Here is a 56,047-nt window from a genome sequence, read left to right as displayed (position 1 = left end):
AGCGCGCCGAGAAGCCGTACACCGTCTCCGACCGGAACACCTCGCCCGGCCGCAGCGCCGTGCTCGGGAAGTCCGGCCGGTTCGGGGAGTCGGGGAAGTGCTGGGTCTCCAGCGCGATGCCGTCGCCGGGGGCGAAGGGCTCGGGCAGATGGTCGCCGGTGTAGAGCTGGAGACCGGGCTCGGTGGTCGCCACCGTCATCGCCCGCCCGGTCGACGGGTCGTACAGCTCGGCCACCTGCTGCGCGGTGGCCGTCACGCCCTTGTCGAGCACGAAGTTGTGGTCGTATCCGGAGCCGACCTTGCGCGCCTGGCGGAAGTCGAAGCGGGTGTCCGCGACGTCCTCCAGGACACCGGTCGGAATGAGGTCCTGATCGACCGGGGTGAACCGCGAGGCCGCCAGCCGCAGTTCGTGCCCGCCCGCGCCGCCGGATCCGGACCCGGCGAGATTGAAGTAGCTGTGGTTGGTCAGGTTCACCACGGTCGGGGCGTCCGTCACCGCCTCGTACGCGATGCGCAGCGCCCCGTCGGCGTCCAGCGTGTAGGTCACCGAGACCTCCAGCCGGCCCGGGAAGCCCTCCTCGCCGTGCCGGCTGACCCGTTCGAGCCGCAGCCCGTGCTCGACCGGCGTCACCTCCCACACCCGCTTGTCGAAGCCGCGCGCGCCGCCGTGCAGGGAGTTGGGCGGGGTGTTGGGCTCCAGCGCGTACGTCAGTCCGTCCAGCGGGAAACGGCCGCCCGCGATCCGGTTGGCGTACCGCCCGATGAGGGCGCCGAGATAGGGCCCCGGGTGGGTCACATAGTCCTCGAGGCCGGCGAACCCCAGCACCACGTCCGCCCGGTGCCCGTCCCGGTCCGGCACCTCGAGCGACTGCACGATCCCGCCGTACGACAGCACCCGTACCCGCACGTCCGCGCGCTCCAGGGTCCAGCGGTGGACCTCGGTGCCGTCGGAAAGTGTGCCGAAGTGTTCGCTCATGAGCGGAACACTAGTTCGTCACCGTCCGGTAGGCGATCTCGGCCAGCCGTGCCTGACCGTTGACACTCGGATGGAACCAGTCCCACTGGCTCAGCTGCTCGGTGCCGAAGCGGAAGTCGTACACCGCGCCGTCGTCGAAACGGCACCGCCGGTCCTTCTCGCAGACCTCTTCCAACACCTTGTTGTACGCCTCGACCCGCCCCTGCACCGTCTCGCGCCGCTGGTTGGACCGGGTGGTGAGGGAGTCGGGGTCACTCAGCATCGACGGGCAGATGCCGAGCTTCCACACCTGCTTGCCGACCGGGTTGGTACGGCCCTGCTCCCACAGCCGCATCAGGTTCGGCACGCTCGCCACGAACACCTGCGTCTTCGGCAGGGACTCCCGCAGCGTGCTCATCGCGTCCTCGAACTGCGTCCGGAAGTCGGCCACCGAGGTCATGGCGTCCGTCGACGCCCGGCAGGCGTCGTTCGCTCCCGCCATCACCGCCACCAACTCCGGCCTGCGCGTCGCCGCCTGGGCCATCTGGCCGGGAACGTCCGCCATCCGGGCCCCGGTCACCGCGTAGTTCCAGCTGTGCCGGGCCGCGTCCGTCTTCCCCAGCAGCCGGACGGCCAGGCTGTCGACCCGCGGGCTGCTGCCGGTCGCCCAGGACACCTCGGGACAGTCCGACAGGACCGAGCAGGCGTCGAAACCACGGGTGATGGAGTCGCCCACCGCCGCCACGGAGGCCGGACTGCGGTCCCAGGTGGGCGTCGGCTTCGGCGACGGCCGGCCACCGCGCGCCTCGGTGCCCGACGGTGCCGGCGAGTCGCCGCCGACGGCGTCACAACCGGCGGCACCCACGACGGCCGCGGTCACGGCCGCGAGGACAACGCGCGAAAGGTGCCGTCGCTTCGGCATGCCCTGGTCCATCCCCTCGCTCGCCCGGTCGGCCACCCACTGATGTGTCCAACCCATGAGAACGCATGAGGGTTCCCACCCGGCCGATGCAACGGCTCACACCCGTACAAGCGTCCCCCCGGGTGAATGGCGGGCGTTTGACGGCACCTGGACCGACGGTACGTCACACTCCTTGCGCCGCCGCACGGTAGCCTCGCCATCAACGTGGTCGCCCGGCCACTATCGTCCGCCAGTTCGCAAGATGTCCGCTCTGCCCGGAGGTCCCGGTGACGACACGTGGAGTTCTGTACGTGCACTCCGCGCCGCGCGCGCTGTGCCCGCACGTCGAGTGGGCCGTCGCCGGGGTGCTCGGCACGCGCGTCAACCTCGACTGGATCCGGCAGCCCGCCGCGCCCGGCACCTGGCGCTCGGAGTTCTCCTGGCAGGCAGAGGCCGGCACGGCCTCCAAGCTGGCCTCCGCGCTGCGCGGTTGGCACCTGCTGCGCTTCGAGGTCACGGCCGAGCCCTGCGCCACCGCCGAGGGCGAGCGCTACAGCTGCACCCCCGAACTCGGCATCTTCCACGCCGTGACCGGCATCCACGGCGACATCCTCATCCCGGAGGACCGCCTGCGCGCCGCTCTGGCCCGCTCACAGCGCGACGAGACGGACCTGGAAGCCGAGATCGCCAAACTCCTCGGCAAGCCCTGGGACGACGAACTGGAGCCCTTCAGATACGCGGGCGAGGGCGCCCCGGTGCGCTGGCTGCACCAGGTCGTCTAGAGGAGCCTCGGCGGCAACGCCAGCTGTTCAGGGGCGCGGGGAACTGCGCGACAAGCCCCCGCCGACCGGCACTCGGCAGACAACAGACACCACCAACGAACGATGGCCCGGACTCTTCCCAGAGTCCGGGCCATTCTCGGCTACAGCCGTTCTCAGATCGTCCTGAACGCCAGCACCACGTTGTGCCCACCGAACCCGAACGAGTCGTTCAGCGCGGCGATACGGCCCTCCACGGGCAGCTTGCGCGCCTCACCACGGACGACGTCGGCGTTCGCCTCGGCCTCCGGGTCGAGGTTCTCGACGTTGATGGTCGGCGGAGCCACCCGGTGGTACAGCGCGAGCACGGTCGCGACCGTCTCCACACCACCGGCACCACCCAGCAGATGACCCGTCATCGACTTGGTGGCCGACACGGCCATGTGGTCGGCGTCGTCGCCGAACACCTTCCGCAGCGCCTTCAGCTCCGCGATGTCACCGGCCGGCGTCGACGTCGCGTGCGCGTTGACGTGCACGATCTCCGCCGGGTCCAGGTCGTTGCGCTCCAGCAGGTTCTGCAGCGCGTGCGAGATGCCGCGGCCCTCGGGCTCGGGCTGCACGATGTCGTGCGCGTCGGCGGAGATGCCCTGCCCGACCGCCTCGGCGTACACCCGGGCTCCACGCTTCGCGGCGTGCTCGGCGGACTCCAGGACGACCACGCCGGCGCCCTCACCGAGGACGAAGCCGTCGCGGGCGACGTCGTAGGGACGCGAGGCGCCCTGCGGGTCGTCGTTGTTCTTGGACATCGCCATCATGTTGCCGAACGCGGCGATCGGCAGCGGGTGGATCGCCGCCTCCGTGCCACCCGCGACGACGACGTCGGCGCGGCCGGTGCGGATCATCTCGATGGCGTAGCCGATGGCCTCGGCGCCCGAGGCGCACGCGGAGACCGGCGTGTGCACGCCCGCACGGGCGCCCACGGCCAGACCCACGTTCGCGGAGGGGCTGTTCGGCATCAGCATGGGGACGGTGTGCGGCGAGACACGGCGAACGCCCTTGTCCTTGAGCACGTCGTACTGGTCGAGCAGGGTCGTCACACCGCCGATGCCCGAGGCGATGACGGCACCGAGGCGGTCGGGGTCGACGTTCGGGTCCTCACCGGCCTTGGCCTCGAAACCGGCGTCGGCCCAGGCCTCCTTGGCGGCGATCAGCGCGAACTGCGCGGAGCGGTCCAGTCGGCGGGCCTGCGGCCGCGGAATGACCTCGGTCGGCTCCACGGCGACGGGCGCGGCGATACGGACCGCCTGCTCGGCGGCCCACTCCTGCTCCAGGGGCTTGACGCCGGAACGTCCGGCGACCAGGCCCTCCCAGGTAGAGGCTGCGTCGCCACCCAGCGGTGTGGTTGCGCCGATACCGGTGACGACCACGGTGCGATTGGTCGAGCTCACGGGAATTCTTTCTCCAACGGATACGAGGATTCAGCGGCGCCACCGCCGGGTGGCGGGGCAGGCAGCCCCAGGGGGGATCGGAGGATCAGCCCTGGTGCTTGAGGATGTAGTCGGTCGCGTCGCCCACGGTCTTGAGGTTCTTGACGTCCTCGTCCGGGATCTTGACGTCGAAGCGCTCTTCGGCGGCGACGACGACCTCGACCATGGACAGCGAGTCGACGTCCAGGTCGTCGGTGAAGGACTTGTCCAGCTGGACGTCCTCAACCGGGATGCCGGCGATCTCGTTCACGATGTCGGCGAGACCGGCGACGATCTCTTCCTGAGTGGCGGCCATCTTGGCGCTCCTTCGTAGATATCTCAGAGGGTGTGGCGTCCGCCGCGTGAGCGGCAGGTGGTGCGTTTCCCGTGCCGGCTCACATGATCCGGCACGGAGTGCCTAGGGGAGAGTAACGACCGTGGCGGCGTATACGAGACCCGCCCCGAATCCGATGACGAGCGCGGTGTCGCCGCTCTTCGCCTCGCCGGTCGCCAGGAGCCGCTCCATCGCGAGCGGGATCGAGGCGGCCGAGGTGTTGCCGGTGGTGCGCACGTCACGGGCGACCGTGACGTGCTCCGGCAGCTTCAGTGTCTTCACCATCGAGTCGATGATCCGCTCGTTGGCCTGGTGCGGGATGAAGACGTCCAGCTCGTCCGAGGTGATCCCGGCCGCGTCCAGCGCCTGCTGGGCGACCTTCGCCATCTCGAACACGGCCCAGCGGAAGACCGCCTGGCCCTCCTGCGTGATCGCCGGGAACTTGTCGACCTCGCCGGCGCGGTAGTCCGTCCACGGCACGGTCTGCTTGATCGTCTCGGACTTGTCGCCCTCGGAGCCCCAGACGGTCGGGCCGATGGCGGGCTCCTTGGCGGGGCCCACGACGACCGCTCCGGCGCCGTCACCGAACAGGAAGGCCGTCGCGCGGTCCTCCAGGTCGGTGAGGTCGCTCAGCCGCTCGACGCCGATGACCAGGACGTACTCCGCGCTGCCCTCGACGATCATGCCCTTGGCGAGGGTGAGACCGTAGCCGAAGCCCGCGCAGCCGGCCGAGATGTCGAAGGCGGCGGCCTTGTTCGTGCCGAGCTTGTCGGCGATCTCGGTGGCGACGGCCGGGGTCTGCTTGAAGTGCGAGACGGTCGAGACGATCACGCCGCCGATCTGCTCGGCGGAGATCCCGGCGTCGGCGATGGCCTTGCCGGACGCCTCGATCGACATCGCGGCGACGGTCTCCTCGTCGCTCGCCCAGTGCCGCGTCTCGATGCCGGAGCGCGAACGGATCCACTCGTCGGACGAGTCGATCTTCTCCAGGATCACCTCGTTGGGCACCACACGCGTGGGGCGGTAACCGCCCACGCCGAGGATGCGCGCGTACGGGGCGCCCTTGCTGGGCTTCAGCTTCGCCATGCTCCGGGCTCCTTGTCAGGCGTGCTCTGCGATGAGCTCGCGAGCAGCGTCCAGGTCGTCGGGGGTCTTGAGAGCCAGGGTCTTCACACCCGGCAGCGCGCGCTTGGCCAGACCGGTCAGCGTGCCGCCCGGGCACGCCTCGATCAGGGCCGTGACGCCGAGCTCCTTGAAGGTCTCCATGCACAGGTCCCAGCGGACCGGGTTGGCGACCTGCCCGACGAGCCGCTCCAGCACCTCGGCGCCGGTGGCGACCGCGTGGCCGTCCTTGTTGGAGACGTAGGTGACCTTGGGGTCGCCGGGGACGAGCTCCTTGGCCGCCTCGGCCAGCTTGTCGACGGCCGGGCCCATGTGGTGCGTGTGGAACGCGCCGGCGACCTTCAGCGGGACGACCTTGCGCACGCCTTCCGGCTTGTCCTCGTTCAGCGCGGCGAGCTGCTCCATCGTGCCGGCGGCCACGATCTGCCCGGCGCCGTTCATGTTCGCCGGGGTCAGCCCCAGCTTCTCCAGGTGCGCGACGCTGACCTCCGGGTCGCCGCCGAGCAGCGCCGACATGCCGGTCTCGGTGATCGCGGCGGCCTCGGCCATGGCCAGGCCGCGCTTGCGCACGAGGGTCAGCGCGGCGGTGTCGTCGAGGACGCCCGCGTAGGCGGCCGCGGTGATCTCACCGACGCTGTGGCCGGCGACGGCACCGGGACTAATGTCACCCAGTGCCGCGGCGGACAGGATGCCGGCCGCGACGAGCAGCGGCTGCGCCACGGCGGTGTCCCGGATGGCGTCGGCGTCGGCCTGGGTCCCGTAGTGGGCGAGGTCCAGTCCGATGGCGTCCGACCAGGCACCGAGGCGGTCGGCGGCACCGGGCAGTTCGAGCCAGGGGGTCAGGAAGCCGGGCGTCTGGGCGCCCTGGCCGGGAGCGACGAGTACGAGCACTCTCACACTCTCTCTTGGGTACGGGCAGCGCCGCCCGTGGGGACAAGGACGAAGAACAGCAGGGGGTTTTGTGGGGCCCCGACAAAAGCCTAGAGCTGGAGATCGCCGTCGGCCAGACGCCCCAGGATCAGCGCGATCCGCAACGTGAACGCGGAGCGTACATCGGACGGCGACCAGCCGGTGACGTCAGTCACACGTCGAAGCCGGTAGCGCACGGTGTTGGGATGCACGAACAGCATCCGTGCCGCGCCCTCCAGACTGCTCGCCTGTTCGAGATAGACGGAGAGCGTCTCCAGAAGAGCGGAGCCCGCTTCCTCCAGCGGTCTGTAGATCTCCTCCACCAACTGCTCGCGCGCGCTCGGATCGCCCGCGATGGCACGCTCCGGCAGCAGATCGTCCGCGAGCACCGGCCGCGGGGCGTCCTGCCAGGCGGAACACGCCTTCAGCCCCGCCGCGGCGGCCTGCGCGGACCGTGTCGCGGCCAGCAGATCCGGTACGACGGGGCCCGCCACGACGGGTCCGGCCGCGTACGGGCCGATCAGCGACTTGGCCACGGCGATCGGGCTGTCGCTGCCGCCCGCGATCACCACCAGCCGGTCCCCGAGCACCCCGGTCAGCACCTGGAGCTTGGCGTGCCGGGCGGCCCGCCGGATGGCCTCCACGGTCAGCTCGCTGTCCCCGTCGGGTGCCGTACCGAGCACCACGCACACATGCTCCGGCGAGTTCCAGCCGAGCGCGGCGGCCCGCGACACGGCCCCCTCGTCGGCCTCGCCGCTGAGGACGGCGTTGACGACGAGCGACTCCAGGCGGGCGTCCCAGGCACCGCGTGCCTCGGCGGCCTGGGCGTAGACCTGGGCGGTGGCGAAGGCGATCTCCCGGGCGTAGACGAGCAGCGCCTCGCGCAGCACGCTCTCGTCGCCGGGAGCGGCGACCTCGTCGATCGCCGACTCCATGACCTCGATGGTCGTGCGCACCATCTCCACGGTCTGCCGCAGCGTGATGGCCCGGGTCAGTTCGCGCGGGGCCGTCCCGAAGACGTCGGTGGAGATGGCCTGCGGCGCGTCGGGATGCCGGAACCACTCGGTGAAGGCGGCGATACCGGCCTGGGCGACGAGACCGATCCAGGAACGGTTCTCCGGGGGCATCGCCCGGTACCACGGCAGCGTCTCGTCCATCCGCGCGATGGCCTGAGCGGCGAGGGAACCGGAGGACTTCTCCAGCCGCTTCAGGGTCGCGGAGTGGGAATGGACGTCGTGCGCGGCTGCGGACTTACGGGCTTCGGGTTCGGGCACGGGGACAAGACTGCCTTATCCGGACGCGAGTGCGTGCCGGAGGGGGCTGTGCTCGACGGTTCGGTCGCCTGCGGGGCGCCTCACGCCGGTGCGGTGAGCCACGTGACCGGAGTCGGTGCGGGCCCCTCGGCAGGGCTACCGTGGTGCGCGTGATGGATGTACGGCGCGCCGCGGAGCGCTATCCGGGAGGGGATCCGGCCTCGGGCATCGAGTCGCGCCACGCCTTCTCCTTCGGCCCGCACTACGACCCCGACAACCTCCGGTTCGGCGTGCTGATCGCCTGCAACGAGGAGCGGCTCGCGCCCGGCGCAGGCTTCGACGAGCACCCGCACAGCCACACCGAGATCGTGACCTGGGTCGTCGAGGGCGAGCTCACCCACCGCGACTCCACCGGCCACGAGACCCGGGTCGGCCCCGGCGACGTCCAGCGGCTGAGCTCGGCGGGCGGCGTGCGGCACGTGGAGCGCAACGACGCCGAGGTGCCCCTGACCTTCCTCCAGACCTGGCTGGCCCCACTCACGCGGGGCGGCGACCCGGCGTACGAGATCGTCCACGGCATCGCCGACTCCACGCCGTACGCCGTCCCCGAGGCGGGCGCCATGCTCCATGTACGCCGACTGGCCGCGGGCGAGCGCACGGCCGTGCCGGACGGGGCGTACCTGTACGTGCACGTCGTGCGCGGCGCGGTGCGTCTGGACGGCGAGGAACTGGGCGCCGGGGACGCGGCACGCATCACGGACGCCAAGGACGTGGAGGCCGTGGGGCTGAGCGCGGCGGAGCTGCTGATGTGGGAGATGGCCGGGTAGCGGTGACGTTCGAGATGCCCAAGTGGTCGGGGCATCGTCAAATGGAGATCTCAAACCCGCCCGGCAGAGAAGAGCCGAGCCCATGGCACGAGGCAAGACCACAGGGGGACAGGGCGACGCCCCGAGAGGGGGACTGCGACGGCTCGGTGAGTGGTGTGCCCACCACTTCGTGATCGTGATCGTCGCCTGGGTCGTGGCGCTCGGCGTCCTCCAGGCTCTCAATCACATCCACGGCGGGGAGTACTCGGACAACTTCGCCCTGTCCGACGTGCAGTCCGAGAAGGGCCTGGACGTCCTCAAGGAGCACGATCCGCAGGCCGGCGGGTACAGCAGCCAGATCGTCATGCACGACGCGGACAAGGCCCTGACCTCGTTCGGCTCACAGATGTCGACGACCGTCTCCGACCTGCAGAAGCTGTCGCACGTACTGAGCGTGCAGAACCCGCTGGAGGCCACCTCCTCCAAGGTCGGGCCGCTCTCCTCGGACGGGAAGACCGGCTACATCACCATCCGCTTCGACGAGCAGCCCTCCCTGCTGGGCGACAGCTATCTGAACGGCGTCGACAAGGCCGTGGAGCCGCTCAGACAGGCCGGCGTCGAGGTCGAGTATGGCGGATCCCTCGGCGAGCTGGAGCGGCCCGCAGGCAACGACCGGATCAGCGAGGCGATCGGTTTCGGCGTCGCCATCGTCGTCCTGCTGATCGGCTTCGGCAGCCTGATCGCCGCCTTCCTGCCGCTGATCTCCGCCCTGATCGCGGTGGTCGGCGGACTGGCCTGCCTCGGGCTGCTCGCCCTCGCGTTCACCTTCGCCACGGTCTCGCCCACCCTCGCCACGATGATCGGCCTCGGCGTCGGCATCGACTACGCCCTCTTCCTGCTCACCCGGCACCGGCAGAACCTCATGGACGGCGCCGATCCGGTGCGCGCGGCCGGCCACGCCGCCGCCACCTCCGGACGCGCGGTCCTGGTCTCCGGCACCACGGTGATCGTCGCCCTGATGGGCCTGTGGGTGTCCGGGGTGAACTTCATCGGCCTGCTCGGCGTCGCCGCGGCCGTCACCGTCGTCTCCGCCGTCCTGGGCGCACTGACCCTGGTCCCGGCCCTGCTGGGGCTGGTCGGCCGCAACATCGACCGCTGGCACGTGCGCCGGCCCATCGCCGAGACGGAGGCCGGCGGCGACATCTCCCAGGGCACCTGGCACCGGTACGCGAAGCGCGTGGAGCACCATCCGTGGCGGTACCTGTCCGCCGGCGTGGTCACCGTCGCGGTGCTGGCCATCCCCGTGTTCTCGATCCAGCTCGGTCACATCGGCGACGGCGCCGACCCCACGTCCTTCACCGACCGGCGGGCCTTCGACCTGATGACGGACGCCTTCGGCGCGGGCTCCAACGGGCCGCTCACCGTCGTCGTGGACCAGACGAACGTACCGGACTCGCAGCGCTCCGACCTGGCCTCGAAGACCCAGCAGGCCCTGAACGACGCGTCCGGGACCGCCTTCGTCAGCCCCCTGCAGCCGACGCAGGACGGCGACGTCCTGGTCGGCACGGTCTACTCGTCGGTGTCCCCGCAGAACAAGGACACCACCGACCTCGTCAACCGCCTCTACGACCACACGCTCCCCGACGCGGCCTCCGGCACCGACGCCAAGGGCTATGTCACCGGGACCACGGCCGCCCAGGTCGACTTCCGCAACATCGTCGCCGAGCGGCTGCCGCTGATCATCCTCGTCGTGGTCGGCCTCGCCTTCCTGATCGTCCTGGCGGTCTTCCGCGGCCTCCTGGTCGCCGTGAAGGCGGCCGTCCTCAACGTCCTGTCGATCGCGGCCTCGTACGGCGTCGTGGTCGCCGTCTTCCAGTGGGGCTGGGGCGGGCCGGCCCTGGGCGTGCACGGCAAGGTGCCCATCGAGAGCTATGTGCCGATGATGATGTTCGCGATCATCTTCGGGCTGAGCATGGACTACGAGATCTTCCTGCTCTCCCGGGTGCACGAGGCGTGGAAGCGCACCGGGGACGCCAAGGACTCGGTCGCCCACGCGCTGGAGATCACCGCGCGGGTGATCACCTGCGCGGCACTGATCATGGTGAGCGTCTTCGCCGCGTTCATCATCAGCGACAACATCGTCGTCAAGATGCTGGGCCTGGGGCTCGCCGTCAGTGTGCTCATCGACGCCACGGTGGTGCGGCTGCTCATGGTGCCGGCCGTGATGACCCTGCTGGGCGAGCACGCCTGGTGGACGCCCCGCTGGCTGGACAGGATCCTGCCGCACATCGACACCGAGGGCGCCGGCGAGAAGCTCGGCGCCCTGCCGGAGCCCGGGTCGCCCCAGGACAGGTGAACCGCGGCTACAGCCCGGCCAGCACCGCGTCCGTGAACGGCGGCCACGCCTCGACGGCCCACGGCCCGAACGCCCGGTCCGTCAGCGCGACGCAGGCCGCGCGCGCGTCGGGGTCGATCCACAGGAACGTACCCGACTGGCCGAAGTGCCCGAAGGTGCGCGGCGAGGACGCCGCACCCGTCCAGTGCGGCGACTTGCCGTCCCGGATCTCGAAGCCGAGCCCCCAGTCGTTGGGGTTCTGGTGGCCGTACCCCGGAAGCACACCCTTCGTCCCCGGGTACTGCACGGTCATCGCCGCGGCGACCGTGCGCGGGTCCAGCAGCCGGGGCGCCTGCATCTCCGCCGCGAAGCGCAGCAGGTCCTCGACGCTCGACACGCCGTCCTTGGCCGGAGAGCCCTCCAGGGAGGTGGCCGTCATACCCAGCGGCTCCAGCACGGCCTGCCGCAGATACTCCGCGAACGGGATGTCGGTCGCCTTGGCGACATGGCCCCCGAGCTGTTCGAACCCGGCGTTGGAGTACAGCCGCCGCTCCCCGGGCGGGGCCGTCACCCGGTGCTCGTCGAAGGCCAGCCCCGAGGTGTGCGCGAGCAGGTGCCGCACCGTCGACCCCTCGGGTCCGGCGGGCTCGTCGAGCTCGACCGCGCCCTCCTCGTAGGCGACGAGCACCGCGTACGCGGCCAGCGGCTTGGTGACCGAGGCGAGCGGGAAGCGGTGCCCGACGGGGCCGTGCGTACCCACGACCGTGCCGTCCGCGCGTACGACACCCGCTGCCGCGGTGGGCACCGGCCAGTTCTCGATCAGTGCGAGGCTCTGCAAGGACATGCCTGTGAGCCTAAGCCGCTCAGAGCCTCAGAATCATCGTGGGGTCCGGCTTGTGGACGAAGCCGAGGCCGGCGTAGAGCGGCTCGGCCTCCGCGGACGCGGTCAGCATGACCTGTCCGGCGCCCCGCTCGCGGAACCACTCCAGCAGCTCGTCCATGCACGCGCGCGCGTAGCCCCGGCGGCGGGCCCGCGGATCGGTGGCGACGCTGAAGACGTACCCCGTCAGGCCGCGCGGATTGCCGGCCTTCCCGATCCGGTAGTCGATCGTCCCGGCCACCAGCGCGGCCAGCGCCCCCGGCAGGTCCGGATGGTCGACCACGAAGGCGGCGAAGTCCCTGTCCGCCTCGCCCAGCCTCGCCGTCAGCGCCGGCAGGGACTCGGTGTGCCAGCCCGTGGACCGGTCCCCGCCGGGCAGCGCGTCGATCATCACCTGGCGCAGCCGCAGCACCTCGGCGGCGTCCTCGGGCAGGGCACGGCGTACGAGACTCATGTCCGGCACGCTAGTCATGGCGATCGCGCGATGTCCCGCGGTTTTCTTACCGTTTCCGCTTGCTTGGAGCGCACTCCAAGGTCATAGCGTTGAGGTCATGACGGTGATGGAGACCACGAGTACCAGGACCGACAGCTGCGCCGCCCCGCCGCACCCCCACCGGCGTCCGGCAGGCCAGGACAGCTACACGATCAGCGAGGTCGTCGCCTTCACCGGGCTGACGGCCCACACCCTGCGCTGGTACGAGCGGATCGGCCTGATGCCGCACGTCGACCGTTCGCACACGGGCCAGCGCCGCTACAGCAACCGGGACCTGGACTGGCTCGACCTCGTCGGCAAGCTGCGGCTGACCGGCATGCCCGTCGCCGACATGGTCCGGTACGCCGAGCTGGTGCGCGAGGGCGACCACACCTTCGGCGAGCGCTTCGAGCTGCTGGAGACGACCCGGCGCGACGTCCTCGCCCGGATCGCCGAGCTCCAGGACACGCTCGCCGTACTCGACCGGAAGATCAGTTTCTACGCGGACGCCGGGCGTCTGTACGAGCAGGAGAAGACGGAGAAGGCCGGATGACGGACAGCAGGATCGCGACGGCACGACTGGGCGCGACCGGACCCGAGGTCGGTGTCCAGGGCCTCGGCTGCATGGGCATGAGCTTCGCCTACGGCCCCTCGGACGCGGACGAGTCCAGGGCGACCCTGGAGCGGGCCCTGGAGCTGGGCGTCACGCTGTACGACACGGCGGACGCGTACGGGGCGGGGGAGAACGAGAAGTTCCTCTCCCCGTTCTTCCGGGCCCACCGCGACGAGTTGGTGATCGCCACCAAGTTCGGTCTGGCGATCCACCCGGACGACCCGACCAGGCGGATCATCCGCAACGACGCGCCCTACATACGCCAGTGCGTCGAGGCGAGCCTGAAGCGCCTGGACGTCGAGGTGATCGACCTCTACTACATGCACCGCCGCGACGTGGCGGTCCCGCTGGAGGAGACCGTCGGCGTCATGGCGGACCTGGTCCGTGAGGGCAAGATCAAGCAACTCGGCCTCAGCGAGGTGACGGCGGCCGAGCTGCGCGCCGCGCACGCCGTGCACCCGATCGCGGCCGTGCAGTCCGAGTGGTCGCTGTTCAGCCGTGACATCGAGGCGAAGGTGGTGCCGGCCGCCCGCGAACTGGGCGTGACCCTGGTGCCGTACTCCCCGCTGGCGCGCGGCTTCCTCACCGGCTCCTTCGCCAAGGCCGAGGACCTCACCGCCGACGACTTCCGCCGCCAGCAGCCCCGCTACACCGGCGAGAACGCCGCGGCCAACGCCGCCCTCCTGGACCCGATCCGCACGGTCGCCGAGGCCCACGGGGCCACCCTCGGGCAGATCGCCCTGGCCTGGGTACAGCAGCGCGCCTCGGTCCACACCCTCCCGATCATCCCCATCCCGGGCACCCGCAGGCCGACCCGAGTGGAGGAGAACACAGCAGCGACACGGATCGTGCTGACCGAGGAGGAACTGACCGCGCTGGAACCGATCGCCGGGAAGGTGGCGGGCGACCGGTACGCGGACATGTCCTTCGCGTCCGGGGGCAGGGAGTAGAAGGCGCCGAGATCTGCAGCGCCGCAAGGGGCGCGGGGAACTGCGCGGCCGGCCCCCACCGACCCGCAGCCGCCGAACAAGCAGAACCCGGCAGCCGGCGGAGCCCTAGAGCTGCGCCAGCAACTCCGCCTTCTTCGAGGAGAACTCCTCGTCCGTCACCAGCCCCGCCTCATGCAGCTCTCCCAGATGCCGGATCCGCTCCGCGATGTCGGCCGGGTCGCGCCTCGGCGCACTCGCCGGCACCGCGGCGACCGGCCCGCTCCTGCGGACCGCGGACAGCACCGCCGCCGCGAACGGCAACGACTCGTGCACCGGCCCGTATCCGAGCCCGAACACCACGGCCGCCGGATCCTGATCCGCCTGCGCGGGCTGCCCGTCCGCCGAGTCCCGCCGCAGCAGCCGCAGATGTCCCTCGAACACCTCCGGCGACCGCCACTCCACGCCGCTCAGCTCGCCCACCGGGAAGCTCTGATCGCCGGCCTTCCACTTCGCGGAGGACGCACCAGTCCAAAACCACCTGAAACGGACAATGTTGCCGTCGAAGGATGCTTTGGCGTCATATGCCTTGAAATGCATCGGCACTTCGGGCGCCCCCACGAGGAACTCCTCGGCCGGCCCGGACTCCGTGAGCTGCGCCCGCAGTTCGTCGCCGTAGTACTCGGCCAGCGTCTCGCGCTCCGCGGGCAGCACCAGCCGGTACGGATCGCCGCCCTCCTTCAACTGCCCGGCCGCCGCCTCCAGCAGTGGATCGGCGCCCTGCCTGGGCTCGATGCGCAGCGCGACCGTCCCGCGCCTGCCCGGCGTCAGCGACACACCGGCGATCGCCGCATAGGGAACACGTCGCTCACCGAGGGCCTGAAAGAGCTTAGGTGTTCGAATCCCCCGTTCGTAACGGATGAGCACGGAGTCGGACTCGAACTCCCAGGCGGCATGAAATCCGGCCAGTACGTCACCCATGCGGCTCATCGTATGCGGCACGTGCTCCTCCGTCGCCACCCTGCGCACACCGCAATTCCTGCGCTTCTACGCGCGTCCGGCCGACGCCGTGTCGGACAAACCCGCCCGACAGGCCTCGGCATCCCGTGCGCAGCGCACCGCGTGGTACGCGCCGACCCCGATCTCGGCGAAGTTCGCCACGCTTTCCGTACCCGGCTCGAAATAGCCGCTGTGTCCCTTCGCGTCCCAGGCCGACAGCACTCGCGCGCCGAACGCCGAGGACACCGGGTCCTCCCCGTGTCCCAGCCCGCCGACCTCCAGATACGGCACGTCCTGCACCCAGTCGTCCGCGTCCCGCATCGCCCACACATGTGCGGACGTACCCAGCTGGGAGGCCCTCGTGACCCGCATCCCGGGGCTGCCGGCGACCGCTATGTCGGCCACCCGCTCGGGCAGCGCCGGCGCGGCCAGGCCGCAGAGCACCGAGCCGTAGCTGTGGCAGAACAGCGAGACGGGCGAGCCGCCGGGCAGTCCCCGCACCAGCGCGTTCAGACGCACGGCTCCGGACTGCGCCCGCATCGCCGTCGCCGAGTCGATGCCGAGCCCGTTCGGCGTGGTGTAGTCGGCCCAGGCGATCACGGCCGTACGCGTCGTGGGGTCGGCCTCGCGCTCGGCCGCGTACAGCGACTCGGCCATGCCGACCGGTGCCGTGTACTTGCGGTTGGTGCGCTGGAAGGTGAGCAGGTCGGTGTCGACGCCCGGCACCACGACCGAGATCCGCTCGGCCTTGGCCAGGTCCCCGAACACCTCCGCGGCCCGCCCCGATCCCTCCGGGTCGAAGGCGAGGATGTGCCGGTCCGGCCGCATCATGTCCTCGAAGCGATGCATACGGCGGCCCGCCTCGCGCTGTCCGTCGGGCGTGAGCCGTTTGTCGTGCATGCGTGTGAGCTCGACCTCGCGGGCGTCGTCGAGCGCGACACGGTTCGCGCGGTAGCGCAGTTCGACCGGCGCGCCGTTCATGTTGCCGACCGCGAGCGAATAGCGGTGGACGAGGCTGGTGCGCTCCGCGTCGGTGAGCGAGGCGAAGAAGCGGGCGAGCCGGGTGGGGGAGGAGTCGGCGGCCGGCAGCCGGTGCCCGGCGATGCTGCCCTGCTCCCAGGCGCTGAGCGAGGCCTGGAGCGGGGCGGCGCTGCGGTGGTGGCGCAGGGCGGTCCAACCGGTGGTCGCCAGCATCACGAACACCACGGCCAGCGCGAGAAGTGCGCGCCAGACGTTCAGTTGCGGGGAGGTGTCGAAGGAAGTCACTGGGAGGACACACTAGGAGAACGGGCGGGTCTCGCGTTAACCAAGTGACAGGTATCACGTTTCGATCACGACGTTGTGAACACGCCCATGACCTCAGTGTGTTCGCCAGCTCTCGCTGAGTGCGGGGCCCACCTGTTCGAGATGCGAGACGGTCAGTGCCCGCATCGCGTCGAGACTGAAGTCCTCTCCCGTGCTCCACTGACGCTCCGTCAGCCGCATCACTCCGCCGAACACGGCGACGGTGAGGCGCGGCCGGGGATCCGTCGCGAGGTCGACCCCCTCCCGCTCGGCGAGGATGACGGCGATCGCCTCCTCGATCTCCACGGACTTGCGCAGATGGGCGGCGAGCAGCACGGGGGTCGACTCGACCACCTGGTACATGCGCAGATACAGCTCGACCGGCGCGACGGCCTCGATCACGTCGTGCAGCGAGTCCCAGCCCTCCAGCACCGCCTGCCGCAGCGCCTCCAGGGGCGGCTCGTGGGGCGGACGGGCGCGCACCGCGTCCAGGAAGTGCGCCACCGTCATGTCCTGGAGCGCGAGGGCGGCCTCCTCCTTGCCCGCGAAGTAGCGGAAGAACGTGCGCTGCGACACATCGACGGCCGCGGCGATGTCGTCGACCGTCGTGTGTTCGTAGCCCCGACTGGTGAAGAGCTCCAGCGCGGTACGCAGCAGCGCGTCCCGGGTGCGCTGCTTCTTGCGTTCGCGCAGTGTTTCCATGGGTGTCAGTTACCGACTTGTGAATTGGTTTGTCAATTGTCAGCGGCTGTCATTAGCCTCGAACACATGACTAGTCAGACCACCATCGACAAGACGGGGTCGGGGGGCGACGCACCGGCGGTCCCGTCGGACGCGACACCGGCCAAGGGGCTGCGCGGGCACCCTTGGTTCACCCTCATCACCGTCGCGGTCGGGGTCATGATGGTGGCCCTCGACGGCACCATCGTGGCCATCGCCAACCCGGCCATCCAGAAGGACCTCGGCGCCACCTTCGCCGAGGTGCAGTGGATCACCAACGGCTACTTCCTCGCCCTCGCGGTGTCCCTGATCACCGCCGGCAAGCTCGGTGACCGCTTCGGGCACCGCCAGACCTTCCTGATCGGCGTGGTCGGCTTCGCCGCCGCCTCCGGTGCCATCGGTATGTCCGACAGCATCGCGCTGGTCGTGACCTTCCGGGTCTTCCAGGGCCTGTTCGGCGCGCTGCTGATGCCGGCCGCGCTCGGCCTGCTGCGCGCGACCTTCCCGGCCGAGAAGCTCAACATGGCCATCGGCATCTGGGGCATGGTCATCGGTGCCTCGACCGCCGGCGGCCCGATCCTCGGCGGTGTCCTCGTCGAGCACGTCAACTGGCAGTCGGTCTTCTTCATCAACGTGCCCGTCGGCATCCTCGCCGTCGTCCTCGGCGTGCTGATCCTGCTCGACCACCGCGCCGAGAACGCCCCGCGCTCCTTCGACATCCTGGGCATCGCCCTGCTGTCCGCCGCGATGTTCTGCCTGGTCTGGGCGCTCATCAAGGCCCCCGAGTGGGGCTGGGGCGACGGCAAGACGTGGGCGTTCATAGCCGCCTCGGTGATCGGCTTCGTGCTCTTCGCCTTCTGGGAGACGAAGGTCAAGGAGCCCCTGATCCCGCTGGCCCTGTTCCGGTCGGTCCCGCTCTCGGCGGGTGTCGTCCTGATGGTGCTGATGGCCATCGCCTTCATGGGCGGCTTGTTCTTCGTGACGTTCTACCTGCAGAACGTCCACGGCATGAGCCCGATCGACGCGGGCCTGCACCTGCTGCCGCTCACCGGCATGATGATCGTCGGTTCCCCGCTCGCGGGCGCGATGATCACCAAGTTCGGCCCCCGGGTCCCGCTGGCCGGCGGCATGGCGCTCACCGCGATCGCCATGTACGGCATGTCCACGCTGGAGACGGACACCGGCAGCGGCATCATGTCGGTCTGGTTCGCGCTGCTCGGACTCGGCCTCGCGCCGGTCATGGTCGGCGCCACCGAGGTCATCGTCGGCAACGCGGCCATGGAGCTGTCCGGTGTGGCCGGCGGCCTCCAGCAGGCCGCGATGCAGATCGGCGGCAGCCTCGGTACGGCCGTCCTCGGCGCCGTCATGGCCTCCAAGGTCGACAGCGACCTCGCCGGCAACTGGGCCGACGCCGGACTGCCGGCGCTCACCCCGGCCCAGGAGGCCCAGGCCTCCGAGGCGGTCCAGGTGGGTGTGGCTCCGGTCGCACCGGGGACGCCGGACGCCATCGCGGCGAAGATCACGGACGTGGCGCACGACACGTTCATCTCCGGCATGAGCCTCGCCTCCCTCGTCGCCGCCGGTGTGGCGCTCGTGGCCGTCGCGGTCGCGTTCCTCACCAAGCGCGGCGAGAACGCGGAAGCGGGAGCGGGAGCGGCGCACATCTGACGGGATCCCGGCGGAGTTCGCCCATCAGAGTGACTCCGTCGAAGATCCTTCCCCTCCGCCAAGCACGCAGGTCACAGTGGGTCAAGCCAGGGCCTGTGGCGCGCTGCCGGAGGGGGTCAGCGCGCCGCGGGCCCGACACGCAGGCATGAGTCGCGCACCGTGGGTACTCGCCAAGTCGAACGCCGAATCAGGGAGTTGACGATGGCGGGCTTCTCACACGGAACGCGCAGGCACCCCCGCTCACGTGGCCGGACGTGGTCACGGACCGGGCCGGACAGCGCGACACTGGGGATCATCGGAGCCATCTGCGCGGTCGCCGGGTTCTTCGTACTGGGCATCATCCTCGGCCCGGTGGCGATCATCTGCGGTTGGCTGTCCATGGGCCGTACCTGGTCCGGAGCCCGCCACGTCCCGGCGTTGATCGCCGTGGTGCTGGGCGCCATCGACACGCTGCTGGCGATCATCTGGCTGGCGGGGGCGGCTTCGCCGGGCACCGGGCTGTTCTGAGCGGTCCCGCTCGAAGTCCGGTGCGGTAGCGCCCCGTAAGGAGCGCGGGGCCGTATCAAGGTGCGGCTCCGCCGCGCGGGCGCGAACGGCCCCCGCTCGGCCGCGGATTGACACCGTCGTTCCGGCGGAGCGCTCAGTGCCCGGGAACGCGGGGCTTCACATCGGAAGGCGGCTGCGGGCCGTCGGTTGCCGATCGCGCCGTTCCCCGCGCGCCGGGGGTCGGCACGGTCACGTCGGCCGCGGCCGCGCCCCCCGACAGCGCCGCGACCTCCGCCCGCAGGGCCCGGACCTCGTCCGTGAGCACCCGTATGGCCTCGGTCTGGCGGCGCTCTTCGACGTCGTCCATCTCGAACCGCGCTATGAACCACGCGGCGATGTTCGCGGTGACCACACCGAGCAGGGCGATGCCGGAGAGCATCAGCCCAACGGCGAGCATCCGCCCCACCCCCGTGGTCGGGGCGTGATCGCCGTACCCCACGGTCGTCATGGTCGTGAACGACCACCACACCGCGTCACCCAGCGTCTTGATGTTCCCGTCCGGCGAGTCCCGTTCGACGGACAGCACCGCCAGCGAGCCGAACATCATCAGGCCCACCACGGCCCCCGCCACATAGGTGGTGAGCCGTATCTGGGACGCCATCCGCGCCCGCTGCCCCACCAGCAGCAGCGTCGACACCAGCCGGAGCAGCCGCAGCGGCTGTATCAACGGCAGCAGCACGGCGCCCAGGTCCAGCCAGTGCGACCGTACGAACTCCCGTCGCCGCTCGGCGAGCGCCAGCCGGACCACGTAGTCCAGCGCGAACGCCCCCCACACCACCCACTCCACCGCGAGGCACACGTCCACCACCACGCGGCTCGCGTCGGGGCGGACGATCGGCACCGCGTAGGCCACGGCGAATGCCAGGGCCAGACCGAAAAGGGGCCGCTGGGTGTGCCGCTCCCAACGCAACTGCGCCACCGCTTGCTTCATGGCGGCATCGTAGGAAATGTGAAGGGGTGGTGTATCCCCAGGTCACCCACGGGCACACCACCCCTTCGCGCTGTTGACGGCCGCTACGCGTCGCCTCCCGCGGCTCCCGGGTCCGCCGCCGAGACGTCCAGGAGCTGGTAGCGGTCGATCGCCTGCTTCAGCGCGGACCGGTCCACCTTCCCCTCCTTGGCCAGCTCGGTCAGCACCGCCACCACGATCGACTGGGCGTCGATGTGGAAGTAGCGGCGGGCCGCGCCACGGGTGTCCGCGAAGCCGAAGCCGTCCGCACCCAGCGACTGGTAGGTGCCCGGCACCCAGCGCGCGATCTGGTCCGGCACCGACCGCATCCAGTCGGAGACGGCCACGAAGGGCCCCTCGGCGCCGCTCAGCTTCCGCGTCACCCACGGCACCCGCTGCTCCTCCTCCGGGTGCAGCAGGTTGTGCTCCTCGCACGCCACGGCCTCGCGCCGCAGTTCGTTCCAGGAGGTCGCCGACCAGACGTCGGCCTTGACGTTCCACTCCTCGGCGAGGATCTTCTGCGCCTCGACCGCCCACGGGACGGCGACACCGGAGGCCATGATCTGCGCCGGGATCGAACCCGAGGCGCCCTCGCTCAGCCGGTGGACACCCTTGAGGATGCCCTCGACGTCGACGTCCTCCGGCTCGGCCGGGTGCTGGATCGGCTCGTTGTAGACGGTGAGGTAGTAGAAGACGTCCTCGCCGTGCGGGTGCTCGGCGTCGCCGCCGTACATCCGGCGCAGACCGTCCTGCACGATGTGCGCGATCTCGTACGAGTACGCCGGGTCGTAGGCGACACAGCCCGGGTTCGTCGACGCGAGCAGCTGCGAGTGGCCGTCGGCGTGCTGGAGGCCCTCACCGGTCAGCGTCGTACGGCCGGCGGTCGCGCCCAGTACGAAACCGCGCGCCAGCTGGTCCGACATCTGCCAGAACTGGTCGCCGGTGCGCTGGAAACCGAACATCGAGTAGAAGACGTAGACCGGGATCAGCGGCTCGCCGTGCGTGGCGTACGCCGAGCCCGCCGCGATCAGCGAGGCCGTGCAGCCGGCCTCCGAGATGCCGTCGTGCAGCATCTGGCCCTGCGGCGACTCCTTGTAGGCGAGCAGCAGATCGCGGTCGACCGCCTCGTACTGCTGGCCGAGCGGGTTGTAGATCTTCGCGCTCGGGAAGAACGAGTCCATGCCGAACGTGCGGTACTCGTCGGGCGCGATCAGTACGAACCGCCGACCGATCTCCTTGTCCCGCATGAGGTCCTTGAGGAGTCGGACGAAGGCCATGGTCGTGGCGATCGACTGGTGGCCCGAGCCCTTCTTCACGGTCGCGTACGTCTTGTCGTCCGGCAGTGCCAGCGGCTCGGAGCGCACCACACGCGTCGGGACATAACCGCCGAGCCCCTTGCGGCGGTCGTGCATGTACTGGATCTCCTCGGAGTCGCGCCCCGGGTGGTAGTACGGCGGGAGTCCGCTGTCCAGGTCCTTGTCCGCGATCGGCAGGTGCAGCCGGTCCCGGAAGCGCTTGAGGTCGTCGACCGTCAGCTTCTTCATCTGGTGCGTGGCGTTGCGGCCCTCGAAGTTGGGACCGAGCGTCCAGCCCTTGATCGTCTTGGCCAGGATCACCGTCGGCTGGCCCTTGTGCGCCTTGGCCGCCGAGAACGCCGCGAAGATCTTCTTGTGGTCGTGACCGCCGCGGCCCAGGTGCAGGATCTGGTCGTCGGTCATGCCCTCGACCATCGTGCGCAGCCGCTGGTCGTCGCCGAAGAAGTGGTCGCGGATGTACGCGCCGGTCTCGGTTGCGTAGGTCTGGAACTGGCCGTCCGGAGTGGTGTTCATCCGGTTGACCAGCAGGCCGTCGCGGTCCTGCGCGAGCAGCGGGTCCCAGGTGCGGTCCCAGATCAGCTTGATCACGTTCCAGCCGGCGCCGCGGAAGATCGACTCCAGCTCCTGGATGACCTTGCCGTTGCCCCGCACCGGCCCGTCGAGGCGCTGGAGGTTGCAGTTCACCACGAAGGTCAGGTTGTCCAGGCCCTCACGGGCGGCGATGGACAGCTGGCCGAGCGACTCCGGCTCGTCCATCTCACCGTCGCCGAGGAACGCCCACACGTGCGACTTGGAGGTGTCCGCGATGCCGCGCGCCTCCATGTAGCGGTTCATCCGCGCCTGGTAGATCGCGCCGATCGGGCCGAGGCCCATCGACACGGTCGGGAACTCCCAGAAGTCCGGCATCAGCCGCGGGTGCGGGTAGGAGGACAGGCCGTGGGGCGCCTTCGACTTCTCCTGGCGGAAGGCGTCCAGGTTCTGCTCGCTGAGACGGTCCAGCAGGAACGCGCGTGCGTAGATGCCCGGGGAGGCGTGACCCTGGAAGAAGACCTGGTCGCCGCCGTCGCCCTCGTCCTTGCCCCGGAAGAAGTGGTTGAAGCCCACGTCGTAGAGCGAGGCGGAGGAGGCGAAGGTGGCGATGTGACCGCCGACGCCGATGCCGGGGCGCTGGGCCCTGGACACCATGACCGCGGCGTTCCACCGGGTCGCGTTCAGGATCTTGCGCTCGATCTCCTCGTTGCCCGGGAAGAAGGGCTCGTCCCTGGTGGCGATCGTGTTGACGTAGTCCGTGCTGCGCATCTCGGGCACGGCCACGCGCTTCTCGCGCGCCCGCTCGATCAGTCGCAGCATCAGATAGCGGGCCCGCTCCCGGCCGCGCTCGTCCACGGCGGCGTCGAGGGAATCGAGCCACTCCTGGGTTTCCTCGGGGTCGAAGTCAGGAACCTGACTCGGAAGGCCGCCAATGATGATCGGGTTGCGATCTGATCCGGAAGCCACGCTGTTCCTTACCTGTCAGAGGGCCGTATTTCTGGGTGTCTGCACCGCTCCCCATCGTGTACCTCGGGGCGTCAAACGTCATCTCTACTGTGAAGTAACCGGCGCTTCGTGAACGGTGGAGTACCCACGCATGGTTCCCAAACGCACAAAGGGGGCAGATTGGTGTGGTGCGCGTCACCTTGAGACCATGAGGGTGTGCCTGGAGTTGCGGTGACACGTTCCGGATCGTCACCGTTTCGGCGGTCTGAACGGCCGGGTACTTGCGCGATCCGTCCCGCCCGTGTGGACTACGGCCAATGCTTCGCGCACGCGCGTGGCTGAGTTATTCCCAAAACATGATCAGGAGGCAACCCGTGAGCGCGACCGCGGACCACGCGGAGGAGCGGACGAGCCCTGCCGTCAGGCTGGGGTTCCAGCCCGAGCAGGTGGTCCAGGAGATCGGCTTCGACGACGACGTCGACCAGGAGCTCCGCGAGGCCATTGAGGAAGTCATCGGCGGCCAGCTGGTGGACGAGGAGTACGACGACGTCGCCGACGCCGTGGTGCTGTGGTTCCGCGACGAGGACGGCGACCTGACGGATGCGCTGGTGGACGCCACCACGTACATCGAAGAAGGTGGCTCGATCCTGCTCCTGACGCCCAAGACCGGCCGTGACGGCTACGTCGAGCCCAGCGACATCTCTGAAGCCGCGACCACGGCGGGGCTGTCGGCGTCCAAGAGCGTCAGCGTCGGCAAGGACTGGAGCGGCAGCCGGCTGGTGACGCCCAAGGCCGCAAAGTCCAAGAAGTAACCGGTGGCTGTGCCGGGTCGGGCCGAGGAGCCCGGCCCGGCCTCCTGCGCGGGGCGCGGTGGCCGCTGCATAGGGTGGGTCCCACCCGAACAGCCCCACCGAAGGGACATCCTCGACGATGGCGATCCAGGTCGGCGACAAGGCCCCCGACTTCGAGCTCAAGGACAACCACGGTGCCACCGTGAAGCTCTCCGACTTCCGTGGTTCCCAGAACGTCGTCCTGCTCTTCTACCCCTTCGCCTTCACCGGCGTGTGCACCGGCGAACTGTGCGAGGTGCGGGACAACCTCCCGAAGTTCTCCGACCGCGACACCCAGGTGCTCGCCGTCTCCAACGACTCCATCCACACCCTGCGTGTCTTCGGCGAGCAGGAGGGCCTGGAGTACCCGCTGCTCAGCGACTTCTGGCCGCACGGCGAGGTCAGCCGCGCCTACGGCGTCTTCGCGGAGGACAAGGGCTGCGCGGTGCGCGGGACCTTCGTCATCGACAAGGAGGGTGTCGTGCGCTGGACCGTCGTCAACGCCCTGCCGGACGCGCGCGACCTGAACGAGTACGTCGCGGCGCTGGACACCCTCTGATCCCTCTGGTGACCGACACCTGTGATTCTTCGGCATCAAGCCCTGCGAGCCACGGGAACCCGTCACTAGGATCGACTCGTTGATCCGATATCAAACGCACGGCGGGGCTCCCCGCCCCTGGACACCAATGGAGGACTCGTGGGAGTCAGCCTCAGCAAGGGCGGCAACGTATCACTGAGCAAGGAGGCGCCCGGCCTGACCGCGGTCATCGTCGGTCTGGGGTGGGACGTCCGTACCACGACGGGCACGGACTTCGACCTCGACGCCAGCGCGCTGCTGCTGAACAACACGGGCAAGGTCGGCAGCGACGCCAACTTCGTGTTCTTCAACAACCTCAAGAGCTCCGACGGCTCGGTGGAGCACACCGGCGACAACCTCACCGGTGAGGGCGAGGGCGACGACGAGCAGATCAAGGTCAACCTCGCGGGCGTCCCGGCCGACATCGAGAAGATCGTCTTCCCGGTCTCGATCTACGACGCCGAGAACCGCCAGCAGTCCTTCGGCCAGGTGCGCAACGCGTTCATCCGTGTCGTGAACCAGGCCGGCGGCGCCGAGATCGCGCGCTACGACCTCAGCGAGGACGCCTCCACGGAGACCGCCATGGTCTTCGGCGAGCTGTACCGGCACGGTGCGGAGTGGAAGTTCCGCGCCATCGGCCAGGGCTACGCGTCCGGCCTGCGCGGCATCGCGCAGGACTTCGGTGTGAACGTCTGAGTTCGGCATCCGGGATGTGATCGTCCAGGACACCACTGGCCGAGTCCCCCGGGCGCCGCACCCTTCGGGTGCGGCGCCCGGGGGGTGCCCCCTGCCGGGGGAGGGCAGGACAACCAAAGAAGCATCACGCGGGGAGGACCAGCATCATGGGCGTCACGCTCGCCAAGGGAGGAAATGTCTCCCTGTCCAAGGCCGCACCGAACCTCACTCAGGTGATGGTCGGGCTCGGCTGGGACGCGCGCTCCACCACCGGAGCCCCCTTCGACCTCGACGCCAGCGCGCTGGTGTGCAGCAGTGGTCGGGTACTGGGCGACGAGTGGTTCGTCTTCTACAACCAGCTCAAGAGCCCGGACGGCTCGGTGGAGCACACCGGCGACAACCTCACGGGCGAGGGTGACGGCGACGACGAGTCGATCCTGATCGACCTGTCCAAGGTGCCGGCCCAGTGCGACAAGATCGTCTTCCCGGTCTCCATCCACATGGCCGACGAACGCGGCCAGACCTTCGGACAGGTCAGCAACGCCTTCATCCGCGTCGTGAACCAGGCCGACGGCCAGGAACTCGCCCGCTACGACCTCAGCGAGGACGCCTCCACCGAGACGGCCATGATCTTCGGCGAGGTCTACCGCTACCAGGGCGAGTGGAAGTTCCGGGCGGTGGGACAGGGGTACGCGTCCGGACTCCGGGGCATCGCACTCGACTTCGGCGTCAACGTCTCATAACGCGATATGAGCAAAACCCGGCCCCCGGTGGGGTCCGGAGGGCGGCCGACTAGACTTCGGGTTCAAAGTCTTCGTAAAGCCGAGTGCGGCGCGCGGGAGCCCCGTACACATAGGATTGGGTAGCCAGTGGTTCTGAAAACCTTCGGCTGGTCGTTCGCGGTCACCGCGCTCGGCCTGGTTGCAGCGGTCCTCTTCGGGGGGTGGACCGCCCTCGGCATCGTGGCGATCCTCTCCGTCCTCGAGATCTCGCTGTCGTTCGACAACGCGGTGGTCAACGCCGGGATCCTGAAGAAGATGAATGCCTTCTGGCAGAAGATCTTCCTCACCATCGGCATCCTGATCGCCGTGTTCGGTATGCGACTGGTCTTCCCCGTCGTCATCGTCGCGATCAGCGCCCAGCTCGGGCCGATCGAGGCCGTCGACCTCGCGCTCAGCGACAAGGACCGCTACCAGGAGCTCGTCACCGACGCGCACCCGGCGATCGCCGCCTTCGGTGGCATGTTCCTGCTGATGATCTTCCTGGACTTCATCTTCGAGGACCGGGACATCAAGTGGCTGGGCTGGCTGGAGCGCCCGCTGGCCAAGCTCGGCAAGGTCGACATGCTGTCGGTCTGCATCGCGCTGATCGTCCTGCTGATCTCCGCCCTGACCTTCGCGGCCAACGCCCACCAGCACGGCGGCGCGCACGTCGACAAGGCGGAGACCGTCCTGCTCTCCGGTATCGCGGGTCTGATCACCTACATGATCGTGGGCGGTCTCTCCGGCTACTTCGAGGACAAGCTCGAAGAGGAGGAGGAACGCGAGCACGAGGCCGAGGAAGAGGCCGAGCGGGCCGGCAAGCCACGCTCCGCCGTGGCCCTGGCCGGCAAGGCCGCGTTCTTCATGTTCCTCTACCTCGAGGTCCTGGACGCGTCCTTCTCCTTCGACGGCGTGATCGGCGCCTTCGCCATCACCAACGACATCGTCCTGATGGCGCTGGGCCTCGGTATCGGCGCGATGTACGTCCGGTCGCTGACCGTGTACCTGGTCCGCCAGGGCACCCTCGACGACTACGTCTACCTGGAGCACGGCGCGCACTACGCGATCGGCGCGCTCGCCATGATCCTGCTCGTCACGATCCAGTACGAGATCAACGAGATCATCACCGGCCTGATCGGTGTCGTCCTGATCGGTGCCTCCTTCTGGTCCTCGGTGCGCCGCAACCGCGCGCTGGCGGCAGCGGAGGGAAAAGCGGAGGGCTCGGACGAGAAGACTGAGGTCTCGTCCGGGGTGTGACACCCTCGCGGTTGAGGAACGCTCTCGACGGGGCGGCCGGACGTCCGGCCGCCCCGTCGGTATTTCCAGTGGACGCGGGGCTGAGTGGGACGTGGGGGCGGAATGGGCTTCTTGGACGGGCTCTGGCGTGGCCGGGCGGCCGAGTTCGACTCGGGCAGCGCGTCGTCGAACTCGATCGAGCTGACGAAACGGCACGACCGGGTCTCGCTCACCAAGCAGGGTGCGGCGACCGGGCACCTTCGGATCAACCTGACCTGGCGGATGCGGACGTCCGACATCGGGGGCTCGCAGCGCGAGAGCCTGCTGCGGCACCCCTTCAAGGCGCTCAAGCCGCCGGAGGTGCTCGGGCACAGCCAGAGCATGGTCAACGTCGACCTCGACCTCGGGGCGCTGTACGAGCTGACCGACGGGACGAAGGGCGTCGTCCAGCCGCTCGGCGGCTTCCTCGGGGACGTCAACTCGCCGCCGTACGTGAAGCTCAGCGGGGACGACCGGTTCGGGTCGGCGTCCGGGGAGACGATCTACGTCAACCTCGATCACCGCGAGAACATCAAGCGCCTGCTGGTCTTCGTGTACATCTACGACCAGACGCCGGCCTTCGACCGCACGCACGCGATCGTCACGCTCTACCCGAGCAACGGGCCCCGGATCGAGATCGGCCTGGACGAGCGGCACCCGCAGGCACGGTCCTGCGCGGTGGTGATGATCGAGAACGTCAAGGGTGAGATATGGGTCCGGCGCGAGGTGAAGTTCGTGTACGGGTTCCAGGCGGAGCTGGACCGGTTGTTCGGGTGGGGACTGCAGTGGGGGCGCGGCTACAAGACGAAAGCGGAGAAGTAGCCGACCGGTAGCCGGGGTTCCGTGTCGCGTGGCGGCCGCGGGGGCGTCGTGGCCCGTCGCGCAGGTCCCCGCGCCCCTCACGGGGCGCTCGCGTCACCGGCCGATGAACTGGGGGCCCTGGGGCGGCAGCCGGAAGTCCGGGGCCGCCACGGTCGTCACCGGGGGCGGGTAGCCGTAGCCGGACTGGGCCATGGCCGGCTGGCTGGTCGGCTGGGGGTAGCCGTACGCCGGCTGGGTCGGCGGGGGCTGCTGCGGGTAGCCGTAGGCCGGCTGGGGCGGGACCGTGGTCGTCGGCTGCTCGGGCGGCAGCGGCTGGGAGATCTCGGGCGTCTGCGCGTGGTCGTCCAGGGTCTCCGACTCGTCCACCGAGATGCCGAAGTCCGTGGCCAGGCCCTTGAGGCCGTCCGAGTAGCCCTCGCCGAGCGCGCGGAACTTCCAGACGTCGCCGCGGCGGTACAGCTCGCCGCAGATCAGGGCCGTCTCCTGGCCCGTCTCCGGCTTGATGTCGAAGTACGCCAGCGGATCACCCTCGGCGGCCGTCGCGTCGTACAGCAGGATGCGCAGGTCCCTTACGCGGTCGAAGGTGACCCCGTCGGCCGATGCGACCACCAGAATCTGACCGACGCCGGACTCGACACCGGCCAGATCTGTCTGGATCGTGTCGGTGAGGCCCTCGGCGAGTCGTTTCTTGCCGAGCCGCCAGACCTGCCCGGAGGGGTGCCGGGGCTGGTTGTAGAAGACGAAGTCCTCGTCGGAGCGCACGCGACCGTCGGGGCCGAGGAGCAGAGCCGAGGCGTCGACATCCGGGACCCCCTGCCCGGGCGTCCAGCGCAGCACGGCGCGTACCGTCGTGGCTTCGAGCGGGACGTTCGACCCCTTCAACATCGCGTGCGTCATGCGGTCATCCTGCCTTCTCCGTCCTGGTCACGACAACGCGGGGGTACACAGGCCGTGCGCGGTCGTGTTTGTCCGCGTTACCAGAAATTCATGCCCGTCGGGAACCCCTGACATGGGTATCTACGTACTATTACCGGCCACCTGTGAACCGGTCACAGGGGCCACTGGGTCTCCACGGGGGAGTTCTATGCGTCATTTCGGGCACATCGCCCCGGAGGTGCGGCAGCGCCTGTTCCACCAGGAGCCGTGCGAGTTCACCGCCGACTCTCCGGCCAGGCTGCTCTCCGCGGCCCTGGGGGCCACGCTCTACAGTCCGGCCACGCGGCCACGGCTCGCCGACGACATCGTCAAACAGACCGGACGCGGCGTGGTGTCGATGGTGCTGTGCCTGGAGGACTCCATCCGCGACGAGGATGTCGCGGAGGGCGAGGAGAACCTCGTCCGCCAGTTCACCGACCTCGCCGGACGCGACGGCGCGGACGAGCTGCCGCTGCTCTTCATCCGGGTCCGCACGCCCGAGCAGATCCCCGACCTGGTGCGCAGAATCGGTCCTTCGGCGCGGCTGCTGTCCGGATTCGTACTGCCGAAGTTCACCGAGGAACGCGGCATGCCGTTCCTGGAGGCCCTCGCGACCGCCGAGGCGCACAGCGGCCGCCGGCTGTTCGCCATGCCCGTGCTGGAGTCACCCGAGCTGCTCTACCGCGAGTCGCGCGTGGAGACCTTGGAAGGCATCTCCCGCGCCGTCGACAAGTACCGGGACCGGGTGCTCGCCCTGCGCCTCGGCGTGACCGACTTCTGCTCGTCGTACGGGCTGCGCCGGGCTCCCGACATGACGGCCTACGACGTCCAGATCGTCGCCTCCGTGATCTCCGACGTGGTGAACATGCTCGGCCGCGCCGACGGCACCGGCTTCACGGTGACCGGGCCGGTGTGGGAGTACTTCCGGGTGCAGGAACGTATGTTCAAGCCGCAGCTGCGCCGCAGCCCCTTCCTGGAGGGCCAGGCGGAGGAGCTGCGCGAGGCCCTCATCGAGCACTCCATGGACGGCCTGCTGCGCGAGATCACGATGGATCACGCCAACGGCCTGCTCGGCAAGACGTGCATCCACCCCTCGCATGTGCTGCCCGTGCACGCGCTGTCCGTGGTCAGCCACGAGGAGTTCAGCGACGCCGAGGACATCCTGCGGCCCGAGCGGGGCGGCGGGGGTGTACTCAGGTCGCAGTACACGAACAAGATGAATGAGGTGAAGCCGCACCGGGCCTGGGCCGAGCGCACGATGCTGCGGGCCGAGGTTTTCGGTGTGGCCAATGAGGACATCGGCTTCGTGGAGCTGCTCGCCGCCGGGATTCCGGGCTGAACCGGGCCGACCGGCTTCGATCCGGCCGGCCGGCTTCCACCGGCTGACCGGCTTCTATCACCAAGGGACGCATGAACAAGGCAGTGAACGACGGGGTCTGGTCCGGGAGCTGGGTCGCCGAGCGGCTCGGGGTCCGGCTCGTGGGCGACGACGGGCTCACCGAGATGCTGGGGCTGGCCCTGCGACGCAACCCCAAGCGGGCGCATCTGCTGGTCTCCAACGTGCTCGGCAAGCACGTACCGCAGTCACCCTCCGTGGTGTACGGCGCCGGGTTCGCCCTGGGGCGCCGGGTGCGGGAGCTGCTGGGGGCCGAGGAGGCGGGTGCCGCGGTCGTCCTCGGTTACGCGGAGACCGCGACCGGGCTCGGGCACTCCGTCGCCGACGGCATCGGCCTCGCGCCGTATCTGCACTCCACGCGGCGGCCGGTCGCCGGTGTCGCCCGCGCGGGTGGCTTCGAGGAGTCCCACTCGCACGCCACGTCCCATCTGCTGCTGCCGGAGGATCCGTCGCTGCTGGTCGGGGACGGGCCGCTGGTCCTGGTCGACGACGAGTTCTCGACCGGGAACACGGTGCTGAACACCGTGCGTGACCTTCATGAGCGGTATCCGCGGCGGCGGTACGTCGTGGTCGCGCTGGTGGACATGCGGTCGGCGGCCGATGCCGGGCGGCTGGAGGAGTTCGCGCGGGAGATCGGCGCGCGGGTGGACCTGGTGACGGCGGCGTCGGGGACCGTGCGGCTGCCGGAGGGGGTGTTGGAGAAGGGGCAGGAGCTGGTGGCGCGGTACGAGGCGGAGAGTGCGGGTGCGGGTGCGGGTGCCGGTGCGGCGGGTGCCGGTGCGGCGAGTGCTGGTGCCGGTGGTCTGGCGTCCGCGGCGCCGTCGGGGCCGGTCGCGCAGTTCCCCGCGCCCCCAAACAGCGGCGCTGCCGCTGACGCCTCCCAGGAGGGCAACACCCCAAACAGCGGCGCTGCCCCTGACGCCTCCCAGGCGGGCAACGCCCCAGGGGCGCGGGGAACTGCGCGACCGGCCACCGCCGGCCCGCAGTCGCATGGCGACCCCGTCGGCCCGCGGTCGCATGGCGACTCCGTCGGCCCGCAGTCGCACGGCGACCCCGTCGGCCCCCACGCCACCCGCATAGACCTGCACTGGCCCCCCGGCCTCCCCGACGGTGGTCGTCACGGCTTTACGCCCACGCACCGGGCCCGGCTGGAGGCCGCCCTGCCCGTGATGGCCGCGCGGCTCGCCGAGGCGCTGCCCGAGGGTGCCCGGCGCGTGCACGTGCTCGGCTTCGAGGAGCTGATGTACGCCCCCCTCAGGCTCGCCCGTGAGCTGGAGCAGGTGGCCGAGGGCGTCGAGGTCCGCTACTCGACCACGACCCGCTCACCCGTGCTCGCCGTCGACGACCCGGGCTACGCGATACGCACCCGCCTGGTCTTCCCGGCCCACGACACCCCGGCCGACGGCCCCGGCGAGCGCTACGCGTACAACGTCGCGGGCGCCGGCTTCGACGCCGTCATAGCCGTCGTCGACTCGGTCGCCGACACCCCGGAGCTGCACGCCCCCGAAGGCCTGCTGGCGCGGCTCGCCGACCACACCCCCCACGTTCTGCTGGCAGTCGTGCCGTCGTACGTCCCCGGGCCCCTGGCCCTTCCCGAAAGGCCCCCGATGCTGCCCGAGCCCCTCCGCGGCCCCGCCTTCTCCTCGTACGCCCCCGAGGAGGTCGGCTGGCTGCTGCAGGACCTCTCGGACGTGACGCTGGAGGCGCCGACCGAGGAGAGGGAAGAGGCCGTCCAGAGCGGGGGCGCGCACTACGCCGAGTCGCTGCCCGTCGAGTACCAGCCCAGCGAGCAGTACCAGGATCTGTTCCAGGCGGCACTGGCCGAGTCGGCGACCCGCCTCGCGCAGGCCGCCGGCGCGGTCACGGAGATCGTGCTCGCCGAGCGCTCACCCCGCCCCGTGCTGGTCTCGCTGGCCCGCGCGGGCACCCCCGTCGGCGTCCTGATGCGCCGCTGGGCGCAGTTCCGGCACGGCCTCGAACTGCCCCACTACGCCGTCTCGATCGTGCGCGGGCGCGGCATCGACGCCAACGCCCTGCGCTGGCTGGCCGCGCACCACGACCCGCGGGACGTCGTCTTCGTCGACGGCTGGACCGGCAAGGGTGCCATCACCCGTGAACTGGCCGCCGCGATACGGGAGTTCGAGGAGTCCGACGGCATCACCGGATTCGACCCGGAGATCGCGGTCCTGGCCGACCCGGGCTCCTGCGTGCGGACGTACGGCACCCGCGAGGACTACCTGATCCCGTCAGCGTGCCTCAACTCCACGGTCTCCGGCCTGATCTCCCGTACGGTCCTGCGCGCCGACCTGGTCGGCCCGCACGACTACCACGGCGCGAAGTTCTACCGCGAACTCGCCGGCGCCGACGTCTCCGTGGCCTTCTTGGACGCCGTCGCCGCCCGCTTCCCGGAGGTCGTGGACGCCGTCGACGCGACCGCCAAGGAGCTGCTGTCCGGCGACCGCGAGCCGACCTGGGAGGGTTGGGCGGCCGTCGAGCGCATCAGCGAGGAGTACGGCATCCACGACGTGAACCTCGTCAAGCCGGGCGTCGGCGAGACCACCCGCGTGCTGCTGCGCCGGGTGCCCTGGAAGATCCTGGCGCGGGCAGGGGCCGGCGCCGACCTGGACCATGTACGCCTGCTGGCCGAACAAAGGGGAGTACCGGTGGAGGAAGTGGCCGAACTGCCGTACACCTGCGTGGGGTTGATCCACCCCAAGTACACGCGGGGCGCGACGGGTGCCGACGGCCGGGCGGTGAACCTCTGATGCCGGTGCTGGTGGCGAGCGACCTCGACCGTACGCTGATCTACTCCGCCGCGGCCCTCGCGCTGACCATGCCGGACCCGCGGGCGCCGAGGCTGCTGTGCGTGGAGGTGCACGAGAGCAAGCCGCTGTCGTACATGACCGAGACGGCGGCCCAGCTGCTGACCGACCTCGGCGACGCGGCGGTCTTCGTGCCGACGACGACCCGGACCCGCAAGCAGTACCAGCGCATCAACCTGCCGGGCCCCGCGCCGAAGTACGCGATCTGCGCCAACGGCGGCCACATCCTCGTCGACGGCGTCGCCGACCAGGACTGGAGCGCGCGGGTCGCCGCCCGGCTGGCCGAGCAGTGCGCGCCCCTCGCGGAGGTGCAGGACCACCTGATGGCCTCGGCGTCCCCGGCGTGGGTGCGCAAGCACCGGATCGCCGAGGACCTCTTCGCCTACCTGGTCGTCGAGCGCGAGCTGCTGCCCGAGGAATGGGTGAAGGAGCTCGCGGTGTGGGCGGAGAACCGCGGCTGGACGGTGTCCCTCCAGGGCCGCAAGATCTACGCCGTCCCGAAGCCGCTGACCAAGAGCGCCGCCGTGCACGAGGTCGCCCGCCGCACGGGGGCGGACCTGACCCTGGCCGCCGGCGACTCCCTCCTGGACGCCGACCTGCTGCTGGCCGCCGACCGGGGCTGGCGCCCGGGCCACGGAGAGCTGGCCGACGCCGAATGGACGGCCCCGGCGATCAGCGCGCTGCCGGAGCGGGGAGTCCTGGCGGGGGAGCGCATCCTGCGGGAGTTCCTGAAGGCGACCCGCACGGAAGCCCCCCGATAGGGGCGCGGGGAACTGCGCGACCAGCCCCCACGCACCCGCGGCCGAAGACGTACCGGCTGCCTAGCCGCAGCAGCCCCCACCGCAACAGCCGCCCCCGCCGCCGCCCGCCTTGGGCGCGGCGGCCGGGGCGGACGCCGTGCCGCCCACGGCCACCGTCGACAGCAGCTTCACGGTGTCCTCATGCCCGGCAGGGCAGCTCGCCGGCGCGGACGACTCCGCCATCGGTCGGCTCATTTCAAACGTGTCGCCGCAGCTGCGGCAGCGGTATTCGTAGCGAGGCATGGTCACAGGTTAATCGGCATGACCGGTTACACACCCCTCTGCGGTCGTTTGCGATCGACGCTGTCCGATACCGGTGTGGAGATATTGAAAAGGACACTGATATTTTTCGATCGACGCGAGGAGCCGTAAGGCCGGGGGAACAGAGGGCGCGCTGCCGTTGACCACGGCGGCCATGCCCTTCCTCGCGAGCACGACCGAATGCGGGGAGGGGCGCAGCCGTGACCAGGGCTGGGCAGGAGCCGGACGAGACCATGCAGTTAAAGGTCCCCGCGCTCCCGCCGGACGAGACCGTTCAATTGCGAACGGTCGAGGCGGGTTTACCCCGCAATTCCGACGACCCTTCGGACAAGAGCAGATTTCGCCCACCGGGGCGCCGCCGCAAGGCCGCGCGCCCCGCCGCCCTGTCCCGCCTCAGGGCGGCCGTGGGCCCCTGGGCGGCCCGTGCCGCGCCCCACGCCCGCCGGCTGCGTCCCCGGTACCCGCGTCCCGGCCGCACCGGCTGGCGGCGCTGGGCGCCCTCGTGGCGGCAGTGGCTCGGCGCGGTCCTGACCTTCCTCGGCCTGACCTCCGTCGCGCTGAGCGTGGCCTACGCCACCACCGACATCCCCGAGAACCTCAACTCGTACGCGACCCAGCAGGACAACGTCTACTTCTGGTCCGACGGGACGCCGATGGCCCGCACCGGCTGGGTGCGGCGGCAGGACATGCCGCTGAAGGACATACCCGAGGACGTCCGCTGGGCGGTGCTCGCCGCCGAGAACGCCAGTTTCTACAGCGACCCCGGCATCTCGCTCAGCGGCCTCGGCCGAGCCGTGTGGCGCACCTTCGGCGAGGGCGACACCCAGGGCGGCTCCACCATCACCCAGCAGTACGTCAAGAACGTCTACCTGAACCAGGACCGCTCGGTCGGCCGCAAGTTCACCGAGGCCATGCTCGCCCTCAAGCTCGACAACCGGATGAGCAAGGACGACATCCTGGAGGGCTACCTCAACACCAGTTGGTTCGGCCGCGGGACCTACGGCATGCAACGCGCCGCCCAGGCCTACTACGGCAAGGACGTGAGCGAACTCGACGTCAGCGAGGCCGCCGTCCTCGCCTCCCTCCTCAAGGGCGCGGCCCTCTACGACCCCGCGCTGAGCAGGGCCAACCACGCGCGGGCCGTGGAACGCTGGTCCTGGATCCTCGACCGCATGGTCGACATCGGCCGGCTGTCACCGGCCGAGCGGGCGAAGTACCGGACCTTCCCCGAGCCGTTGAAGCAGACCAAGGGCTACGACACCGGCAAGCAGAGCGACTACCTGGTGGAACTGGCCGCGCAGTACGCCAAGAAGGCCGCGCGTCTGACGGACAAGCAGTTCGACCTCGGCGGCTACCAGATCTACACGACCTTCGACCGCAAACGGGAGACGGCGCTCACGGACGCCGTCACCGAGGCCCGCGCCAAGGCGCGCAAGGCCGACGCGGCCACGGCGAGGGCCGCGCACTACGGGGCCGCCTCGGTGGCCGCCGACGGACGCATCCTCGCCGTCTACGGCGGCCCCGACCACCGCAGACAGGGCTACAACGAGTCCAACGCGACCACCGTGCCCGCCGGTTCGGCCTTCCTGCCCTTCGTCTACGCCTCCGCGCTCCAGAACGGCGTGCACCGCACCCGTGACGGCGGACCGACCGACGTCACCCCGGACACGCTGTACGACGGCGACGACGGCGTGCCGGTCATGACGCCCGAGGGGCCGTACTGGGACCGCGGCGGCAAACGGGTCGCCGCCCGCAACGACGACGGCAGGGACTACGGGCGGATCAGCCTGCACCAGGCGCTCGCGCAGTCGGTGAACACGCCGTTCATGCAGCTCGGCATGGACACCGGCCTGGACAAGGTGCGCCGGACCGCGGTGGCGGCCGGGCTGCTCTCCTCCAGCTTCGGCCCGCAGGTGCCGGCGCTGTCCCTGGGCAGCGCCACGCCCAGCGCGATCCGGATGGCGAGCGGGTACGCCACGTTCGCCGCCGCGGGCACGCACGTCGAGCCGTACTCGGTGGCCCGGATCACCCGCAACGGCTCCCAGGTGCGGCTGGCCGAGCCCGCCTCCCGGCGCGCGGTGACGGCGAAGGTGGCCGAGCAGGTCCAGTCCGCGCTCAGGTCCGCCTACAGCCTCGCCCACCCGGCCGCCACCGCGCGGGTGGCGGGAAAGACCGGCACCACCCAGGACGACACCGCGGCCTGGTACGTCGGCACCGCGTCCGCCGTGTCGACGGCCGTCGTGGCCTACCGCATCGACCTCACCAAGAGCCTCGAACCCCTGCCGTTGAAGGGCATCGCGGGCACCCCCGCCGGCCGCGTCCCGTACGACATCTGGTCCGGCGCCCTCGGCCTCGACTGACCCGGCGCCCCCAGCCCCCCTCGCCCCCCACCCCCTCGCAGATTGAGCCGCCCATGATGTCTCCGTCCGGCCGCCGTCGCCGCCCCCGCGCACCCCGCCGCAACCCGCCCCCGGGCATGCTGACCCTGGCCGCCCTGCTCGTCGTGGCGTCCCTCGTCGGCGGCTATCTGGTCCTGAACCGCACCGCGGACACCGCCCCCACCGCGTCCTCCGGCACCTCCCCGGCCACCGGCGGCCGCGCCTCCGCCGAGCCGAGCGGCGCACCCGAGTGGGACGGCAGGACGAAGGTCCTCGGCGACGGCTCGACCTCGTACACCGGCCCGCAGAAGGGCCAGTTGAAGCCCGTGCCGCTCAAGCCCGGCGAGAAGCCGCCCCAGTTCGTCGTCTTCTCCTGGGACGGCGCGCTCCAGGGCGACGACGAACTCTTCTCCCACTACCGGGAGATGGCGAAGAGGTACAACGCCCATATGACCTTCTTCCTCACCGGCATCTACCTCCTGCCCAAGGACAAGAAGGACCTCTACTCCCCGCCCCAGCACCCCAAGGGCTCGGCGGCCATCAGCTTCCCCACCGACGAACACATCCGCACCACGCTGGAGCAGCTCGGCAAGGCGTGGCAGGACGGGAACGAGATCGGCACCCACTTCAACGGCCACTTCTGCGGCGCCAAGGGCGGCGACGACTGGAGCGTGGCGGAGTGGAAGAGCGAGATCGACCAGTTCTACGACTTCGTGGAGCGCTGGAAGACCAACACCGGCTACACCGACCTGAAGCCGCTGCCGTTCGACTTCCGCAAGGAGGTCACCGGCGGCCGCGCTCCCTGTCTGGAGGGCCAGGGGAACCTGCTGAAGGCCGCCAAGAGCTACAAGTGGCGCTATGACGCCAGCTCCACGGGCGACTTCCAGATATGGCCGACGAAGAAGAACGGCATCTGGGACTTCCCGCTGCAGATGCTCCCGTACGACGACGGGGACTTCCAGGGCCTGTCGATGGACTTCAACTTCCTCTACAACCAGTCCGACGGCGAGACCGACGGCGACCCGGCCCGGCACGCCGAGTGGCAGCAGGAGACCCTCGACACCTACATGGCCGGCTTCAACCGGGTCTACTACGGCAGCCGGGCGCCGCTCTTCGTCGGCAACCACTTCGAGGAGTGGAACGGCGGCATCTACATGAAGGCCGTCGACCAGGTCATCGAGAGCGTGTGCACGAAGAAGGGCGTCAAATGCGTGTCCTTCAAGGAGCTCGCCGACTGGATGGACGTGCAGAAGCCGGAGACGCTCCAGCGGCTGCGCAATCTGGACCCGGCGCAGTCGCCGGACTGGTCGACGGTCGTGAAGTAGTCGGCCGTCGGCCGTGAAGTAGTCGGCCGTCGGTCGTGAGGCGATCCGCTGAAGGCTCAACTACCCCCGGGTTCTTCACAGTTGAGGAGAAGGTGTAAACATTCCTTGCCCGGGTTCGACCACCCCGGACGAGGAGAATCCCCGTGAGATCAAGAACACCGATACCCGCGCGCCGTCGCGCCACCATCGTCGCGGCCGCCGTCGCCTCGATCGCCGCGTCGGCGGCACTGCTGCCCACCTGGAGCGCCGGCGCCACGGTCGTCGACGACCCGACGGTGGACGCCGGGACCAGGGCCACCTTCCAGCGCCTGGCGGACGCCGTCTTCACCGACCGCACCCAGGCCCTGGTCGACGGCGAACGGAGCGGGAGGCCGCTGACCGACGGCTTCTCGGGCGACGTCCGCCTGTCCTCCCGCACGGCCCGCGGCGAGGACGCCGCCCTGTCCACGCTCGACCGTCGCAAGGACCTCCTCGCGCGGCTCGGCGAGAAGTACCGCAAGGCCGACACCGCCGTCACCCTCGACGCCACCCGCGTCACGGGCCGCACGGCCAGGGCCGCCGTCACCGAGACCACGACCCTGACGTACGCCAGGGTGCGCGGCGACGAACCCCGGACCACCGGGTTCCAGGCCCACCACGAACTCACCTTCACCGCCGACCGCAGCGGCGACTGGCAGCTCACCGGCATCCGCGACACCGACCAGGGCATCGCGGTGAACACGCTCGCCAGGCCCGCCGTGAAGGCGCCCACGGTCGACGACACCATGCCGTCGGCCCCGCGCGCCGCGACCACCTACCCCGCCCCGGCCAAGCCCAAGACCCTCACGGGCACCGCCCTGGACTACAAGGCCATGGCCGCCTACGCGGAGAAGTACTGGAGCACCTACAACAAGGACTACCCGGACTTCAACGGCCAGGGCGCCGGCGGCGACTGCACCAACTTCGTCAGCCAGTCGCTCAAGGCGGGCGGCTGGAAGCACGTCCCGGGCTATGTGTACGACTACACCAAGTGGTTCGGCAACGCGGACATCCAGTCGCACTCGTTCATCGGCGTCAACGAGTGGTCCTGGTTCGCCCAGAACTCCAAGCGGACCACCCCCCTCGCCAACGTCTACCAGCTCGACGTCGGTGACGTGCTCCAGATGGACTTCGACAAGGACGGGTCCAAGGACCACACGATGGTCGTCACCTACCGCAGCCCGCAGGGCGTGCCGTATCTGACGTACCACTCCACCAACACCTACCGGCGTTCGGTGGCGAGCATCATCGCGTCCTACTCGAACGCGGCCTTCTACGCCTACCGCACCTGATCACCCCGGCACGGAGGCAGTACGGCTCAGTGCCCGCCGCCGCGCTCCTCACGGATCTGCGCGACGACCCGGGCCACGCTCTGCCGTACGGCCTCCGTCTCGGTCAGGAAGTGCCAGTAGTCCGGGTGCCGGCCCTCCAGGGTGCCGATCGCCCGCTCCAGCCGGGCGACCGAGTCGTCCAGGGGGCGTGCGTGCCGCGGGTCGGGTGTGTTCCGGCCCGCCATGGCCAGCCGCTGGGCGTCCCGGATCGCGAAGCGGGTCCGTTCGATCTCCTGCTCCGGGTCCTTCTGCACGGCGTTCAGCCGGCGCAGCCGGTCGCCGGCCGCCGACACCGACTCGTCCGTGGTGTTCAGCAGCGCCCGGACCGTGGAGAGCAGCGCGGTGGCGTCCGGCCAGCGCTGCTCGTCGCGCGCGGCCTGCGCCTCGTCGAGCTTGCGCTCCGCCTGCCGTACGTTCTCCCCGGCCAGGTCGGGCACGCCCTGGAGGTCCTGCCAGCAGGCCGCGGTGAAGCGCCGCCGCAGCTCGCTGAGCACCGGCTCCACCTGCCCGGCACGGGTGGTGAGCGCCTGGGCGCGGGTCCGCAGCGACACCAGCCGGTGGTCGATCTCGGCCGCCTTCTCCGGCAGCCGCTCCGCCTCCACCCGGACCGCTTCCGCCTCCCGCGCGACCCGCGCGGCGCGTTCCAGCGTCTGCGGGACGCCGTGCTGCCCGGCGCCCTGGTTCAGCTTCGTCAGCTCCGGGGCGAGGGTCGCGAGCCGCGCGGCGAGGTCGTCCGCCCTGAGCCCCGATGTGCGCACGGTGTCCAGCGCGTTCGACGCGGCGAGCAGACCCTGCCGGGCGCGCTCGACGGCCGGGGCGAGCCGGGCCAGCTGTGTCTCGGCCTTGCCGAGCAGCGGACCGAGGCCGTCCGCGAACCGGTCCAGCTCGCGTTTGACGTTGTCGAGGTCGTCCTTGGCCTTCGCCAGCTCCGCACGGGCGCGGGCCGCGGCCGAGGCCTCCAGGTCGTCGCGGTCGAGGTCATGGGCGTCGACGGCGTTGATGTACTGGTGGCTGACCTCGTCGATCCGCCGTCCGAGGGCGTCGAAGTCGGTGATCGCACGCCGGGCGGCCGGGGAGTCGTCCACGGCCGCGATCGTCTCGATCGAGAACCGCAGGTCCCGCTGGGCCGTGTCCAGCTCGTAGAACGCGGCCGCCGCGGCGTCCTTCGCGGCCTGCGCCTCGGCCCGCTGGCTCTCGGCCCGTCCGCCGAACCAGCGCCGGGTGCCGCCGCCGGCGAAGGCGGCGGGCAGCGCGAGGGCGACGGCCAGCGGGAGGGCGAGAAGCGTGAGGGAGTCGGCGAGGGTGTCGCGCAGGCGCAGGCGCGGGCGCCCGGCGCCCTGGGACGCGGGCCGCGGGACGTCCCGTGTGCGGCTGCCCCGCCCACGCGGCACTGACGGCGATTTCGGCTGTCGAGGTGTCGCCGTCACATCCCTCTCCCGTGCTGTCATTCACCCTGCCCGGTGTCATTCTCCCACCGGTTTAGGACGAACACACGGGCCGGTTAGTTCGCGGTTCGCACCGTGACTTTTCCGTCGCCGGTGCGGGCGGAGACCACATGGGAGCTGGTGTCGCTGCGCGGCACGGACACATCGACCCCGCCGTCGCCGGTCTCGGTCGTCACGCGGTACGTCGCCCGGGGCAGCTCGATGGTCACCGATCCGTCGCCGGTGCGGGTGTCCACCCGGTCCGGCACGGTGCCCAGTTCGAGCTTCACCGACCCGTCCCCGGTCTGCGCCTTCACCTGACGCGAGGAGACGTCGGAGACCCGCACCGACCCGTCGCCCGTCCTCAGGTCCAGCGGTCCGCTGGAGTCGCTGACGTGCACCGAGCCGTCGCCCGTGCGTACGCTCAGCGCGTCCTCGAATCCGCGCGCCCGCACGCTGCCGTCCCCGTCCTCGACCTTCACGGTGACGCCGCGGGGCACCTCGATGCGGTGCTTGGTGGAGCAGTCGGCGATCATGCCGCTGCACTTCTCGCGCAGCACCAGCCGGTCGTCCTTCATCGACCACGTCACCTTCGGGTCCGACCCGATCGCGACGGAGCCCTGGAACCACCGGGTGACCTCGACCGTGCCGGCCTTGTGCGAGTCGGCGGCGACGATCTCCAGCGCCGAGTCGTCCGAGTCGACGGTCAGCGTCCGCCGCTCCAGGGCGAACGACTTGTGCTCCGGCTCCTTGTCGTCCCCGGCGGAGGCCCCACAGGCGGCGAGGCCCGCGACGAGCGCCACGACCACCCCGGAAACGGCGACGGCGCGAGCTGGAACGGTACGGGCCATGACGATCTCCCCCTGAGAGTTCCCGGGGCCGACGTCTTCGGCCCGGGGCTGCGATGGTGCTTCGACCGTACGGATCCCGGGCCCGGCACGGGATCCGGGCCGCTCCCGGATCCATGGTGGGGATAACCCCAGGTCTTCCCCGACCCCCGCCGAAACGGGTTTGCGGGACACTGCCCCCGGCAAGGTAGGCTGTCGACTCATTCTCGGGTGCGTAGCTCAGGGGTAGAGCGCCTGCCTTACAAGCAGGATGTCGGCGGTTCGAAACCGTCCGCGCCCACCGATGGCTGAGGGCCCCGCCGTTTTCCGGCCGGGGCCCTTCGGTGTTCAGGTCTTCTCGTGTGCTCCGTGAGCGTGCTTCAGCCTGGTGCGGGCGTCCACGCGGTCCGTGGCGGTCGTTTCCGACCAGAAGCGGTGGCCGCTGATGAACACCGCGAGTTCGTGCTCGCGCCGTCGGAGCTTCTCCACCTCGGCCTGCTCGTCCTCCGTCCAGCCGGGGGAGGCGGGGCGCTCGACCTTGCGCCAGCCGTTGTCGTCGCTGAACCCGTCCAGGGGTACGACCGACCAGGGCAGCCGCTTCAGCAGGGCCGACAGCTCGGCCCGGACCTGATGCAGCTCCTCCTGACCGGCGAGCAGGTCACTCGGAAAGTCATAGGGCGTAGCCACGCGGCAATGCTACGCCTGTTCGATTTTGGGTTGCGAGTGCCTTTGGGTGGTTCATGCGAACGAGTGCGTGGGGGCATGATCGGTACCGGCGTCGGCGAAGCGCAGGAGGGGTGAATGGGCGGTCCTGGCAGCGGATTCCGGCTGGAGCGCGGCTCGACGGGGTTCTTCACGGGCAGCGACCCGGACCCACGCGCCACCGATCCCAAGGTGTGCCGTACGGCCTGGTACGCGGCGGCCCGAGCCGCCGGCGGGCGGGTCACGGCGTTCGGGACGCGGCAGCTCGCGCAGACCTTCCACACCGCGACCATGGACGGCCCGGACGGCCGCCACTGCGCCCTGTTCCAGACCTGCTTCCCGCTCGTCGCGTTCGTGGACGAGCCGCGGGACTGGTACACCGACCAGTTCCGGGAACCGCCCGCCTGGGCCGCCGGGCTCGGTGACTTCGGGTTCACCGTGCTGGGCGCGGCGGTGCTGCGGTCCTCGCTCTCCACGGCGGACCTCTCCGCTCTGTCCGCCGTGGAGCGGCGGCAGATCGACTGCTGGCGGCCCGAGACCGTCGGCGCGGTGCTCTTCAACTCCTGGGACTGAGGCGCCGGCTAGTGGCCCGCCGCCCTCAACTCGCCCACCAGGGCGGTCGCCACGGGTACCGGCACGCCGTGCCGGTCGGCCGCGCGGAGCAACGCGCCGCCGATGGCGTCCAGTTCGAGGGGGCGGCCCGCCTCGGCGTCCCGCTGCATCGAGGACTTCGTGGTGGCCGGGAAGGCGTCGTAGCGGGCGAGGGCCAGGGACGGGTCGGAAGGTCCGCCGCAGGCCGCGCTGACGGCCGTCGCCTCGTCGACGAGGGCGAGCAACTCCTCGCGGTGCCGGGTGCGTACGTCGCCGATGGGCAGGGCGTAGCGGGTGGTCAGGAGGGCGAAGGGGGCCAGCAGGGACATCTTCGCCCAGAGCGTCGCCGCCTCGTCGGCGTGCACCCGGGTCGTGGGCCCGGCCGCGTCGAGGGCCTGCGCCAGGGCGGCCAGGCGGTCGTCGGGGACCGGGTCACCGGTGAGGTCGATCTCGGCGAACGGGGTGCCGTGCTCGATCTCCCCCGGCGCGACGCGGGTCGACTCGGCACGGATGGCGGCGGGCGCCACCCGGTCCGGGCGGTACCGGGCCCGCAGGTGCTCGGGGTGTTCGACGCCGTTCAGGAACGGTACGACCAGTCCGTCGCCCAGCAGGGTGGGCGGGACCCGGGTCAGGGACGCGTCGAGGGCCGTGGCCTTGACCGCGATCAGGCAGGCGTCGACCGGCTCGCGGAGCTCGGTGTCGGCCTCGACCGGGGCCGTGAAGTCGCCGAAGAGGCCGCTGCGGACGTGGATCCCCTTCGCGGCCAGGGTCTTCGCCGTCTCGTCGCCGGCCAGGCAGATGACACGGTGGCCGGAGCGGGACAGCAGCGCGGCGAGCAGTCCGCCGATGCCGCCCGGGCCCAGGATCGCCACGGTCAGTCCGTCGTTCGCGGTCATGCGCATCCTCTCGTCGGTCGGCCCCACCCCCTCAGCGGTGGCCGCCTGGACGTGATCATGGCAGACGGGCACGGTCCCGAGGGAGACTGTTCGACATGTGCCGCAGTATCAAGACACTCCGTCCGCCCGTGTTGCCCGAGGAGGCGACGGAGGAAGAGATCCGGGCCGCCGCCCTCCAGTACGTGCGCAAGGTCTCCGGCTTCCGCGCCCCGGCCGCGCACAACAGGGAGGTCTTCGACCGCGCCGTGGAGGCCATCGCCGAGGCCACGGCCGAACTGCTCGACGGACTGGAGGTACGAGGCGCCCCCGCGACGGCGCGCAGGGCGGCCGGATAACGCCGTAGGGACCGGCCGACGGCAGCGGGTACGGCTACCGGTGTACCCGCGCCGCTTCCGCGTGCCTTCCCCCGCCTACGCCTCCGCGGGCTTCCGGCGCACCAGATACGTCGCCCCGGCCCCCGCCGCGAACAGCGCCGCCACCGACACCCCCGTGGCCAGCCAGGTCGCGCCCAGCCACTGGGCGCCGAAGTAGCCGAGGGCCACGCTGTAGACGGCCCAGGCCAGCCCCGCCAGGGCGGACCAGGGCAGGAAGTCGCGGACGCGGCGGTGGGTGGCACCGGCGCCCAGGGAGACCACCGAGCGGCCGGCCGGAGCGAAGCGGGCCACGACGACGAGAGCGCCGCCACCCCGGGCCAGGGCCGCGCCGAGACGTTCCTGCGCCGCGGTCAGACGGCGGGAGCGGGCGATCGCGCGGTCCAGCCGGGCCCCGCCGCGCCAGGCGAGGCGGTAGGCGACCAGGTCGCCGAGCACGGAGGCCGTCGCGGCGCAGAGCGTCAGGGCCAGGATGTCCGGGACCTCGCCGGGCACCTCCCCGGTGGCGGCACCGGAACCCGCGGCCGCCGCCGTGGCCGCCGTGATCACCAGAACGCCGCTGGGCAGGACCGGTACGAACACGTCCAGCAGCACCGACACCGCGACCACCACATAGATCCATGGGCCCGCGGTCAACGCGCCCACGTCCTCGATCCCCTCGAGCACCGCAACTCCCCGTTTACCCCCGTGGCCAGACCCGTGCCGCGACGTCCTGGGGGAGCGGCAGGGGCGGCCTATGACAGCCATACAGCGTACGCCGGGGGTGTGACGGGAGATCCATCGGGTGCTCGTGTGTTCGGCACAGCATGTTCACCCGGCAGAGGGGGCCCGGTCGCCGGGGCACGCGCGACGGCGCCCGGGCCCGCCGGGTGCGCGGGCACGGACGCCGTCGGACGGGACCGGGTCAGGTCGGTCAGGCCGCGACCGGCGTCTGGTCGGCCGCCGTGCCGGTCTGCGCGGTGGAGCGCTTGGCGAACAGCCGGTCCAGGCCGAAGGCACCGGAGCCGGTGAAGATCAGCAGGAACATCGCCCAGCAGTACATCGCGGCGCCTTCGCCGCTGTTCTCGATGGGCCACAGCGCCTGCGGCTGGTGGACCTTGAAGTACGCGTACGCCATGGCGCCGGAGGATATGAACGCCGCGGCACGGGTGCCGAGGCCGAGCAGGACCAGGCTGCCGCCGACGAGTTCGATCACCGCGGCGTACCAGGCGGGCCAGGCGCCGGTCTCCGGGGTCTCGCCGCCGAAGGCGCCGAACAGCGAGTTGGCGCCGTGGCAGGCGAAGAGCAGGCCGACGACGATGCGGAACAGGCCGATGGCATACGGCTGGGCGCTGTTGAGGCGTCCGGTCATGTGGGGGGCTCCCTCGGTCTGGCACGGCCGATGCCGGTGAGCACCGGCCTGGGGACGGAACGTGAACGGTGGCCCCACGTTAGGCTGACCTAATCAATGCTTGCAAGTTCAACATTTGGCCACGCCTGCACCTCGGCATCCCCTCCCGCCCCCGGGATAACGGCACGTAGTGCCGCCCTCGCCACCGCGTCCGCATCCGAAAGAGTGACCGAATCCACACCCGGCCGCGCCCCCGCCGCCGTCACCCAGTGCACCCCCTCCGTGGGCACGCCGAACGCGAACCGCCGTGCGTGCGCGCGCCCCTGACGGTCGATCAGCCGAAAGGGCCGCCGGGTCACGTCCAGCCCGCCGGTCTCGTAGCCGTCGACCGAGTGCGGCCGGCACTGCCCCGTCTTCAGCAGCCTGGCGAGCAGTTCGTCCCCCGTGCGGCGCAAGTCCGGCTCGGGCAGCCGGGCTTCGACGAGCGTCGTCGCCCGCACCGCCGACCCCGGCACCTCGGGGGAGTGCGCCATCCAGGCGTCCGCCTCCTCCCGCACCTCCATCCGTGGCCCGAGCACGTCCACCACCCCCGCCTCCATCAGCGCCACCAGCTCCTCGACACGTCGGCGCGGCGGGCCGATGGACAGGAAGGCGTTGAGCGGGGTGTACCAGCGGTCCAGATGGTCCCGGCGCGAGCCGCCGGTGAGACCGGCGTGGTCGACGATCAGGCGCAGTTCGTTGCGCAGGTCGCGCAGCACGTCCAGGGCCGACTTCAGCGGGCCGTGCACATTGCCCCGGGCGGCCTGCGCGGCGTCCTCGCGCAAGTGCGCCAGCAGCCAGTCGCGCCACCGCCCGGGATCCGGGAGGTCGCACCCGGCGTACGGCCGGGAGATCCGGTCCCAGCTCCAGCGCTCCGCCCGCGGTATCCCGAACTCGTCGAGCACGCGCGCCTCTTGGGGGTCGCGGTGCGGGACGGCCAGGAAGCGGCCGGTGAACTCCGGGCGCCCGGCCCTCGGTATCAGCGCCGCGTAGTACACCGTCTCCACCTCCTTCGCCACCAGCGGCCATATCTCCGCGAGGAAGTCCGGTGCCTCGCCCGAGTCGGCGCGCTTGCGGAAACCGGCGATCACCTCCGGTGTCAGGACCAGCGGGAGATGGCGGCCGTAGGGCCCCTTCGCGTTGTCGCCGCGGGCCTGGTACGGGATGCCGCGCCGCGAACCGGCGTACAGGCGCGGCTCGTTGCCGGAGGGGAGGTAGCGCAGCCCCGCGGCCTCGCGGACGAACCGGCCGCCTCGGCCCGTCGTCAACAGGGCGGTGTGATCGAAGAAGTTGAGTCCCAGGCCGCGCAGCAGCACCGGTTCGCCCGGGGGCACGGCGGACAGGTCCACATCGGCCGGATTGGCGGGCGCCACGTACCGCAGGCCGTGCCGTTCGGCGTGGGCGGCGAGGCGACGGAGGCCGGCGTCGGGGGCCGTCGGCAGATGGCCCTGCGCCAGCACCACGGCGGACAGCCCGGGCAGTACGCGGCCGTCGTCGAGGGTGAGCGCCTGCCGGCCGTCGGGCGCGTCGTCGAGCCGTACCGCACGGGCCGCGTACGTCTCGACGCGCACGGCCGGCGGTGCCTCGCGCACGACCTTCGCGAACACCCACTCCAGGTAACGGCCGTACCGGGCGCGGGTGGGGTACTCGTCCGGGCCCAGCTCGCCCGCCGCCCAGTCGTACAGGCTGGGGCCGGGCCGGATCGGGCCCGAGCAGTCGACGCTGTCGTCGGTGAAGAGGGTGACCTGCGAGGACACCGTGTTCATCAGCAGCTCGGGCGACTGCGCGGTCCGCCACACCTGTCCCGGGCCGGGCGGAGCCGGGTCGATCACATGGACCGTGAGGAGCGCGCCGGGCGGCAGGAGTTCGGTGGCGCTGGCGCACAGGCGTTCCAGGACGCTGGTGCCGCGGGGTCCGGCACCGACCAGGGCGACGGAGACCAGGGCCGGTGCGGGGGGCGGAGCGGTCAAAGGGGTGACTCCCGGGCGTGTGGGGCGCGTTGGAGCGGGCGAGCCGTCGCGCGGAAGCGGACGGTCCGGCTCATCATGCCGTCGTCGGCGGGGCGGGCTCGGCCCGGGGGTCGGTGAGTGTGGGATGCATCACGAGCATCACGTGCCACGCCGGTCACAAGCGGTCGGAACGGTTCCAATAGGGGGCGAGTTCGGACGCGGCGGTGATATCGCGGGGGGGGCGGGTTCGTCGTCGGCCGCGGGCCGGTGGGGGCCGATCGCGCAGTTCCCCGCGCCCCTGAAGGGTGGCTGCGCCACGGCCCACTCAGGGGCTCGCGCGCGTGAAGGGTGGCTGTGCCGCGGTCCACGGCCGCGGGCCGGTGGGGGCCGGTCGCGCAGTTCCCCGCGCCCCTGAAGGGTGGCTGCGCCACAGCCCACTCAGGGGCTTGTGTGCGTGAAGGGTGGCTGTGCCGCGGTCCACTCAGGGGCGCGGGGAACTGCGCGGGCAACCCGCGACAACCCGCGGGCGCCATCGCACCGACAGCCCCGAGCCCTCATGCGACGGCCCCACCCTCACGGCGTGAGCTGCGACTCCGCCACCACGTCCAGCCGCGCGGCGCCCCGCGCCTGCTCCAACCGCAGCCGCGCCGAACGCCTCCCCAGCGTCAGGGTCATCAGCTGGTTGCCGAACCAGGGCCCGCCCGTCCGGCGCCAGTCGATCGGCGGCCGAGGACAGCCCCCGTGCCCCGCGAACCGCCGCCCCAGCACCCGGGCGAGCCCGCTCCAGCCGAAGCGGAAGCCGAGCCGGATCGCGAGCGGGATGGCGTTGTGGACGGGCGAACAGGTCAGCTGCAGGACCCGGGCGTCCGGCCCGGTGCCGGCCGGCCAGGCCGGCTCGGCGATGTACGCGTGATGCACGTCCCCCGACAGGACGCACACCGTCGCCGGCGCGTCCGGCCCCGATCCGGCCTCCGCGATCAGTTCCGTCAGCGCGTCGAAGGACGACGGGAACGCCGCCCAGTGCTCCAGATCGGCCCGCCGCCGCAGATCCTCGCCGAACCGCGCCCAGCGCTCCCCGCGCTCGCCCCGGCACAGCGCCGCGTTCCACGCCTCGGCGTCGTGCACCAGATGCGGCAGCAGCCACGGCAGGGACGTACCGATGAGGAGGTGGTCGTAGGAGCCGGGAGCGTCGAGGGCCTGCTCGCGCAGCCACCGCGCCTCACCGGGGTCGAGCATCGACCGCGCCTCCTCGTCGAGGACGCGGGCCGCCCGGGTGTCCACCATCAGCAGCCGCACCCGGCCGAAGTCGCGCCGGTAGCTCCAGCGGACCGACGCCGGGTCGGCGTCCGCCTTGCACGCGAAGGAGCGCAGCTCGTCGGTGCCGTCGGGGGTCTCGCGTACGGCGGCGAAGAGCGGGTCGGAGGCCAGCTCGGCCGGGGACAGATTCCCCAGGTGCTGATGCACCCAGTACGACATCAGCCCGCTCAGCAGGCGCTCGCGCCACCACGGGGTGGCCCGCATGTCGGCGAGCCAGGCGGCGGAGGTGTTCCAGTCGTCTATGACGTCGTGGTCGTCGAAGATCATGCAGCTGGGCACGGTGGACAGCAGCCAGCGCACCTCCGGGTCGAGCCAGGACTCGTAGTAGAGGCGGGTGTACTCCTCGTAGTCCGCGACCTCGTTGCCCGGCGGTTCGCTCAGGTCGCGGCGGGCCGCCAGCCAGCGCCTGGTCGCCTTGGACGTCTCGTCGGCGTACACCTGGTCGCCCAGCAGCACCAGCACGTCCGGCCGCTCACCGTCCGGGTCGGCCGCCATCCGGGCCGCCAGTGTGTCCAGGGCGTCCGGTCCGACCGGGTCCTTCTCGTCGGCGGGCGGCGCGGCCCAGCGGCAGGAGCCGAAGGCGAGCCGGACGGGCTCGCTCCCGTCCGGGGTGCGGATCACCGAGGGCGGGAAGGGCGAGTCGGCCAGCGGCCACACGCCCGTGCCGTCCAGGAGGACCTCGTACGGCGTCGTCGTCCCGGGTGTGAGGCCGTTGACCGGCACGAGGGCGTAGTGATGGCCGGCGACCTGGAAGGTGCGGGCCTCACCGCCGGCCCCGTCCGCCGCGCGCACCTGGACGGCGCACGGACGGCTCGCCTCGACCCACACGGTCGCGGCCGAGCCGTCGACGTACCTCAGCAGGGGACCCAGGCGCAGTTCGGCCACGTCGATGCCCGCCCTCTTCTCCGGTCGGTTCACCTCCGGCGCGCCCGTTCGGCTCACGTCGGTCGTCGCCCCGTACGGTACGGAACGACGGAGGAGAACGGGGAGGTTCCGCAGATCACGGTTTGCCGAACTCCTCGGCTCACGGTCGGCTCACCGCGGACCGGGCGGGCGCTCCGTTCAGCAGCTCGCGAGGTAGTTCGTGAGGGCGGACTTCTCGGCCGAGTCGACCGAGAGGCCGTAGTAGTACTTCACCTGCACCCAGGCGCGGACGTACGTGCAGCGGTAGGCCGTGCGCGAGGGCATCCAGGTGGCCGGGTCCTGGTCGCCCTTGGCCTGGTTCACGTTGTCCGTGACGGCGATCAGCTGCGGGCGGGTCAGGTCGTTGGCGAAGGACTGGCGCCGGGAGGTGGTCCAGCTGTCGGCGCCGGAGTCCCAGGCCTCGGCCAGCGGGACGAGGTGGTCGATGTCGAGGTCGGAGGCGGCGGTCCAGGTGGCGCCGTCGTAGACGGAGTACCAGCTGCCGCTCGTGGCGGCGCAGGAGGAGTCCTGGACGACGTTCGTGCCGTCGCGCTTGAGGACGACCTCGCGGGTGTTGCAGGCGCCGGACTGGGTGATCCAGTGCGGGAACAGGTCGCGGTCGTAGCCCGTGCGGTCCTCGGCGGCCACGGTGAGGGAGGCGAGGTAGGTGCGGGCGGTGGCGGCGCTGACGGGGGTGGGGAGCGCGGCGGAGGCGGTCGGAGCGTTGAAGAGGGCGACGGAGGCTATGAGGCCGCTGAGGGCAGCGAGTATGCTGACCCGTCGACGCGCGTAGAACTTCGACATGCTAACTCCCTTGAGGGGTGGGGGTGTTGGCGAGCGAGCGAGGGAATGCTCGCCACGCCGCATTGCGGGGAGGTGTGCGTCCGGTTAGAAGTTAGTGACGTGTTCATGACACGACAAGGTTGAGAGTGTGACTTTCTTCCTGTGAATCCGTCGATGGCTCGTTCGACTGCGTCGCGTACGATGGGTGACGCAGAAGGGGAGTAGCTCTTCGCCGGACCGTCGACATACTGCTCAGCTCGCCTGAGCCGGCGCCCGGAGGTAGACCTCGTCCACGAGGTCGGCCAGCGAGACCTTCGGCAAGCAGTGCACGCCTGTGCCCCACGGCGCGGGTGCCCAGTGTGCTGCCGTGCCGAGGTGTCGTAGCGCACACACATCGCTCTCGGTGGGGCAGCCCCGACCGATTGAGGAACCTTGATCAGCTTCACCGTGACGGCGGTCGTCTTCGGCGTCGTCTTCCTCGCCGAACTGCCCGACAAGACCGCGCTGGCCGGGCTCGTCCTCGGTACGCGCTATCGCGCCTCGTACGTCTTCGCCGGTGTCGCCGCCGCGTTCGCGGTGCACGTCGCGCTGGCCGTGGCGGCCGGAAGCGTGCTGACGCTGCTGCCGCAGCAGATCCTGCACGCGCTCACCGGTGTGCTCTTCCTGGGCGGCGCGGCCGTGCTGCTCATGAAGCGGGACGAGGACGAGGAGGAGATCCGCAAGCCGGAGAACCAGTCGTTCTGGAAGGTGTCCGGCGCCGGGTTCATGCTCATCCTGGTCGCCGAGTTCGGTGATCTGACCCAGATCATGACGGCGAACCTCGCGGCGCGCTACGACGATCCGCTGTCCGTCGGTCTCGGGGCGGTGCTGGCGCTGTGGGCCGTGGCCGGGATCGGCATCGTCGGCGGCAAGGCCCTGATGCGCCGGGTGCCGCTGAAGCTGATCACCAAGGTGGCGGCGCTGGTGATGCTGGTGATGGGCGTCTGGAGCCTGTGGGAGGCGATCGCGGGGTGAGCCGGCTTGGCCGCTGGGCCGCTGGGCCGCTGGGGCCGCTGGGCCGCTGGGGCGGCCTGGGCGGCTGGGCGGCTGGGCGATCTGGGGTGACTGGGTCGGCTGAGGTGCTTGAGTCGGCTGGGTCGGCCGGCCCGGGGGTTTCGGTGGTCGGTCGTCGTGGACGCGAGTGGCTTCGGCGGTGGGTCGTCCTGATTTCGGGTGGCTTCGGTGGTCGGTCGTCGTAGTTCCGAGGCGGCTTCGGCGGTGGGTTGTTCTGCGTGCGGCGGGCTCGGTGATCGGCCGTCCGGGCGCCGCGGGAGCTGAACTGTCGGTGAACGGTTGCTGGAGGCGGTGGCGCGATCGCGGCTCGGTTTTGTACCGTGGAGAAACAAAGTGGTCCCCGCCCGTTTTCCCTGACCGGCGGGCGGGGCCACCTTGTCCCTCCGGGGGCCAGTCCGTACCCCCGTGCCCCTCGCCTTGGAGCTGCCGAATGACGGCCACGACCGTGCCCACCGTGCTCACCGCCCGTGCTCTCCTGCTCGACATGGACGGCACCCTCGTCAACTCCGACGCCGTGGTGGAGCGGATCTGGCGTCGCTGGGCCGAGCGGCACGGGCTGGACGGCGACGAGGTGATGAAGGTCGTGCACGGACGTCAGGGGTACGCCTCGATGGCGCTGCTGCTGCCCGGGCGGCCGATGGAGCAGAACCACGCGGACAACGCGCGCATGCTCGCCGAGGAGACGGCGGACGTGGACGGCGTCGTGCCGATTCCCGGGGCGCCGGAGTTCCTGGCCTCCCTGCGGGGGCTGCCGCACGCGCTCGTGACGTCGGCCGACGTCCCGTTGTCGACGGCGCGGATGGCTGCCGCGGGGCTGGATCTGCCGGACGTGCGGGTGACCGCGGAGTCGGTGGGTGCGAGCAAGCCCGATCCCGAGGGGTTTCTGAAGGGCGCCGCCGAACTGGGGGTCGCGCCGGCGGACTGTGTGGTGTTCGAGGACTCGGGGGCCGGCATCGAGGCGGGGCGCTCCGCGGGGATGCGGGTCGTGGGGGTCGGGGGGAGGGCCGGGATCCACGGGCCGGATGTGCTGGTACGGGATCTGCGGCAGGTTCGGGTCGAGGGCGTGGCCGGTGGCGGGATCCGGTTGATCATCGCCTGAGAGCCCGGTGGCGCGGGGTTCGGTGGCGCGTGCGGACCGGTGGGGGCCGCTCGCGCAGTTCCCCGCGCCCCTGAGGTCAGCCTCGCGACCGCCGATTCGGCAGTGGAGTCGGGGGCGCATCCAGGACGCGGGCTTCCGTGGCCAACCCCAGGGGCGCGGGGAACTGCGCGATCAGCCACCTACGGCCCGCACCCGCCGATTCGGCAGTGGAGTCGGCGGCGCATCCAGGACTCGGGCTTCCGTGGCCTACCCGGGGGCGCGGGGAACTGCGCGATCAGCCACCTGCGGCCCGCACTCGTCGATTCGGCAGTGGAGTGTTCGGTTCTTCTGGGGCTCGGGCTGGGGTCGCCGACTCAGGGGCGCGGGGAACTGCGCGAGCAACCCCCGCCGGTCCGCAGCCGCCCGACGGCCCGAGCGCCCGCGTTCTGCGGCGCACCGCCCCCGCGGCGCACCGCCCCCGCGGCGCACCGTCAGGGCTCTGTCGTTTCCGACTCCAGTCGCTCCCGTGTCTCCAGGTCGTACACCCCGTAGTCGTCCGGCTGGATCCCCCGTGCCCACTGGTACCGGGCGACCGCGTCCTCGACGCCCTCGTTGTAGTTGCCCCGTGCCTGCCGCGTGTACAGGCCGAGCTGGGTCAGGCGGAGTTCGAGTTCGGTGACCTCGGGCCCGCGGTCGCCCCGGCTCAGGACCTGCGGCGCGGGCTGGAGTTCGGCGGGGGACTCCTGCTCGGAGCCGGCCGCGGTCTCGGTGGGCGAGGGGGACTTCGTCGGCTCGGTCGACGGGGTCGGGGTCGGGGACGCCGTCGAGCGGGTCGGGGACGGCGAGGCCGTCGGGCTGTCCGTCGGTGACGCGGAGGTCGCGGGCACCGCCGGCCGGGACGCCGTCTCGGTCCGGGCGAGGCTCGTCCCCGACGCGCTGCTCGTCGGGGCCGGAACGCTCGCCCGTACGTCCTGCGGGAGCGCCGTCTTCCGGGACGGTGCGTCGTAGGAGAACATGCCGCTCGCCAGACCCGCCGCCGTCATCACGGCCACGAGGGCTCCGCCCGCGCCCAGCAGGATCGTGCGGCGGTGCCGGGAGGACGTGCTGCGGGTGTCGTCCGGGTCGTCCGGCTCGTACCGGTCCCCCCGGTCGTCGAGGTCGTCCCACTCGGCGGCGTCCGCTGCGGCCGACTCCGGCTCGAACAGGCTCAGGTCCTGCGCGCTCGGCGTGGTGACGGCCGACGCCAGCGGGGTCGGGAGCGTCGGCGCCCCGTCCGTGGTCGGAGGCGCGGGCGGTACCGGCGGCTGCGGGTCCACCTGACGCAGTTGCATCGTCTCGGCGGCGTGGTCGCCCTCCAGCTCCACGTATGGCCGTATGCGCAGCGGATCGAAGTCCTCGGCCGCTGCCGCCTCGGCCGTACGGGCGTCTCTGAGGGCCTCGGACGCGCGCTCGCCGCAGCCGCACGACGGGGTGTCGTCGGTCGCTCTCGGCGTGCCGCACCCCGGGCAAAGGTGACCATTCGGGCTACCCGGATCCTGTGGATCCCCGGCGCCCCCGGTACCCCTCGGCTCTGTCACGCGTTCGTCCCTCCCTAGCGAACTCCCCAGATTATGCAGACGTTCCTCACGCTCTCTCCCCAAGCCCCCGGAAGGGGCGATTCCAATGGGACTCGACAGGCCATAACGGGGCACAGCGATCACGATGGAGGGGGTAACGAGACCTACGGGAGGTCTTCATGGCCGGGGACGCGCACGGTATGACGGGAAATGTGCGTGACGCGCAGCCCCCCGATCGGCGCGCCGCGGCGCACGAGAACGTGCCCGGCAACGTCCTCGTCTCCATCGGCGCGCTGCTCCTCGGGATGCTGCTCGCCGCGCTCGACCAGACGATCGTGTCCACCGCGCTGCCCACCATCGTCAGCGACCTCGGAGGGCTCGAGCACCTGTCGTGGGTGGTGACGGCCTATCTGCTGGCGTCCACGGCCGTCACGCCGCTGTGGGGCAAGCTCGGTGACCAGTACGGGCGAAAGCGGCTCTTCCAGATCGCCATCGTGATCTTCCTCGTCGGGTCCGCTCTGTGCGGCATGGCGCAGGACATGGCTCAGCTCATCGCCTTCCGGGCCGTTCAGGGCGTCGGGGGCGGCGGGCTGATGGTGCTGTCCATGGCGATCGTCGGGGACATCGTGCCGCCGCGTGAACGTGGCCGGTACCAAGGGCTGTTCGGTGCGGTGTTCGGCGCGAGCAGTGTGCTCGGGCCGCTGCTCGGCGGGGTGTTCACGGAGCATCTGAGCTGGCGGTGGGTGTTCTACATCAACCTTCCCGTCGGGGTCGTCGCCCTCGTCGTCATCGCCGCCGTGCTGCGGATCCCGCGCAAGGCGACCCGTCATGTCATCGACTACCTCGGTACGTTCCTCATCGCCTCCGTCGCCACCTGTCTCGTCCTGGTCGCCTCTCTCGGCGGGACGACCTGGGCGTGGGGGTCGGTGCAGATCGTCGGACTGGCGCTGCTCGGGGTGGTGCTCACCGTGGCGTTCGTGGCGGTGGAGCGGACGGCCGCCGAACCCGTACTGCCGCTGCGGCTGTTCCAGGTGCGCACCTTCACGCTGTCCGCCGTCATCAGCTTCATCGTCGGGTTCGCCATGTTCGGCGCGATGACGTATCTGCCGACGTTCCTCCAGGTCGTGCAGGGCATCAGCCCGACCCTGTCCGGGGTGCACATGCTGCCGATGGTCGTCGGCATGCTGCTGGCGTCCACCGGATCCGGGCAGATCGTCAGCCGTACCGGACGCTGGAAGGTGTTCCCGATCACCGGGACCGGGGTCACGGTGATCGGGCTTCTGCTGCTGCATCAGCTGGACGTGGACAGCTCCACCTGGGAGATGAGCGTCTTCTTCTTCGTGTTCGGGCTGGGGCTCGGGCTGGTCATGCAGGTGCTCGTGCTGATCGTGCAGAACGCCGTGTCGTACGAGGACCTCGGTGTCGCCACCTCCGGGGCGACGTTCTTCCGGTCGATCGGGGCCTCGTTCGGGGTCGCGATCTTCGGCACGGTCTTCGCGAACCGGCTGGACGACAAACTGGTGGCGGCGTATCGGGGGGTGCGGCTGCCCGAAGGGGTCACGCTGGAGGGGCTGGAGGCGGATCCGCGCGGGATCTCCGAGCTGCCGGGGGCGTTGCGGCCGGCGGCGTTGCAGGCGTACGCGTCCTCGATCACCGATGTGTTCCTGTACGCGGCGCCGGTGGCGTTGGTGGGGTTCGTGCTCGCGTGGTTCCTGCGGGAGGACAGGCTGCGGGGGTCGGTGACCGCGCCCGATGTCACCGAGACGCTGGCCAGTAATCCTGTCGAGCGGTCGTCGTACGACGAGGTGTGCCGGGCGTTGTCGGTGCTGGGGACCCGGGAGGGGCGGCGGGAGGTGTACCGGACGATCACCGAGCGGGCGGGGTACGACCTGTTGCCGGCGGCGAGTTGGCTGTTGCTGCGGATCAAGAGGTACGGGCGCGTGGAGCCGGGGGTGCTGGCCGAGAAGAGTTCTGTGCCGTTGCCGGTGATCCTGGATGCGGCTCGGCAGGTGGAGGGGCGGGGGCTGGCTGTTCGGGAGGGGCTGGGTCTCGTGCTGAGCGAGAAGGGGGGGGTGGTGGCGGAGCGGCTCGCTCTTGTTCGGGAGGAGTCGTTGGCGGAGTTGCTGGGGGACTGGTGGGGGCCTTCTCGGCCGACTGATCTTGTGCAGTTGGTGAAGGAGCTGAATGGGGAGCTGTGTGGGTCGGAGCGGGAGCGGCCGGGGGCGGCCGGTGGGGGTGCGCGGTGATGCCTGCGGCGGCCCGTTGCCGAGGGTGGGGGTGCGTGTAGCGCCTGCGGTCGGTGGGTGGGTCGGGGGGGGGGGGGGGGGGGGGGGGGGGGGGGGGGGGGGGGGGGG

Annotated in this window: 50 protein-coding genes and 1 tRNA gene (1 of these 51 cut by a window edge); 25 read left to right on the top strand and 26 right to left on the bottom strand. The window is 70.9% G+C overall.

Going from position 1 to position 56,047, the window contains the following annotated elements; all coding sequences use genetic code 11:
• Together ACGFW6_RS31270 and ACGFW6_RS31265 are read right to left on the bottom strand one after the other, a co-directional pair.
• Nucleotides 1–976, bottom strand: partial view of an aldose epimerase family protein gene (locus ACGFW6_RS31270; protein WP_393517252.1) — the 5' portion only. 2 nt of this gene lie to the left of the window's left edge; only the first 976 of its 978 coding nucleotides appear in the window; its start codon is at nt 974–976; only part of the stop codon is in view: it crosses the left edge, with 1 base visible at nt 1.
• Nucleotides 977–986: 10 nt separating this feature from the next.
• A complete protein-coding gene (locus ACGFW6_RS31265; RefSeq protein WP_393517583.1) occupies nt 987–1,877 on the bottom strand; it encodes an SGNH/GDSL hydrolase family protein in 891 nt (296 codons plus the stop codon).
• A gap of 266 nt (nt 1,878–2,143) precedes the next feature.
• On the opposite strand from ACGFW6_RS31265, the gene ACGFW6_RS31260 reads away from it, so the two are divergent.
• On the top strand, nt 2,144–2,638 hold the full coding sequence (locus ACGFW6_RS31260) for a DUF3145 domain-containing protein (protein WP_393517249.1): 495 nt from the start codon (nt 2,144–2,146) through the stop codon (nt 2,636–2,638).
• A gap of 152 nt (nt 2,639–2,790) precedes the next feature.
• Here the strand turns inward: ACGFW6_RS31260 and fabF are convergent, their stop codons facing one another.
• The 5 genes from fabF to fasR all read right to left on the bottom strand — a co-directional run bounded on the left by fabF (nt 2,791) and on the right by fasR (nt 7,719).
• Nucleotides 2,791–4,062 carry a beta-ketoacyl-ACP synthase II gene (fabF, locus tag ACGFW6_RS31255; protein ID WP_393517246.1) on the bottom strand — a complete coding sequence of 424 codons (1,272 nt, stop codon included), beginning with the start codon at nt 4,060–4,062 and terminating at the stop codon, nt 2,791–2,793.
• Between the two features lie 85 nt (nt 4,063–4,147).
• The gene (locus ACGFW6_RS31250) at nt 4,148–4,396 is read right to left on the bottom strand and encodes an acyl carrier protein (RefSeq protein ID WP_004001566.1); all 249 of its coding nucleotides are present in this window, start codon (nt 4,394–4,396) and stop codon (nt 4,148–4,150) included.
• Between the two features lie 102 nt (nt 4,397–4,498).
• Nucleotides 4,499–5,500, bottom strand: coding sequence for a ketoacyl-ACP synthase III (locus tag ACGFW6_RS31245; protein ID WP_393517243.1), 1,002 nt, complete (start codon nt 5,498–5,500; stop codon nt 4,499–4,501).
• A 15-nt stretch (nt 5,501–5,515) separates the two neighbouring features.
• Nucleotides 5,516–6,427 (bottom strand): ACP S-malonyltransferase, encoded by a 912-nt coding sequence (locus tag ACGFW6_RS31240; protein WP_346179832.1) that lies wholly within the window; start codon nt 6,425–6,427, stop codon nt 5,516–5,518.
• 89 nt (nt 6,428–6,516) lie between these two features.
• The gene (gene fasR, locus ACGFW6_RS31235; RefSeq protein WP_393517240.1) at nt 6,517–7,719 is read right to left on the bottom strand and encodes a fatty acid biosynthesis transcriptional regulator FasR; all 1,203 of its coding nucleotides are present in this window, start codon (nt 7,717–7,719) and stop codon (nt 6,517–6,519) included.
• 152 nt (nt 7,720–7,871) lie between these two features.
• On the opposite strand from fasR, the gene ACGFW6_RS31230 reads away from it, so the two are divergent.
• Both ACGFW6_RS31230 and ACGFW6_RS31225 read left to right on the top strand, forming a co-directional pair.
• Complete coding sequence (locus tag ACGFW6_RS31230) at nt 7,872–8,525, top strand: pirin family protein (RefSeq protein WP_393517580.1); 654 nt, start codon at nt 7,872–7,874, stop codon at nt 8,523–8,525.
• 82 nt (nt 8,526–8,607) lie between these two features.
• Entirely contained in the window at nt 8,608–10,860 is a 2,253-nt protein-coding gene (locus ACGFW6_RS31225; RefSeq protein WP_393517237.1) for an MMPL family transporter, read from the top strand.
• Nucleotides 10,861–10,867: 7 nt separating this feature from the next.
• On the opposite strand, the gene ACGFW6_RS31220 is transcribed toward ACGFW6_RS31225, so the two are convergent.
• Both ACGFW6_RS31220 and ACGFW6_RS31215 read right to left on the bottom strand, forming a co-directional pair.
• Nucleotides 10,868–11,683, bottom strand: coding sequence for a serine hydrolase domain-containing protein (locus ACGFW6_RS31220; protein WP_393517234.1), 816 nt, complete (start codon nt 11,681–11,683; stop codon nt 10,868–10,870).
• 19 nt (nt 11,684–11,702) lie between these two features.
• Complete coding sequence (locus ACGFW6_RS31215) at nt 11,703–12,173, bottom strand: GNAT family N-acetyltransferase (protein ID WP_393517231.1); 471 nt, start codon at nt 12,171–12,173, stop codon at nt 11,703–11,705.
• Between the two features lie 97 nt (nt 12,174–12,270).
• Here ACGFW6_RS31215 and ACGFW6_RS31210 point away from each other — a divergent pair, with 97 nt between their 5' ends.
• Both ACGFW6_RS31210 and ACGFW6_RS31205 read left to right on the top strand, forming a co-directional pair.
• Entirely contained in the window at nt 12,271–12,744 is a 474-nt protein-coding gene (locus tag ACGFW6_RS31210) for a MerR family transcriptional regulator (RefSeq protein ID WP_380856448.1), read from the top strand.
• Nucleotides 12,741–13,754: an aldo/keto reductase gene (locus tag ACGFW6_RS31205; protein WP_393517228.1), complete on the top strand. Its 1,014-nt coding sequence runs from the start codon at nt 12,741–12,743 to the stop codon at nt 13,752–13,754. Before ACGFW6_RS31210 ends, ACGFW6_RS31205 begins: the two co-directional genes overlap by 4 nt.
• Before the next feature lie 105 nt (nt 13,755–13,859).
• Here ACGFW6_RS31205 and ACGFW6_RS31200 read toward each other — a convergent pair whose 3' ends face one another.
• The 3 genes from ACGFW6_RS31200 to ACGFW6_RS31190 all read right to left on the bottom strand — a co-directional run bounded on the left by ACGFW6_RS31200 (nt 13,860) and on the right by ACGFW6_RS31190 (nt 16,715).
• Nucleotides 13,860–14,720 (bottom strand): DUF4429 domain-containing protein, encoded by an 861-nt coding sequence (locus ACGFW6_RS31200; protein WP_393517577.1) that lies wholly within the window; start codon nt 14,718–14,720, stop codon nt 13,860–13,862.
• Between the two features lie 57 nt (nt 14,721–14,777).
• The gene (locus ACGFW6_RS31195; protein ID WP_393517225.1) at nt 14,778–15,995 is read right to left on the bottom strand and encodes an alpha/beta hydrolase; all 1,218 of its coding nucleotides are present in this window, start codon (nt 15,993–15,995) and stop codon (nt 14,778–14,780) included.
• Between the two features lie 93 nt (nt 15,996–16,088).
• Nucleotides 16,089–16,715 (bottom strand): TetR family transcriptional regulator, encoded by a 627-nt coding sequence (locus tag ACGFW6_RS31190; RefSeq protein WP_393517222.1) that lies wholly within the window; start codon nt 16,713–16,715, stop codon nt 16,089–16,091.
• Nucleotides 16,716–16,781: 66 nt separating this feature from the next.
• Between ACGFW6_RS31190 and ACGFW6_RS31185 the strand changes: the two genes are divergently transcribed.
• Together ACGFW6_RS31185 and ACGFW6_RS31180 are read left to right on the top strand one after the other, a co-directional pair.
• A complete protein-coding gene (locus ACGFW6_RS31185; RefSeq protein WP_393517219.1) occupies nt 16,782–18,401 on the top strand; it encodes an MFS transporter in 1,620 nt (539 codons plus the stop codon).
• Nucleotides 18,402–18,602: 201 nt separating this feature from the next.
• A complete protein-coding gene (locus tag ACGFW6_RS31180; RefSeq protein ID WP_393517216.1) occupies nt 18,603–18,908 on the top strand; it encodes a small hydrophobic protein in 306 nt (101 codons plus the stop codon).
• Nucleotides 18,909–19,041: 133 nt separating this feature from the next.
• Here ACGFW6_RS31180 and ACGFW6_RS31175 read toward each other — a convergent pair whose 3' ends face one another.
• Both ACGFW6_RS31175 and aceE read right to left on the bottom strand, forming a co-directional pair.
• A complete protein-coding gene (locus tag ACGFW6_RS31175; RefSeq protein WP_393517213.1) occupies nt 19,042–19,878 on the bottom strand; it encodes a potassium channel family protein in 837 nt (278 codons plus the stop codon).
• 83 nt (nt 19,879–19,961) lie between these two features.
• Nucleotides 19,962–22,709, bottom strand: a complete 2,748-nt coding sequence (aceE, locus tag ACGFW6_RS31170) for a pyruvate dehydrogenase (acetyl-transferring), homodimeric type (protein ID WP_393517210.1) — start codon at nt 22,707–22,709, stop codon at nt 19,962–19,964.
• 353 nt (nt 22,710–23,062) lie between these two features.
• Here aceE and ACGFW6_RS31165 point away from each other — a divergent pair, with 353 nt between their 5' ends.
• The 6 genes from ACGFW6_RS31165 to ACGFW6_RS31140 all read left to right on the top strand — a co-directional run bounded on the left by ACGFW6_RS31165 (nt 23,063) and on the right by ACGFW6_RS31140 (nt 27,628).
• Nucleotides 23,063–23,500: a DUF3052 domain-containing protein gene (locus ACGFW6_RS31165; protein ID WP_380856424.1), complete on the top strand. Its 438-nt coding sequence runs from the start codon at nt 23,063–23,065 to the stop codon at nt 23,498–23,500.
• Nucleotides 23,501–23,618: 118 nt separating this feature from the next.
• Nucleotides 23,619–24,077, top strand: a complete 459-nt coding sequence (locus tag ACGFW6_RS31160) for a peroxiredoxin (protein WP_269639883.1) — start codon at nt 23,619–23,621, stop codon at nt 24,075–24,077.
• Between the two features lie 138 nt (nt 24,078–24,215).
• Complete coding sequence (locus tag ACGFW6_RS31155; RefSeq protein ID WP_030944541.1) at nt 24,216–24,791, top strand: TerD family protein; 576 nt, start codon at nt 24,216–24,218, stop codon at nt 24,789–24,791.
• A 146-nt stretch (nt 24,792–24,937) separates the two neighbouring features.
• Nucleotides 24,938–25,513: a TerD family protein gene (locus tag ACGFW6_RS31150; protein WP_189696773.1), complete on the top strand. Its 576-nt coding sequence runs from the start codon at nt 24,938–24,940 to the stop codon at nt 25,511–25,513.
• A gap of 126 nt (nt 25,514–25,639) precedes the next feature.
• Nucleotides 25,640–26,788 (top strand): DUF475 domain-containing protein, encoded by a 1,149-nt coding sequence (locus ACGFW6_RS31145; protein ID WP_393517203.1) that lies wholly within the window; start codon nt 25,640–25,642, stop codon nt 26,786–26,788.
• 102 nt (nt 26,789–26,890) lie between these two features.
• The gene (locus ACGFW6_RS31140; RefSeq protein WP_393517200.1) at nt 26,891–27,628 is read left to right on the top strand and encodes a Tellurium resistance; all 738 of its coding nucleotides are present in this window, start codon (nt 26,891–26,893) and stop codon (nt 27,626–27,628) included.
• Between the two features lie 93 nt (nt 27,629–27,721).
• Here the strand turns inward: ACGFW6_RS31140 and ACGFW6_RS31135 are convergent, their stop codons facing one another.
• Complete coding sequence (locus ACGFW6_RS31135; protein WP_393517198.1) at nt 27,722–28,525, bottom strand: TerD family protein; 804 nt, start codon at nt 28,523–28,525, stop codon at nt 27,722–27,724.
• A gap of 187 nt (nt 28,526–28,712) precedes the next feature.
• Here ACGFW6_RS31135 and ACGFW6_RS31130 point away from each other — a divergent pair, with 187 nt between their 5' ends.
• The 3 genes from ACGFW6_RS31130 (at nt 28,713) to ACGFW6_RS31120 (ending at nt 33,522) form a co-directional block, all read left to right on the top strand.
• A complete protein-coding gene (locus ACGFW6_RS31130; RefSeq protein WP_393517195.1) occupies nt 28,713–29,882 on the top strand; it encodes an HpcH/HpaI aldolase/citrate lyase family protein in 1,170 nt (389 codons plus the stop codon).
• Nucleotides 29,883–29,953: 71 nt separating this feature from the next.
• Nucleotides 29,954–32,704: a phosphoribosyltransferase domain-containing protein gene (locus ACGFW6_RS31125; protein ID WP_393517192.1), complete on the top strand. Its 2,751-nt coding sequence runs from the start codon at nt 29,954–29,956 to the stop codon at nt 32,702–32,704.
• A complete protein-coding gene (locus ACGFW6_RS31120) occupies nt 32,704–33,522 on the top strand; it encodes an HAD family hydrolase (RefSeq protein WP_393517189.1) in 819 nt (272 codons plus the stop codon). Before ACGFW6_RS31125 ends, ACGFW6_RS31120 begins: the two co-directional genes overlap by 1 nt.
• 60 nt (nt 33,523–33,582) lie before the next feature.
• Here the strand turns inward: ACGFW6_RS31120 and ACGFW6_RS31115 are convergent, their stop codons facing one another.
• A complete protein-coding gene (locus tag ACGFW6_RS31115) occupies nt 33,583–33,804 on the bottom strand; it encodes a zinc ribbon domain-containing protein (RefSeq protein WP_393517187.1) in 222 nt (73 codons plus the stop codon).
• Nucleotides 33,805–34,055: 251 nt separating this feature from the next.
• On the opposite strand from ACGFW6_RS31115, the gene ACGFW6_RS31110 reads away from it, so the two are divergent.
• From ACGFW6_RS31110 to ACGFW6_RS31100, 3 genes are all read left to right on the top strand, one after another.
• Nucleotides 34,056–36,182, top strand: a complete 2,127-nt coding sequence (locus ACGFW6_RS31110; protein ID WP_393517184.1) for a transglycosylase domain-containing protein — start codon at nt 34,056–34,058, stop codon at nt 36,180–36,182.
• Between the two features lie 53 nt (nt 36,183–36,235).
• Nucleotides 36,236–37,525, top strand: coding sequence for a hypothetical protein (locus ACGFW6_RS31105; RefSeq protein WP_393517181.1), 1,290 nt, complete (start codon nt 36,236–36,238; stop codon nt 37,523–37,525).
• Between the two features lie 143 nt (nt 37,526–37,668).
• On the top strand, nt 37,669–38,835 hold the full coding sequence (locus tag ACGFW6_RS31100) for an amidase domain-containing protein (protein ID WP_393517178.1): 1,167 nt from the start codon (nt 37,669–37,671) through the stop codon (nt 38,833–38,835).
• Nucleotides 38,836–38,861: 26 nt separating this feature from the next.
• On the opposite strand, the gene ACGFW6_RS31095 is transcribed toward ACGFW6_RS31100, so the two are convergent.
• Complete coding sequence (locus tag ACGFW6_RS31095; RefSeq protein WP_393517175.1) at nt 38,862–40,301, bottom strand: hypothetical protein; 1,440 nt, start codon at nt 40,299–40,301, stop codon at nt 38,862–38,864.
• A 74-nt stretch (nt 40,302–40,375) separates the two neighbouring features.
• Nucleotides 40,376–41,149: a DUF4097 family beta strand repeat-containing protein gene (locus tag ACGFW6_RS31090; protein ID WP_393517172.1), complete on the bottom strand. Its 774-nt coding sequence runs from the start codon at nt 41,147–41,149 to the stop codon at nt 40,376–40,378.
• A gap of 205 nt (nt 41,150–41,354) precedes the next feature.
• Between ACGFW6_RS31090 and ACGFW6_RS31085 the strand changes: the two genes are divergently transcribed.
• Nucleotides 41,355–41,426, top strand: a tRNA-Val gene (locus ACGFW6_RS31085).
• A gap of 47 nt (nt 41,427–41,473) precedes the next feature.
• On the opposite strand, the gene ACGFW6_RS31080 is transcribed toward ACGFW6_RS31085, so the two are convergent.
• On the bottom strand, nt 41,474–41,812 hold the full coding sequence (locus tag ACGFW6_RS31080) for a hypothetical protein (protein ID WP_393517169.1): 339 nt from the start codon (nt 41,810–41,812) through the stop codon (nt 41,474–41,476).
• A 114-nt stretch (nt 41,813–41,926) separates the two neighbouring features.
• Here ACGFW6_RS31080 and ACGFW6_RS31075 point away from each other — a divergent pair, with 114 nt between their 5' ends.
• Nucleotides 41,927–42,400 (top strand): hypothetical protein, encoded by a 474-nt coding sequence (locus tag ACGFW6_RS31075; protein WP_393517166.1) that lies wholly within the window; start codon nt 41,927–41,929, stop codon nt 42,398–42,400.
• Nucleotides 42,401–42,408: 8 nt separating this feature from the next.
• Here the strand turns inward: ACGFW6_RS31075 and ACGFW6_RS31070 are convergent, their stop codons facing one another.
• Nucleotides 42,409–43,314, bottom strand: coding sequence for a ketopantoate reductase family protein (locus ACGFW6_RS31070; protein ID WP_393517163.1), 906 nt, complete (start codon nt 43,312–43,314; stop codon nt 42,409–42,411).
• 95 nt (nt 43,315–43,409) lie between these two features.
• Here ACGFW6_RS31070 and ACGFW6_RS31065 point away from each other — a divergent pair, with 95 nt between their 5' ends.
• Nucleotides 43,410–43,649: a DUF2277 domain-containing protein gene (locus ACGFW6_RS31065; protein WP_030964487.1), complete on the top strand. Its 240-nt coding sequence runs from the start codon at nt 43,410–43,412 to the stop codon at nt 43,647–43,649.
• A 75-nt stretch (nt 43,650–43,724) separates the two neighbouring features.
• On the opposite strand, the gene ACGFW6_RS31060 is transcribed toward ACGFW6_RS31065, so the two are convergent.
• From ACGFW6_RS31060 to ACGFW6_RS31040, 5 genes are all read right to left on the bottom strand, one after another.
• Nucleotides 43,725–44,351: a DedA family protein gene (locus tag ACGFW6_RS31060; protein ID WP_393517160.1), complete on the bottom strand. Its 627-nt coding sequence runs from the start codon at nt 44,349–44,351 to the stop codon at nt 43,725–43,727.
• A gap of 247 nt (nt 44,352–44,598) precedes the next feature.
• A complete protein-coding gene (locus tag ACGFW6_RS31055) occupies nt 44,599–45,036 on the bottom strand; it encodes a DoxX family protein (protein WP_393517157.1) in 438 nt (145 codons plus the stop codon).
• Nucleotides 45,037–45,125: 89 nt separating this feature from the next.
• Nucleotides 45,126–47,024, bottom strand: a complete 1,899-nt coding sequence (locus tag ACGFW6_RS31050; RefSeq protein ID WP_393517154.1) for an FAD/NAD(P)-binding protein — start codon at nt 47,022–47,024, stop codon at nt 45,126–45,128.
• Nucleotides 47,025–47,576: 552 nt separating this feature from the next.
• A complete protein-coding gene (locus ACGFW6_RS31045) occupies nt 47,577–49,205 on the bottom strand; it encodes an alkaline phosphatase D family protein (RefSeq protein ID WP_393517574.1) in 1,629 nt (542 codons plus the stop codon).
• 177 nt (nt 49,206–49,382) lie between these two features.
• On the bottom strand, nt 49,383–50,027 hold the full coding sequence (locus ACGFW6_RS31040) for an HNH endonuclease family protein (protein WP_107906805.1): 645 nt from the start codon (nt 50,025–50,027) through the stop codon (nt 49,383–49,385).
• Nucleotides 50,028–50,438: 411 nt separating this feature from the next.
• Between ACGFW6_RS31040 and ACGFW6_RS31035 the strand changes: the two genes are divergently transcribed.
• Nucleotides 50,439–51,020 (top strand): TMEM165/GDT1 family protein, encoded by a 582-nt coding sequence (locus ACGFW6_RS31035; protein ID WP_393517150.1) that lies wholly within the window; start codon nt 50,439–50,441, stop codon nt 51,018–51,020.
• 469 nt (nt 51,021–51,489) lie between these two features.
• A complete protein-coding gene (locus tag ACGFW6_RS31030; RefSeq protein ID WP_393517147.1) occupies nt 51,490–52,158 on the top strand; it encodes an HAD family hydrolase in 669 nt (222 codons plus the stop codon).
• A 470-nt stretch (nt 52,159–52,628) separates the two neighbouring features.
• Here the strand turns inward: ACGFW6_RS31030 and ACGFW6_RS31025 are convergent, their stop codons facing one another.
• Complete coding sequence (locus tag ACGFW6_RS31025; RefSeq protein WP_393517145.1) at nt 52,629–53,501, bottom strand: peptidoglycan-binding protein; 873 nt, start codon at nt 53,499–53,501, stop codon at nt 52,629–52,631.
• A gap of 371 nt (nt 53,502–53,872) precedes the next feature.
• On the opposite strand from ACGFW6_RS31025, the gene ACGFW6_RS31020 reads away from it, so the two are divergent.
• Nucleotides 53,873–55,939, top strand: a complete 2,067-nt coding sequence (locus ACGFW6_RS31020; RefSeq protein WP_393517142.1) for an MDR family MFS transporter — start codon at nt 53,873–53,875, stop codon at nt 55,937–55,939.
• Nucleotides 55,940–56,047: the final 108 nt, after the last annotated feature.

This window comes from Streptomyces sp. Y7, from assembly GCF_043195415.1.
Classification (GTDB): domain Bacteria; phylum Actinomycetota; class Actinomycetes; order Streptomycetales; family Streptomycetaceae; genus Streptomyces.
This window is presented reverse-complemented; position numbering and strand designations above follow the sequence as displayed.

What these genes read in the sequence shown, in the direction of transcription:
- ACGFW6_RS31265 (WP_393517583.1), bottom strand. Translation starts at nt 1,877, where the DNA reads ATGCCGAAGCGACGGCACCTTTCGCGCGTTGTCCTCGCGGCCGTGACC.
- ACGFW6_RS31250 (WP_004001566.1), bottom strand. Translation starts at nt 4,396, where the DNA reads ATGGCCGCCACTCAGGAAGAGATCGTCGCCGGTCTCGCCGACATCGTG.
- ACGFW6_RS31245 (WP_393517243.1), bottom strand. Translation starts at nt 5,500, where the DNA reads ATGGCGAAGCTGAAGCCCAGCAAGGGCGCCCCGTACGCGCGCATCCTC.
- ACGFW6_RS31230 (WP_393517580.1), top strand. Translation starts at nt 7,872, where the DNA reads ATGGATGTACGGCGCGCCGCGGAGCGCTATCCGGGAGGGGATCCGGCC.
- ACGFW6_RS31225 (WP_393517237.1), top strand. Translation starts at nt 8,608, where the DNA reads ATGGCACGAGGCAAGACCACAGGGGGACAGGGCGACGCCCCGAGAGGG.
- ACGFW6_RS31220 (WP_393517234.1), bottom strand. Translation starts at nt 11,683, where the DNA reads ATGTCCTTGCAGAGCCTCGCACTGATCGAGAACTGGCCGGTGCCCACC.
- ACGFW6_RS31215 (WP_393517231.1), bottom strand. Translation starts at nt 12,173, where the DNA reads ATGAGTCTCGTACGCCGTGCCCTGCCCGAGGACGCCGCCGAGGTGCTG.
- ACGFW6_RS31210 (WP_380856448.1), top strand. Translation starts at nt 12,271, where the DNA reads ATGACGGTGATGGAGACCACGAGTACCAGGACCGACAGCTGCGCCGCC.
- ACGFW6_RS31205 (WP_393517228.1), top strand. Translation starts at nt 12,741, where the DNA reads ATGACGGACAGCAGGATCGCGACGGCACGACTGGGCGCGACCGGACCC.
- ACGFW6_RS31200 (WP_393517577.1), bottom strand. Translation starts at nt 14,720, where the DNA reads ATGAGCCGCATGGGTGACGTACTGGCCGGATTTCATGCCGCCTGGGAG.
- ACGFW6_RS31190 (WP_393517222.1), bottom strand. Translation starts at nt 16,715, where the DNA reads ATGGAAACACTGCGCGAACGCAAGAAGCAGCGCACCCGGGACGCGCTG.
- ACGFW6_RS31185 (WP_393517219.1), top strand. Translation starts at nt 16,782, where the DNA reads ATGACTAGTCAGACCACCATCGACAAGACGGGGTCGGGGGGCGACGCA.
- ACGFW6_RS31180 (WP_393517216.1), top strand. Translation starts at nt 18,603, where the DNA reads ATGGCGGGCTTCTCACACGGAACGCGCAGGCACCCCCGCTCACGTGGC.
- ACGFW6_RS31175 (WP_393517213.1), bottom strand. Translation starts at nt 19,878, where the DNA reads ATGAAGCAAGCGGTGGCGCAGTTGCGTTGGGAGCGGCACACCCAGCGG.
- ACGFW6_RS31160 (WP_269639883.1), top strand. Translation starts at nt 23,619, where the DNA reads ATGGCGATCCAGGTCGGCGACAAGGCCCCCGACTTCGAGCTCAAGGAC.
- ACGFW6_RS31150 (WP_189696773.1), top strand. Translation starts at nt 24,938, where the DNA reads ATGGGCGTCACGCTCGCCAAGGGAGGAAATGTCTCCCTGTCCAAGGCC.
- ACGFW6_RS31140 (WP_393517200.1), top strand. Translation starts at nt 26,891, where the DNA reads ATGGGCTTCTTGGACGGGCTCTGGCGTGGCCGGGCGGCCGAGTTCGAC.
- ACGFW6_RS31135 (WP_393517198.1), bottom strand. Translation starts at nt 28,525, where the DNA reads ATGACGCACGCGATGTTGAAGGGGTCGAACGTCCCGCTCGAAGCCACG.
- ACGFW6_RS31130 (WP_393517195.1), top strand. Translation starts at nt 28,713, where the DNA reads ATGCGTCATTTCGGGCACATCGCCCCGGAGGTGCGGCAGCGCCTGTTC.
- ACGFW6_RS31125 (WP_393517192.1), top strand. Translation starts at nt 29,954, where the DNA reads ATGAACAAGGCAGTGAACGACGGGGTCTGGTCCGGGAGCTGGGTCGCC.
- ACGFW6_RS31120 (WP_393517189.1), top strand. Translation starts at nt 32,704, where the DNA reads ATGCCGGTGCTGGTGGCGAGCGACCTCGACCGTACGCTGATCTACTCC.
- ACGFW6_RS31115 (WP_393517187.1), bottom strand. Translation starts at nt 33,804, where the DNA reads ATGCCTCGCTACGAATACCGCTGCCGCAGCTGCGGCGACACGTTTGAA.
- ACGFW6_RS31110 (WP_393517184.1), top strand. Translation starts at nt 34,056, where the DNA reads ATGCAGTTAAAGGTCCCCGCGCTCCCGCCGGACGAGACCGTTCAATTG.
- ACGFW6_RS31105 (WP_393517181.1), top strand. Translation starts at nt 36,236, where the DNA reads ATGATGTCTCCGTCCGGCCGCCGTCGCCGCCCCCGCGCACCCCGCCGC.
- ACGFW6_RS31090 (WP_393517172.1), bottom strand. Translation starts at nt 41,149, where the DNA reads ATGGCCCGTACCGTTCCAGCTCGCGCCGTCGCCGTTTCCGGGGTGGTC.
- ACGFW6_RS31075 (WP_393517166.1), top strand. Translation starts at nt 41,927, where the DNA reads ATGGGCGGTCCTGGCAGCGGATTCCGGCTGGAGCGCGGCTCGACGGGG.
- ACGFW6_RS31070 (WP_393517163.1), bottom strand. Translation starts at nt 43,314, where the DNA reads ATGACCGCGAACGACGGACTGACCGTGGCGATCCTGGGCCCGGGCGGC.
- ACGFW6_RS31065 (WP_030964487.1), top strand. Translation starts at nt 43,410, where the DNA reads ATGTGCCGCAGTATCAAGACACTCCGTCCGCCCGTGTTGCCCGAGGAG.
- ACGFW6_RS31055 (WP_393517157.1), bottom strand. Translation starts at nt 45,036, where the DNA reads ATGACCGGACGCCTCAACAGCGCCCAGCCGTATGCCATCGGCCTGTTC.
- ACGFW6_RS31040 (WP_107906805.1), bottom strand. Translation starts at nt 50,027, where the DNA reads ATGTCGAAGTTCTACGCGCGTCGACGGGTCAGCATACTCGCTGCCCTC.
- ACGFW6_RS31030 (WP_393517147.1), top strand. Translation starts at nt 51,490, where the DNA reads ATGACGGCCACGACCGTGCCCACCGTGCTCACCGCCCGTGCTCTCCTG.
- ACGFW6_RS31020 (WP_393517142.1), top strand. Translation starts at nt 53,873, where the DNA reads ATGGCCGGGGACGCGCACGGTATGACGGGAAATGTGCGTGACGCGCAG.